Source organism: Luteibacter aegosomatissinici, assembly GCF_023078495.1.
Classification (GTDB): Bacteria; Pseudomonadota; Gammaproteobacteria; order Xanthomonadales; family Rhodanobacteraceae; genus Luteibacter; species Luteibacter aegosomatissinici.
Genome location: NZ_CP095742.1, coordinates 4415510 through 4471227, shown reverse-complemented (window position 1 = coordinate 4471227; position 55718 = coordinate 4415510). Strand labels below are relative to the sequence as shown.

The 55718-nt window shown below is 65.5% G+C and carries 54 protein-coding genes (1 of these 54 cut by a window edge); 31 read left to right on the top strand and 23 right to left on the bottom strand.

What is annotated here, in order from left to right; genetic code table 11:
• The 3 genes from L2Y97_RS20125 to L2Y97_RS20115 form a co-directional block, all read left to right on the top strand.
• Nucleotides 1–252 carry the final stretch of a mechanosensitive ion channel family protein gene (locus L2Y97_RS20125; protein ID WP_247430196.1) on the top strand. 990 nt of this gene lie to the left of the window's left edge, so the window shows 252 of its 1242 coding nt (coding positions 991–1242); its start codon lies off the left edge, out of view; the stop codon is at nucleotides 250–252.
• A complete protein-coding gene (folK, locus tag L2Y97_RS20120) occupies nucleotides 253–741 on the top strand; it encodes a 2-amino-4-hydroxy-6-hydroxymethyldihydropteridine diphosphokinase (protein WP_247430195.1) in 489 nt (162 codons plus the stop codon).
• 79 nt (nucleotides 742–820) lie between these two features.
• Complete coding sequence (locus L2Y97_RS20115; RefSeq protein WP_247430194.1) at nucleotides 821–1675, top strand: DUF6159 family protein; 855 nt, start codon at nucleotides 821–823, stop codon at nucleotides 1673–1675.
• Nucleotides 1676–1782: 107 nt separating this feature from the next.
• On the opposite strand, the gene L2Y97_RS20110 is transcribed toward L2Y97_RS20115, so the two are convergent.
• Together L2Y97_RS20110 and L2Y97_RS20105 are read right to left on the bottom strand one after the other, a co-directional pair.
• Complete coding sequence (locus tag L2Y97_RS20110; protein WP_247430193.1) at nucleotides 1783–2520, bottom strand: pteridine reductase; 738 nt, start codon at nucleotides 2518–2520, stop codon at nucleotides 1783–1785.
• Nucleotides 2521–2572: 52 nt separating this feature from the next.
• Nucleotides 2573–3529, bottom strand: a complete 957-nt coding sequence (locus L2Y97_RS20105; RefSeq protein WP_247430192.1) for a hypothetical protein — start codon at nucleotides 3527–3529, stop codon at nucleotides 2573–2575.
• A gap of 226 nt (nucleotides 3530–3755) precedes the next feature.
• Here L2Y97_RS20105 and L2Y97_RS20100 point away from each other — a divergent pair, with 226 nt between their 5' ends.
• Nucleotides 3756–5870 carry a TonB-dependent receptor gene (locus tag L2Y97_RS20100; RefSeq protein ID WP_247430190.1) on the top strand — a complete coding sequence of 705 codons (2115 nt, stop codon included), beginning with the start codon at nucleotides 3756–3758 and terminating at the stop codon, nucleotides 5868–5870.
• A gap of 54 nt (nucleotides 5871–5924) precedes the next feature.
• Nucleotides 5925–7118: a class I SAM-dependent methyltransferase gene (locus tag L2Y97_RS20095; protein WP_247430188.1), complete on the top strand. Its 1194-nt coding sequence runs from the start codon at nucleotides 5925–5927 to the stop codon at nucleotides 7116–7118.
• 10 nt (nucleotides 7119–7128) lie between these two features.
• On the opposite strand, the gene L2Y97_RS20090 is transcribed toward L2Y97_RS20095, so the two are convergent.
• Genes L2Y97_RS20090 through L2Y97_RS20080 form a run of 3 tightly spaced genes read right to left on the bottom strand, consistent with a single transcriptional unit; the run spans nucleotide 7129 to nucleotide 11413 of the window.
• On the bottom strand, nucleotides 7129–8355 hold the full coding sequence (locus L2Y97_RS20090) for a multifunctional CCA addition/repair protein (RefSeq protein ID WP_247430186.1): 1227 nt from the start codon (nucleotides 8353–8355) through the stop codon (nucleotides 7129–7131).
• 21 nt (nucleotides 8356–8376) lie between these two features.
• A complete protein-coding gene (locus tag L2Y97_RS20085; protein ID WP_247430185.1) occupies nucleotides 8377–9318 on the bottom strand; it encodes a complex I NDUFA9 subunit family protein in 942 nt (313 codons plus the stop codon).
• A 16-nt stretch (nucleotides 9319–9334) separates the two neighbouring features.
• Entirely contained in the window at nucleotides 9335–11413 is a 2079-nt protein-coding gene (locus L2Y97_RS20080; protein ID WP_247430184.1) for a transglycosylase SLT domain-containing protein, read from the bottom strand.
• Between the two features lie 143 nt (nucleotides 11414–11556).
• Here L2Y97_RS20080 and L2Y97_RS20075 point away from each other — a divergent pair, with 143 nt between their 5' ends.
• The gene (locus tag L2Y97_RS20075) at nucleotides 11557–13212 is read left to right on the top strand and encodes a glycoside hydrolase family 17 protein (protein WP_247430183.1); all 1656 of its coding nucleotides are present in this window, start codon (nucleotides 11557–11559) and stop codon (nucleotides 13210–13212) included.
• 37 nt (nucleotides 13213–13249) lie between these two features.
• Here the strand turns inward: L2Y97_RS20075 and L2Y97_RS20070 are convergent, their stop codons facing one another.
• From L2Y97_RS20070 to L2Y97_RS20050, 5 genes are all read right to left on the bottom strand, one after another.
• Nucleotides 13250–13639, bottom strand: a complete 390-nt coding sequence (locus tag L2Y97_RS20070; RefSeq protein WP_247430182.1) for a hypothetical protein — start codon at nucleotides 13637–13639, stop codon at nucleotides 13250–13252.
• 9 nt (nucleotides 13640–13648) lie between these two features.
• Nucleotides 13649–14458 (bottom strand): endonuclease/exonuclease/phosphatase family protein, encoded by an 810-nt coding sequence (locus L2Y97_RS20065; RefSeq protein WP_247430180.1) that lies wholly within the window; start codon nucleotides 14456–14458, stop codon nucleotides 13649–13651.
• Between the two features lie 82 nt (nucleotides 14459–14540).
• Nucleotides 14541–15233, bottom strand: coding sequence for a thiol:disulfide interchange protein DsbA/DsbL (locus L2Y97_RS20060; protein WP_247430177.1), 693 nt, complete (start codon nucleotides 15231–15233; stop codon nucleotides 14541–14543).
• 27 nt (nucleotides 15234–15260) lie between these two features.
• Complete coding sequence (locus L2Y97_RS20055; RefSeq protein WP_247430174.1) at nucleotides 15261–16151, bottom strand: thiol:disulfide interchange protein DsbA/DsbL; 891 nt, start codon at nucleotides 16149–16151, stop codon at nucleotides 15261–15263.
• A gap of 76 nt (nucleotides 16152–16227) precedes the next feature.
• The gene (locus tag L2Y97_RS20050) at nucleotides 16228–17034 is read right to left on the bottom strand and encodes a c-type cytochrome (protein WP_247430172.1); all 807 of its coding nucleotides are present in this window, start codon (nucleotides 17032–17034) and stop codon (nucleotides 16228–16230) included.
• 175 nt (nucleotides 17035–17209) lie between these two features.
• On the opposite strand from L2Y97_RS20050, the gene yihA reads away from it, so the two are divergent.
• On the top strand, nucleotides 17210–17854 hold the full coding sequence (gene yihA / locus L2Y97_RS20045) for a ribosome biogenesis GTP-binding protein YihA/YsxC (RefSeq protein WP_247430169.1): 645 nt from the start codon (nucleotides 17210–17212) through the stop codon (nucleotides 17852–17854).
• Nucleotides 17855–17857: 3 nt separating this feature from the next.
• Here the strand turns inward: yihA and L2Y97_RS20040 are convergent, their stop codons facing one another.
• Complete coding sequence (locus tag L2Y97_RS20040) at nucleotides 17858–18346, bottom strand: GAF domain-containing protein (protein ID WP_247430166.1); 489 nt, start codon at nucleotides 18344–18346, stop codon at nucleotides 17858–17860.
• A gap of 76 nt (nucleotides 18347–18422) precedes the next feature.
• Here L2Y97_RS20040 and bioD point away from each other — a divergent pair, with 76 nt between their 5' ends.
• The 3 genes from bioD (at nucleotide 18423) to dcp (ending at nucleotide 21775) form a co-directional block, all read left to right on the top strand.
• The gene (bioD, locus tag L2Y97_RS20035) at nucleotides 18423–19094 is read left to right on the top strand and encodes a dethiobiotin synthase (protein ID WP_247430164.1); all 672 of its coding nucleotides are present in this window, start codon (nucleotides 18423–18425) and stop codon (nucleotides 19092–19094) included.
• A 35-nt stretch (nucleotides 19095–19129) separates the two neighbouring features.
• Nucleotides 19130–19468, top strand: coding sequence for a hypothetical protein (locus tag L2Y97_RS20030; protein WP_247430161.1), 339 nt, complete (start codon nucleotides 19130–19132; stop codon nucleotides 19466–19468).
• A 117-nt stretch (nucleotides 19469–19585) separates the two neighbouring features.
• Complete coding sequence (gene dcp / locus L2Y97_RS20025) at nucleotides 19586–21775, top strand: peptidyl-dipeptidase Dcp (RefSeq protein ID WP_247430158.1); 2190 nt, start codon at nucleotides 19586–19588, stop codon at nucleotides 21773–21775.
• A gap of 141 nt (nucleotides 21776–21916) precedes the next feature.
• Here dcp and L2Y97_RS20020 read toward each other — a convergent pair whose 3' ends face one another.
• Nucleotides 21917–22354 (bottom strand): hypothetical protein, encoded by a 438-nt coding sequence (locus L2Y97_RS20020; protein ID WP_247430155.1) that lies wholly within the window; start codon nucleotides 22352–22354, stop codon nucleotides 21917–21919.
• 316 nt (nucleotides 22355–22670) lie between these two features.
• Entirely contained in the window at nucleotides 22671–25823 is a 3153-nt protein-coding gene (gene putA / locus L2Y97_RS20015) for a bifunctional proline dehydrogenase/L-glutamate gamma-semialdehyde dehydrogenase PutA (protein WP_247430153.1), read from the bottom strand.
• A 268-nt stretch (nucleotides 25824–26091) separates the two neighbouring features.
• On the opposite strand from putA, the gene L2Y97_RS20010 reads away from it, so the two are divergent.
• The 6 genes from L2Y97_RS20010 (at nucleotide 26092) to nadS (ending at nucleotide 30664) form a co-directional block, all read left to right on the top strand.
• Nucleotides 26092–26574 (top strand): DUF2244 domain-containing protein, encoded by a 483-nt coding sequence (locus L2Y97_RS20010; RefSeq protein WP_247430150.1) that lies wholly within the window; start codon nucleotides 26092–26094, stop codon nucleotides 26572–26574.
• A 19-nt stretch (nucleotides 26575–26593) separates the two neighbouring features.
• Nucleotides 26594–27496 carry a cytochrome c oxidase subunit II gene (gene coxB / locus L2Y97_RS20005; protein ID WP_247430148.1) on the top strand — a complete coding sequence of 301 codons (903 nt, stop codon included), beginning with the start codon at nucleotides 26594–26596 and terminating at the stop codon, nucleotides 27494–27496.
• 50 nt (nucleotides 27497–27546) lie between these two features.
• The gene (gene ctaD / locus L2Y97_RS20000) at nucleotides 27547–29160 is read left to right on the top strand and encodes a cytochrome c oxidase subunit I (protein ID WP_247430145.1); all 1614 of its coding nucleotides are present in this window, start codon (nucleotides 27547–27549) and stop codon (nucleotides 29158–29160) included.
• A 3-nt stretch (nucleotides 29161–29163) separates the two neighbouring features.
• Entirely contained in the window at nucleotides 29164–29289 is a 126-nt protein-coding gene (locus L2Y97_RS22410) for a hypothetical protein (RefSeq protein WP_256452060.1), read from the top strand.
• A gap of 32 nt (nucleotides 29290–29321) precedes the next feature.
• Nucleotides 29322–30212 (top strand): cytochrome c oxidase subunit 3, encoded by an 891-nt coding sequence (locus L2Y97_RS19995; protein WP_247430142.1) that lies wholly within the window; start codon nucleotides 29322–29324, stop codon nucleotides 30210–30212.
• A gap of 164 nt (nucleotides 30213–30376) precedes the next feature.
• Nucleotides 30377–30664: a NadS family protein gene (nadS, locus tag L2Y97_RS19990; protein WP_247430140.1), complete on the top strand. Its 288-nt coding sequence runs from the start codon at nucleotides 30377–30379 to the stop codon at nucleotides 30662–30664.
• Nucleotides 30665–30779: 115 nt separating this feature from the next.
• Here the strand turns inward: nadS and L2Y97_RS19985 are convergent, their stop codons facing one another.
• Complete coding sequence (locus tag L2Y97_RS19985; RefSeq protein ID WP_211352661.1) at nucleotides 30780–31016, bottom strand: twin transmembrane helix small protein; 237 nt, start codon at nucleotides 31014–31016, stop codon at nucleotides 30780–30782.
• Nucleotides 31017–31057: 41 nt separating this feature from the next.
• On the opposite strand from L2Y97_RS19985, the gene L2Y97_RS19980 reads away from it, so the two are divergent.
• The 4 genes from L2Y97_RS19980 to cyoE are packed head-to-tail and all read left to right on the top strand — an operon-like array spanning nucleotide 31058 to nucleotide 34408.
• Entirely contained in the window at nucleotides 31058–31792 is a 735-nt protein-coding gene (locus tag L2Y97_RS19980) for an SURF1 family protein (protein ID WP_247430138.1), read from the top strand.
• Complete coding sequence (locus L2Y97_RS19975; RefSeq protein ID WP_247430136.1) at nucleotides 31789–32349, top strand: hypothetical protein; 561 nt, start codon at nucleotides 31789–31791, stop codon at nucleotides 32347–32349. Before L2Y97_RS19980 ends, L2Y97_RS19975 begins: the two co-directional genes overlap by 4 nt.
• Nucleotides 32349–33494, top strand: a complete 1146-nt coding sequence (locus L2Y97_RS19970) for a COX15/CtaA family protein (RefSeq protein WP_247430133.1) — start codon at nucleotides 32349–32351, stop codon at nucleotides 33492–33494. Before L2Y97_RS19975 ends, L2Y97_RS19970 begins: the two co-directional genes overlap by 1 nt.
• Entirely contained in the window at nucleotides 33491–34408 is a 918-nt protein-coding gene (gene cyoE / locus L2Y97_RS19965; protein ID WP_247430130.1) for a heme o synthase, read from the top strand. Before L2Y97_RS19970 ends, cyoE begins: the two co-directional genes overlap by 4 nt.
• Nucleotides 34409–34423: 15 nt before the next feature.
• Here the strand turns inward: cyoE and L2Y97_RS19960 are convergent, their stop codons facing one another.
• Both L2Y97_RS19960 and hemH read right to left on the bottom strand, forming a co-directional pair.
• Entirely contained in the window at nucleotides 34424–35260 is an 837-nt protein-coding gene (locus L2Y97_RS19960) for an alpha/beta fold hydrolase (protein WP_247430127.1), read from the bottom strand.
• Entirely contained in the window at nucleotides 35253–36374 is a 1122-nt protein-coding gene (hemH, locus tag L2Y97_RS19955) for a ferrochelatase (protein ID WP_247430124.1), read from the bottom strand. The genes L2Y97_RS19960 and hemH overlap by 8 nt, the downstream gene beginning before the upstream one ends.
• Before the next feature lie 108 nt (nucleotides 36375–36482).
• On the opposite strand from hemH, the gene L2Y97_RS19950 reads away from it, so the two are divergent.
• The 5 genes from L2Y97_RS19950 (at nucleotide 36483) to L2Y97_RS19930 (ending at nucleotide 39280) form a co-directional block, all read left to right on the top strand.
• Complete coding sequence (locus L2Y97_RS19950) at nucleotides 36483–37172, top strand: lipid-binding SYLF domain-containing protein (RefSeq protein ID WP_247430122.1); 690 nt, start codon at nucleotides 36483–36485, stop codon at nucleotides 37170–37172.
• Nucleotides 37173–37246: 74 nt separating this feature from the next.
• Nucleotides 37247–37486: a twin-arginine translocase TatA/TatE family subunit gene (gene tatA / locus L2Y97_RS19945; protein WP_247430119.1), complete on the top strand. Its 240-nt coding sequence runs from the start codon at nucleotides 37247–37249 to the stop codon at nucleotides 37484–37486.
• Nucleotides 37487–37501: 15 nt separating this feature from the next.
• The gene (tatB, locus tag L2Y97_RS19940; protein WP_247430116.1) at nucleotides 37502–37924 is read left to right on the top strand and encodes a Sec-independent protein translocase protein TatB; all 423 of its coding nucleotides are present in this window, start codon (nucleotides 37502–37504) and stop codon (nucleotides 37922–37924) included.
• Nucleotides 37911–38663 carry a twin-arginine translocase subunit TatC gene (tatC, locus tag L2Y97_RS19935; protein ID WP_247430113.1) on the top strand — a complete coding sequence of 251 codons (753 nt, stop codon included), beginning with the start codon at nucleotides 37911–37913 and terminating at the stop codon, nucleotides 38661–38663. The genes tatB and tatC overlap by 14 nt, the downstream gene beginning before the upstream one ends.
• 5 nt (nucleotides 38664–38668) lie before the next feature.
• Entirely contained in the window at nucleotides 38669–39280 is a 612-nt protein-coding gene (locus tag L2Y97_RS19930; protein ID WP_247430110.1) for a hypothetical protein, read from the top strand.
• 127 nt (nucleotides 39281–39407) lie between these two features.
• Here L2Y97_RS19930 and L2Y97_RS19925 read toward each other — a convergent pair whose 3' ends face one another.
• The gene (locus L2Y97_RS19925; RefSeq protein ID WP_247430109.1) at nucleotides 39408–40757 is read right to left on the bottom strand and encodes a S41 family peptidase; all 1350 of its coding nucleotides are present in this window, start codon (nucleotides 40755–40757) and stop codon (nucleotides 39408–39410) included.
• 14 nt (nucleotides 40758–40771) lie between these two features.
• Complete coding sequence (locus tag L2Y97_RS19920; protein WP_247430106.1) at nucleotides 40772–41947, bottom strand: murein hydrolase activator EnvC family protein; 1176 nt, start codon at nucleotides 41945–41947, stop codon at nucleotides 40772–40774.
• A gap of 339 nt (nucleotides 41948–42286) precedes the next feature.
• Here L2Y97_RS19920 and gltB point away from each other — a divergent pair, with 339 nt between their 5' ends.
• From gltB to L2Y97_RS19900, 4 genes are all read left to right on the top strand, one after another.
• The gene (gene gltB / locus L2Y97_RS19915; protein ID WP_247430104.1) at nucleotides 42287–46735 is read left to right on the top strand and encodes a glutamate synthase large subunit; all 4449 of its coding nucleotides are present in this window, start codon (nucleotides 42287–42289) and stop codon (nucleotides 46733–46735) included.
• Nucleotides 46732–48168, top strand: a complete 1437-nt coding sequence (locus L2Y97_RS19910) for an FAD-dependent oxidoreductase (protein ID WP_247430101.1) — start codon at nucleotides 46732–46734, stop codon at nucleotides 48166–48168. Before gltB ends, L2Y97_RS19910 begins: the two co-directional genes overlap by 4 nt.
• Nucleotides 48169–48384: 216 nt before the next feature.
• Nucleotides 48385–49146 (top strand): NRDE family protein, encoded by a 762-nt coding sequence (locus L2Y97_RS19905; protein WP_247430098.1) that lies wholly within the window; start codon nucleotides 48385–48387, stop codon nucleotides 49144–49146.
• Between the two features lie 220 nt (nucleotides 49147–49366).
• A complete protein-coding gene (locus tag L2Y97_RS19900; protein WP_247430095.1) occupies nucleotides 49367–50161 on the top strand; it encodes an SDR family NAD(P)-dependent oxidoreductase in 795 nt (264 codons plus the stop codon).
• 99 nt (nucleotides 50162–50260) lie between these two features.
• On the opposite strand, the gene L2Y97_RS19895 is transcribed toward L2Y97_RS19900, so the two are convergent.
• Nucleotides 50261–50656 carry a YchJ family protein gene (locus L2Y97_RS19895; RefSeq protein WP_425492794.1) on the bottom strand — a complete coding sequence of 132 codons (396 nt, stop codon included), beginning with the start codon at nucleotides 50654–50656 and terminating at the stop codon, nucleotides 50261–50263.
• 215 nt (nucleotides 50657–50871) lie between these two features.
• Here L2Y97_RS19895 and L2Y97_RS19890 point away from each other — a divergent pair, with 215 nt between their 5' ends.
• A complete protein-coding gene (locus L2Y97_RS19890) occupies nucleotides 50872–51567 on the top strand; it encodes a hypothetical protein (RefSeq protein WP_247430089.1) in 696 nt (231 codons plus the stop codon).
• Here L2Y97_RS19890 and L2Y97_RS19885 read toward each other — a convergent pair.
• Nucleotides 51558–52100 (bottom strand): lipocalin family protein, encoded by a 543-nt coding sequence (locus L2Y97_RS19885; RefSeq protein WP_247430086.1) that lies wholly within the window; start codon nucleotides 52098–52100, stop codon nucleotides 51558–51560. The two genes, L2Y97_RS19890 and L2Y97_RS19885, sit on opposite strands and share 10 nt — an antisense overlap.
• 80 nt (nucleotides 52101–52180) lie before the next feature.
• Here L2Y97_RS19885 and L2Y97_RS19880 point away from each other — a divergent pair, with 80 nt between their 5' ends.
• Nucleotides 52181–52606: a hypothetical protein gene (locus L2Y97_RS19880; protein WP_247430083.1), complete on the top strand. Its 426-nt coding sequence runs from the start codon at nucleotides 52181–52183 to the stop codon at nucleotides 52604–52606.
• An 87-nt stretch (nucleotides 52607–52693) separates the two neighbouring features.
• Here L2Y97_RS19880 and L2Y97_RS19875 read toward each other — a convergent pair whose 3' ends face one another.
• The 3 genes from L2Y97_RS19875 to L2Y97_RS19865 are packed head-to-tail and all read right to left on the bottom strand — an operon-like array spanning nucleotide 52694 to nucleotide 55630.
• Nucleotides 52694–53221, bottom strand: coding sequence for a HutD/Ves family protein (locus tag L2Y97_RS19875; RefSeq protein ID WP_247430080.1), 528 nt, complete (start codon nucleotides 53219–53221; stop codon nucleotides 52694–52696).
• Nucleotides 53218–55314 carry an ATP-dependent DNA helicase DinG gene (gene dinG / locus L2Y97_RS19870; RefSeq protein WP_247430077.1) on the bottom strand — a complete coding sequence of 699 codons (2097 nt, stop codon included), beginning with the start codon at nucleotides 55312–55314 and terminating at the stop codon, nucleotides 53218–53220. The genes L2Y97_RS19875 and dinG overlap by 4 nt, the downstream gene beginning before the upstream one ends.
• Nucleotides 55315–55354: 40 nt before the next feature.
• On the bottom strand, nucleotides 55355–55630 hold the full coding sequence (locus L2Y97_RS19865) for a DUF2188 domain-containing protein (protein ID WP_247430075.1): 276 nt from the start codon (nucleotides 55628–55630) through the stop codon (nucleotides 55355–55357).
• Between the last annotated feature and the right edge of the window lie 88 nt (nucleotides 55631–55718).

Below are 55718 nucleotides of genomic sequence, written 5' to 3'. Positions count from 1 at the left end.
CCGGATGTGCACGACGCGATGACCCGCATGGTGCGCATGCGCGATCCCGGCCCGCAAGGGATCCCGCTCGAGGTCTACTGCTTTACCAACACCGTGGTGTGGCTGGATTACGAACGCATCCAGGCCGATATTTTCGATCACCTCATCGCCATCCTGCCGGAGTTCGGCCTGCGGCCGTTCCAGCAACCCTCGGGCGGCGACGTGCGCGAAGGCTTCGGTGCGTTGCGCGACATCCCTGCATTGGAGGATTGAATGGGTCGCGCTTACCTCAGCCTCGGTTCGAATATCGATGCGCCACGCTGGCTCGCCGCCGCCGTGGGTGAGCTGCGGGCGCGTTTCGGCGAACTGGCTGTTTCGCCGGTATATCGCAGTGCTGCCGTCGGCTTCGACGGCCCCGATTTCTTCAACCTGGCCGTCGGCCTGGACAGTGACCTGGGGCCGGAAGCGCTGAACGACTGGCTGCATGCCCTGGAAGACCGCCACGGCCGGGTCCGCGGCGGCGACCGCTACGCCAGCCGCACGCTGGACGTCGACATCGTGCTTTACGACGACCTGGTGCTGAGTGGGAAGGGGCACCTGCAGCTGCCGCGTGGTGAGTTGCGTCATGCGTTCGTCCTGAAACCCATGGCTGACATTGCCCCGGAGGTTCGGCACCCGGTGACCGGGCAGACCATGGCCGCCCTTTGGGCCGCGTTTCCGGCGGGCGAAGAACCCCTCACCGAAGCACCGATGCCCTTGTAGACCTTCCACGGTGGCGCCGGCCCCGCTCCGGGTGCTAAAACACCGCCACAAACGCCAACCCCAGGGGGTATGTAAGGACATGGGCAAGTTCGCACGCAGTTGGGCGCTGATGAAATCCAGCGCCAACATCCTCCGCCAGGACAAGGAGCTGATGCTGTTTCCGCTCTTTGCGGGCATCGCATCGCTGATCGTCATCGCCTCGTTCGCGTGGCCAGTGTTCTCGCTGTACCAGGGCCACCGCACTGGCCTGGAAGATGGCGGCCGGCACGTGTCGCCGGTGTTCCTCGCGGTGTCGTTCCTGTTCTATTTCGTGCAGTACGGCGTGGTGATCTTCTTCAACACGGCGCTGGCATCGGCCGCGTTCATTCGCCTGGATGGCGGCAACCCCACGCTCAATGACGGCCTTCGTTCCGCGTGGAGCAAGCTGCCGGCGATCGTCGGCTACGCCCTGATTTCCGCGACGGTGGGCATGATCCTGCGCGCCATCCAGGAACGCGCCGGCTTCATCGGCCGCATCGTGGCCGGCCTGCTCGGCGTGGGCTGGACGGTCGCCACGTTCCTGGTCGTGCCGGTGCTCGCCGCGCAGAACGTCGGCCCGGTCGATGCGGTAAAGGACAGCGCCTCGCTGGTGAAGCGCACCTGGGGCGAGAACATCATCGGCAACGCCGGTATCGGCCTCGCCGGTGGCATCCTCACCTTCTGCGTCATGCTGGTCAGCATCCTGCTGTTCGTCGGCGCGGTGTCCACCGGTTCGGTGGCGCTGATGGTCCTGGTCGGTGCGGTGGGCATCATCGCCCTGGTGGCCCTGAGCCTGTTCCAGAACGCGATGCACGGCGTGTACGCCGCCGCCCTCTACCGTTACGCCGAATACGGCGACCCGGGTGAAGGGTTCGACCGCGCCCTGCTTGAAAGCGCATTCCGCCAGAAGAAGTAAAAAATAAGGCCCGGCAGCAATGCCGGGCCTTTCCATTCAATGCATCCCCTGCAGGAGCGTGCTCGCACGCGACCCGCGCCTCCGTCGCGGCAAGACGCACCAGCGCTTCAAATAGTCAACGTACGCCCACCATCCACGTGAATCACCTGCCCGGTGGTGTAATGCGCATCCAGCATCAACCAGCGCACCGCCTCGGCAACGTCTTCCGGCTCCCCTTTGCGTGCCAGCGGCGTCTTGGCAATCAACGCCTCGGCCGCTTCTTCCGGCTTGCCTGATTCAGGCCAGAGAATCGCCCCCGGTGCCACGGCGTTCACGCGCACCTCGGGCGCCAGCTCCTTCGCCAGTGATTGCGTCAGCATCGCCAGGGCTGCCTTTGCCATCACGTACACCGTGTGCCCGGCGAGCGGCCGCTCAGCGTAGATATCGACGATATTGACGATGGCGCCCTTCGCTTCGCGTAACGCGGGCGCGGCAGCCTGCGAAAGAAAGAAAGGGGCGCGTGCGTTCGCCGCGAACAGGTCATCCCATTGCGCCTGCGTGGTGTGTCCGATGGGCGTGGGGTAGAACGCCGAGGCGTTATTCACCAGGCCGTTCAATCGGCCGAAGACGGCCAGCACATCGCCGATCAGGTGGTCAGGCGTGGCGGGGTTATCCAGCGCCCCGGAAAACAGCGCGACGCTGTCGGGACGGGCGGCGTTGAGTTCGCTGGCCAACGCTTCGGCTGCATCGGCCGAACTGCGGTAATGCAGCGCGATGTTGCACCCCGCGGCGTGCAGGCGCCGGCATATGACGGCACCGACGCGGCGTGCGCCGCCCGTGATGAGGATGACCGGTGGCTGGCTCATGGCTTATTCCCTTGGCGATGCGCGGGCAGCTTGCCGGAAAGTGCGGTGGGCGTCACGTCGTGGAAGGGGATTTGCGGGTGGTTTTCTTTGTCGCGGGGCGGCGGGCGGTGGTCTTCTTGGTGGCTTTCTTCGTGGCACTCTTGGCGGCGGCTGTTTTAGGCGCCGAGGTTTTTTTCACTGTCGCGCGCTTGCGGGAGGCGGTCTTCTTCACTGCCTTGCGGGCCGCCGCCTTGGGCGCAGGAGCGTGCGCAAGGCGGGCTCCTGCAGGGCCATTCGCCGCCTTGGGCGCTTTCGTTGCGTTGCGCGTGGGCGCGGCCCCGTCGTCCGACGTCGTTGTTCTTGCGGTCTTCCTGGCGGGTTTGTCGCCGTCATCCCCACCATCGTCGATGTGGATGTCGCCGCTGAAGAGTTCGATGGCCGTTTTGGCGACCTGACCGGTGTCGTAATACGCGTAGGCACCCACGCCGAGGGCGCCGACCACCGGCAGCCAGCGGGAAATGCCCTTGCCCACGGCGCGCTTGGTAACACTGACACCGATGCGGCCAGCCAGGCGCTGGAGCACGCTGGTAGCGGTGGTGCGGAAGACCAGGCGATCACCCACGCGAATGGCGATATCGCGGAACGCCTGAGCGGCGGTGTGGCGGAACAGGCACCACAGCATCTGCTCGCGGCCGAGCTTGGCGGTCTTGCCGTAGGCGGCGGCAATATCGCTGACCAGCTGGCCCTGGATACGCCAGATAGCGACCAGTTCGGGCAACACGGTGAGCCAGCCGAGCGGGCCCGGGGGCAGGGCGAGCGAGCCGGCGGTCAGGGCGGCCTTATTGGCAGCCGCACTGGCCAGGCGCCGACATTCCTCCTCGGCGGAACCCCTGGCGGCTTTGGGCACCTCGCTCTCGGGAATGCGGCTCACGAACTCGAGGATGGCCTTGGCCACCGGGCTCTCGCCGCGCTCGATACCCTCGGTGGGCACGATTTCTTTGGAACTGGAGGCGGGGTCGCGTTTCGCCATCGTTTTCTCCCGGAAGGTTGGCCGAAAGGGTGAAGGCCCTATCGTGAAGCGCACGTGGCCTTCCCCCTCTGGCTGCCCGATAAGGACCGCCACTGCCCGCCACGGTGCCGCCCGCCACCTGAACACCGGTGGGTGACTAACGGCACGGTCCCCCGCGATGAAAGTTTCCCGAAAGATTCGCGGTCGAGACTATTGAAACAATATAACATTCTATGGCCCCGTCCCCATGAAGCCTGTGCGTCTTGCGATTGCGATCGCGTTTGCCCTTTCCGCCTTTGCCGCCCACGCCGCCGATGATGCGGTGACCCCGCAAAAAGCCACGAACCTTGGCGAGGTGGATGTCACCGCCAAGCTGGACGAGGCGCGCAACAGCCTTTCCCCCGATACGGGTAGCAGCCAGTACGTGATCGATCGCCAGACGATCCAGGCGCTTCCGCTGGGCGATTCCACCCCGTTGAACCAGGTGATCCTGCAAGCGCCAGGCGTGGTCCAGGACAGCTTCGGCCAGCTGCATGTGCGCGGCGACCACGCCAACCTGCAGTACCGCGTGAACGGGGTGGTGATCCCGGAGAGCATCGGCGGCTTTGGCCAGACGCTCGATGCACGCATGATCGAGAACGTGAAGCTCCTGACCGGCGCGCTTCCAGCGCAGTACGGCGACCGCACCGCCGCCGTGGTGGATATCACCACGCGCTCGCAGAAGCAGGATGGCATCGGTGGCAGCGTCGGCATCACGGGTGGCCAGTTCGGTACGCTGAACCCGAACGCCACGCTTTTTGGCCGCGAAGGCAAGTGGAGCTTCTTCCTCACGGCCAACTATCTTGAGAACGATGTCGGTATCGAAAACCCGACCTCAAGCCGCAAGGCGATCCACGATCACACCAACCAGGTGAAGACGTTTGGTGACCTGTCGTACCTGATCAATGACGATACCCGCCTGAGCTTCATGTTCGGGGCGACGAACAACCGCTTCGAGATTCCGAATAATCCGGGCCAGGATGCGCAGTTCGGTTACCTCGATGTCACCAACTTCGATTCGTCACAGCTGAACGAGCGCCAGCAGGAAAAGACCCGCTTCGGCATCCTGAGCCTGCAGGGCAAGCTTGGTAGCACCGCGTACCAGGTCTCCGCCGGCCAGCGCTACAGCGGCCTGGACTTCACGCCGGATGATATCGGTGACCTGATGTTCAACGGCGTCGCCTCGGATGTGCGCCGCTCCAACCGCGCCGACACCCTGCAGGCGGATTTCTCCACGCCGCTGGGCGATAGCCACACCTTGCGCTACGGCATCTACGGTTCGTTCGAGCGCGCTAATGCCACGAACAACTCGCTGGTATTCCCGGCCGATGCCGACGGCAACCAGACCTCGACCACGCCGCTGAACATCCTCGATACCAGCCGTATCCTTGCGCGGACGTACGCTGCGTACTTGCAGGATGAATGGAGCATCGGCTCGCAGTGGACGGTGAACTACGGCCTGCGCGCCGACAAGTTCAATGCGTTCAAGCCGGAAAGCCAGCTGAGCCCGCGCCTTGGCGTAGTGTACCAGCCGACCGACAGCACCACCATCCACGCGGGCTACTCGCGTTACTTCACGCCGCCGGCAACGGAATCGATCACGCCCACTGCGATCGCCAAGTTCGTGGGCACCACCAATGCCCTTGCCGATAATGGCAATGACCTGCCGCTGGCCGAGCGCTCCAGCTATTACGACGTGGGTATCTCGCAGAAGTTCGGTGATGCATGGACGGTAGGCCTCGACAGCTACCGCCGTAACGTGCAGCGCCTGCAGGATGAAGGCCAGTTTGGCGCGGCCGTGGTGTACTCCACGTTCAACTACGACCAGGGCAAGATCAAGGGCGATGAGCTGACCGTCAATTACGACGGCGGCGCGCTCACCGCGTACTTCAACTTCTCGTACAACCGTGCGGTGGGCAAGCGCGTCATCACCAGCCAGTACAACTTCTCGCCCGATGACCTGGCCTACATCTACGACCACTACATCCATCTCGACCACGACCAGAAGTACACCTCGTCCGGTGGCGTGAGCTATGCCTTTGGCGAAGGTACCCGCGTGGGTGCGGATTATCTCTTCGGCTCGGGCCTGCGTAGCGACGGCATCGTGCCGAACGGCGATCACCTGCCGGCGTATTTCCAGCTGAACCTCAGCGTGGCGCACGACTTCAACCTGACCCCGATCGGCGCAACGCACGCGCAGCTGGCCCTGGTCAATGCGTTGGATCGCACGTACGAAATCCGCGATGGGTCCGGCATCGGCGTCGGTGCCCCGCAGTTCGGCCCCCGCCGTGGCGTGTTCCTTTCGCTGCAGCAGGACTTCTAAAGCCCCACCGCGGCCGGGTCGGCGGCGGTCGGGCGGGCTGGTATCCTTGGCCGCATGACTGATCGCCTTCCCGAACCCGGCGCGGACGAGCGCGCCCACTCCGAACACCTTTCCGGTCTCCTTCGCGAAGAGATCGCCGCGCACGGTCCCATGCCGTTCTCGCGCTTCATGGAGCGCTGCCTGTACACGCCCGGGCTGGGCTATTACAGCGCGGGCAAGGCCAAGTTCGGCGCGGAGGGCGATTTCGTCACGGCGCCTGAGCTGGGCACCTTGTTCGCCCGCTGCGTTGTTCGGGCCTTTGAACCCGTGCTGGCATCGCTCGGCCCGGACGCCGATTTCCTCGAGATAGGCGGTGGCAGCGGCGCGTTCGCCGAGGCTGCCTTGCGCGCGCTCGATGCCGCGGGCAAGCTGCCGCGGCGCTTCATGATCCTTGAACCGAGTGCCGACCTGCGCGAGCGCCAGCACGCACGGTTGCACGCCAACCTGCCGCCCGATGTAGCGAAGCGGGCCGTGTGGCTGGATGCCCCGTTGGAAGAACCCTGGGATGGCGTGATCTTCGCGAACGAAGTGATCGATGCGCTGCCGACCACGCGCTTCACCACCCGCGACGGCGAGGTGTACGAGGAGTACGTGGTGCTGGATGGCGAGGGCCGCTTCATGCGCACCGACCGCCCGGCCGACGTGCTGGTGAACGGTGCCGTTCGCCACCTGGAGCGTGACCTGGGCCGCGAGTTCGAGGCTGGCTACCGCACCGAAGTGCTTCCCCAGCTCCCGTACTGGATCCAGGCGGTGGCGGGCACGCTGCGCCGTGGTGCCATGCTGTTCGCCGACTACGGCTATGTCCGTAGCGAGTATTACCAGCCCGGTCGCAGCGATGGCACGCTTCGCGCGTTCTATCGCCACCGCGCGCACGGCGATGCGTTCTTCCTCCCGGGTTTGCAGGACCTCACCGCGTCAGTGGATTTCACCGCACTGGCCGAGGCGGGCAATAGTGCGGGGTTCGGCGTAGCGGCCTACATGCCGCAGGCGCAGTTCCTGATCGCTGCCGGCATGCAGGCGTTCTTCGAAGACGATTACCTCGCGCTCACTGACGAAGCCGCGCGCTACCGGCTGGCGCAGGAAGTGAAGAAGCTCACGCTACCCGACCAGATGGGTGAGCGTTTCCAGGTGATGCTGTTCGCCAAGGATATCGACCCGTCGGCCTTGCCCGAGGGTGTGATGGCAGCCGATCAGGGCGCGCGCCTGTAGAAGCGCGCTCCTACGGGTTCCTGTCGACCGCGGCGATGGCGGCGGTCTGGGCTTTCTTCATCGCCTCGCCGATCGCCGGGCCCTGCAGGCCCTGGTCGACGAAGGGTTTTGAGGTGATGGCGGCGGCGGCAGCGCGGCACGCGCGCAGGTAATCGGCCTGCGGGTACGGTGCATCGCCGTGACCGAGCCGCCCGCGCTTGTCAGCCATGCACGCCAGCAGGAAGGTTTCCAGCCGTTCCGGGCGGCGCAATGCACCCAGTGCGTCCAGCAGCCGCAGGATGGTCGAGGCCTTCAGCTCGAACGCCATGTGCGCGTTGAGGTGATGTTTGCAGACCATCTCCGCCATGAATGCGTATTCGGCAGGGACCTTCAGCCGCGCCGACATGTCGCGCACCGGCTCGATGCCGCGTTGCTCATGCATGATGTGTCGTGGCAGGACATCGGCAGGCGTGAGCGCCTTGCCCAGGTCGTGCGTGAGTGCGCAGTAGCCGACCAGCGCATCACCCGGCGCCAGCATGGCCGCTGCCTGCAGCACCATTTCGATATGCACGCCGGTATCGACCTCGGGATGGAACTCCGGCCGTTGCGGCACGCCGTAAAGCGCATCGACTTCAGGAAAGAGCACGCGCAGCGCGCCGGATTCGCGAAGTACGCGTACGAACACCTCCGGCGCAGGTTCGGCGAGCGCCTTGCGCGTTTCGGCCCACACGCGTTCGGGCACGAGGTGATCCACCTCGCCGTTCGCGACCATGTGGCGCATGAGCTCCATGGTTTCGTCCGCCACCGCGAAGCCCAACGGGGCATAGCGCGCGGCAAAGCGTGCGACGCGCAGCAGGCGCACCGGGTCTTCCACGAAGGCGTCCGAGACATGGCGCAGCAGGCGCGCCTCGATATCCGCGACCCCGCCATACGGGTCCACCAGCCGACCATCCTCATGCTGCGCGATGGCGTTGATGGTGAGGTCGCGGCGTTCCAGGTCCTGCTCGACGGTTACCGTGGGATCGGCATGAAAGGCGAAGCCGTGGTACCCGCGGCCTGTCTTGCGCTCGGTACGGGCGAGTGCGTACTCCTCCTTGCTGTCCCCATGCAGGAACACCGGGAAATCCTTTCCGACCGCGCGATACCCCGCCGCGAGCATTTGCTCGGGCGTGGCGCCGACCACCACCCAGTCGCGATCGACGACCGGGCGGCCGAGCAACTGGTCACGGACGGCACCGCCGACGAGGTAAATCTGCATGAAGGCCTTGGCTTGCAGTGATCAGGGACGCCGGCGGCCGCGGGCCTGGTCGAGGCGGCGCTGGCGTACCGGCTGGCTCAGCAGGCGAGGAAGCCACGCCGAGAGTGATTGGGGCACGATACCGAGCCGGGCGAGGCCGTCAACCGTGCCGACGGAATCAGTGCACAGGCTCAGGAAGTTATCCGGCGTAAACGGTTTGCCGGGGGCGAACTGCGCGACAGCAGCCTGCAGTCTGCCGAGTGCATCGGGCAGGGGCAACACCAGCCGGCGCCGGCCGCGCGTATCGCGGATGGCCTGCACGATGTCGACGAGCGTCCACACCTCGGGCCCATAGAGTTCGAAGGTCTGCCCAATGGATACATCCGGATTCGCCACACAACGCGCGATGGCCTCGGTCACGTCACCGACGTACACCGGTGCCATTCTCGCCCCCGGACGCGGAAGCGGCACGGCCGGCGCCATGCGCAGCAGGGCATCGAATCGCGAGACCAGCCCATCGCCGGGCCCGAACAACGTGCTCGGTTCGTAGATCGTCCAGTCCAGCGCTGATGCCCGTACCAGTGCCTCGGCCTCGCCCCGCGTGATGAGATACCGGGATGCGCCCTTGCCTGCCTGCAGCGAGCTCATCTGGTGCAGGCGCGGCACACCTGTGTCGCGGCAGGCATCGATGATCTTTCGAGCCAGCTCGACGTGGACGCGCTGGAACGTGTTGCGGCCTTGCTCGTTGAGGATGCCTACCAGGTTGATCACTGCATCCGCGCCGGCGAAGTGCGCCCGTAAGGCAGCAGGATCATGTACATCCGCCGTCACCAGGGTCACGTTGCGGCCCACGGCCGCGTGCCTCTGCGCCTGGCGGTTGCGTGAAAGCAGGTGCAACGCGTGGCCATCGGCCGATAGCCGCGCCACCAGTGACTGGCCCACGAAGCCGGTGCCGCCGAGGATCACGATGCGTTGCGTGTTCATGGCGGCCTCCGGGGTATCAGCGTTGAGGGTCGGGCGTACCTGGCGCGGACGAGGCCGCCGCCGGCGCCGGCTCCAGCACGGCGGGCGTGGTCTGCGGCGCGGGTTTGGCGACGGCGGGCGCAGGGCAGGTAACCGCCTTGCGCACGGCACCCGGCGAGGGCAGCGTGTACGGCGAACCGATGCGGGTCATGCGCGAGCTGATCGGCAGCGCGTTGCCGTTGAGGCGCCAGTCGTAGATCACCGCGAAGGCCATGACCCGGGCCACGTACTCGCGCGTTTCCTTGAACGGGATGCTGACCACGAACAGGTCGGGATCGAGCGTGCCGCGCGCATCCACCCACTGGTCGACCTTGTACGGGCCGGCGTTGTACGCGGCGCTGGCCAGCCAGGGGGCGCCGTTGAAGCGCTGCGCCATTTCCGACAGGTAGCGCGTGCCGAGCACGATATTGGTGGTGGGCTCATACAGACTCTCGCCGCCAGACCAGCCCAGGCCATTCTTTTTGGCGACGGTGGCGGCCGTTCCCGGCAGGAGCTGCATCAGGCCACGTGCATCGGCACCCGAGCGGGCATCGCTCATCCATGCACTCTCGGCACGAATAATGGCGTAGGCCCACGGCGCCTCGATGCCGGCCTGGCTGGCCTGCTCGACCACGCCATCCTGGCGTGCCAGCGGGAAGCGTTGTTCGTAAAGCCGCAGCGCTTCACCCGAGGAAAGGGTAAACACCGCACGGTCATACCAGCCCTTGCGGAAGGCAAGGTCCGCGGCGAGGCGCTGCGTGTCCGCATCACGGCCATTCAGCACGGCGCTCCACTCGCGCCTGGCCACCTTCTGAAGGCCGACGGCATAAAGCTCAAATGCGCGATCCATGCCCGGTTCGGCGAGCAACGCGGCTTCGCGCGTTTCGTCCGTAGCCATGCTGGAAGGGCAGATGGCATAGGACGTGTTGACCCGGTCGGCGGCCATGAAACCAAAGTAGGTCGCTTCCTGCGCCACCGAGCGGAAGATCGATGCGGCCTCGGTCTGTTTGCCGAGGCGGTTGAGCACGAGGGCGCGGAAGTACCGCCACTCACCATCGTCCTTCTGTGCCGGAGCCAGCGCATCCAGCGCGGCCAGGGCCGCCGTCCAGTCCTGTCGGGCAAGGGCGACGCGGACGCGCCATTCGCGTGTCGCGTCGGTCTGGGCCCGCGGGGGCAGCGCGGCCAGCCGCTCCAGCGCGGTCTCGTCGAAATCGGTGGCGTGGAACAGGGCGATGGCGTTCTCGATCGCGCCACGCTGCTGTTCGGTCAGGGCGAAGCGCGACCCCAGCTGCATCCACGCCGCATCCGCCGCGGTGGATTGCTTGCGCGCCAGGCGCTGCAAGGCAAAGGTCACGGCCTGGCGGTTGCGTGGGGTGTCGGGCCAGGTGGCCGCGTCGCGCGCGGCGGTCGCCGGATCGTTCAGTGCCTGGGCCACGTGCTGGCCGGCCGATACGTCATCCGGGGATAGCCACGGCGCCAGCGAAGCGACCGTACCACCCTTGCCCGCATCGGCAGCCACGTCGATCCGGGACCACAGCCGATCGTTCGTGAGCAGGCCCTGGTCATGCGCCGCGGCGATCACCGGATCGCAGCTGTTGGGCAGGCTGGCCTTGCGCCACAGGTCGGCCATGTCGGTTTCGAACACCAGCTTCTCGCCGCGCGCGAGTTTGGCCTGCAGGTTGTAGCAGGTGAGCGAATCGCCCAGGCCCGGCTGGTACATGGCAGTAAAGGATGCCCAGTCCTTGCGCCGTGCCAGTTCACCCAGGAAATCGCGGCGCAGGTCGGCGGCCGGGATCATGCCCGGGTAACGGCGCAGGTAATCCTGCACGCGGGCGCTATCGAGGGTGCGCAGGTCGTGGGTGAGCGCGGCCGCTTCGATATAGGGGTAGATCGCGTAGGTCTCGAGCCCAGCGGCCTGGGCGCGCCACGCATCGCCGCCTTGCTGTGAGGCCGTGGCATACGCCTGGCGGAAGCGCGTGCGCTGGGTATCGGTGCCCTCGGCCTGGGCGGCCAGGCTGGCGCCCAGGGCGCAGGCAGCGATGGCAAGGCTGGCCAGGCGGCGAAACACGGGGACCATCGGGATTCCTTCACGAAGACGTCCGCATCATTGTAAGGGAAGGACATGCGCAAGCCGGATGAACGGCCGTATACGCGACGCATCGCGTGGAAGCGTCCGGCCCGCTAAGCTTGCGGGGTTTCCCTTGCGTTTCCTGGAACGGCATGCCGCCCCAAACCGCCCTTGCGCGATTCGCGCGCCCGCTCGCATGGATCGTCCTCATCGCTGCCGCGGTGTTTGGTGCCGCCTATTGGTACGCACTCGGCCGTCCGGTCGCCTTGCCGGATTCGCCCACGGCGAAGATCGCCTGCGTCTCGTATGCACCGTTCCGCCTGAAGGGGGAAACCCCGTTCGACCTGAACGCGTTTATTCCACCGGCGCGTATTGAGGCAGATCTGAAAGCGCTCTCGCAGCGCTTCGATTGCGTTCGTACGTATTCCATGAGCCAGGGGCTGGGCGCCGTGCCCGATATTGCTGGGCGTTATGGCATGAAGGTGCTGATGGGCATCTGGCTCGGTCGCGATCCCGTGGCCAACGAGCGCGAGGTCGAACTGGGCATCGCCGCGGCGAAGCGCGACCACGACAACCTGCGCGGCATCATCGTCGGCAACGAGGTCATGCTGCGCGGCGAGCTTTCGGAGAAGGCGCTTGCCGCCTACATCGCGAAGGTGAATGCCGCGACGGATGTACCCGTGACCTACGCGGACGTGTGGGAATTCTGGGAGCGGCATCCGGCCCTGGCGAAGGTCACCGATTACCTCACCATCCACATCCTGCCGTATTGGGAGGATGAGCCGGTCGCCCCGGAAAAGGCGGTGCGTCATGTGGCCGATGTGTACCAGCACATGAAGGGCGAATTCCCCGGCAAGCAGATCATGATTGGCGAGACGGGCTGGCCCAGCCAGGGTCGTACGCGTCGCGACGCCAGCGCAAGCCTGGTCAACGAGGCGCGCTACATCCGCGAATTCCTGAATTACGCGGCCACGGTGGATATGCCCTACAACGTGATCGAAGCGTTTGACCAGCCGTGGAAGCGCGACCTGGAAGGCACGGTGGGGGGCTACTGGGGCATTTTCGACGTGGATGCCCAACCGAAGTTCGCGATGACCGGGCCGGTGGTGGAAGAGCCGCGCTGGACATGGGCGATCGCTGCAGGCGGCGCGGGCACGGTGCTGTTCCTGCTGGTGGGTGCGTTTGCCCGCAAGTGGCGTGGCGTGCAGGGCTGGCTTGCGCTCGCACTGGCGGGCTTTGCCACGGGTACCGCATTGGCGGCGCACGCGCGCCTGCTGCTGTTCTCTTGCCGCAATACGCTGGAATGGAGCACGGGCATCGTCATCGGCGCGATCGCGCTATTTACCGCGCTATGCCTGGCACGCGCCGTCGCATCGCGTCTCGCACCTGCCATGCCGGGCGCTGCCGAGGTCGCATGGCCGGTCGAGCGCCGCCGGCTGGGTATCGCCTGGTCGGATGCGTTCACGCCGCAGCGCTTCTTCTGGATGTTCGTGCTGGGCCTGTACGCCATCCTCATGGTATTCAACGGCCGCTACCGTGATTTCCCGATCGGCCTGTTCGCGCTGCCGTGCATCGGCTTCCTGCTGCTGGCGCTGTTGCGCACGCGCGAGGATGTGCTCATGCCGCTGGTGGAAGAACGCCTGCTGGCCATCATCATCGCCGTACTCGGCATCGCCGTGGTCGCGCAGGAACTGGGTGCCAACGCGGTTTCGTGGGGCTGGCTGGGCCTTAGCCTGGCGCTTTCGGTGCCGGTGCTCGCGGCGTGGCGGCGGGCATCGCGTGCAGGCGCGTCGGGGCAGGCATCCTGAGTGCGGCTCGCGGCCTGGGTCGCGTGCAAGCACGCTTCTACGGGGTCGCTGTCACCAGTTCCGCCTGCTGTCGGTCGTATTGCACGCGCACCAGGCGGAGCATGCCGATCAGCAGCGCCAGTGCGCCACCTTCGTAGCAATACAGCTGCAGGGCGAGCACGCCGATGCATGCAGCCAGCGTAGCGATACCCATGCTGCGCCAGACCAGAGCGAGCAGCGCCACCACGATGGCGGCATAACCGTAGCCATACGAGAGGAAACCCTGCACCACCAGTTCGCGGGTGCTGCACCACCACAGCCGCGTGCCGCCTTCGCAGGCGTGTTGCATGTGCTGCGGTTCGATGAATGCGTAGCGCAGCCATGCGGCCGCGGCGGCGGCAAGGATGATCATGGCCCAGGGCAGGGCGGCGCGCAGGCTGGGTTTCATGGAGCGGTTTTACCTTGGTTGCGCCGCGCCAGCTGCCGCCGCAAGGGTGAGCGGCAGGCGGATCTCGGCGGCGAGCGGCAGATGATCGGAGAAGGCACGGGGTAATGTCCACGTGCGATCGAGCTGGATATCGGCCGAGGTCAGGATGTGATCGAGCGCGCGGCGCGGTTTCCAGCTGGGGAATGTCGGCGTGAGGATCTTTGGCGGCTGCAGCGCGGTCTTGTCGAACAGGTGGCGCATCTCGGGGCTGCCCGGCTCGGTGTTCAGGTCACCCATCAACACCGCGTGCGGGTAGGGAGCGAGCAACTCCGCGATAAAGGCGAGCTGGCCCATGCGGGCGGCCGCGCCCAGCGAGAGGTGCGCGATGACCACCACCAGTCCCTCGGTGCCATGGCCGAAGCGTACGAACAGCGCGCCGCGGCCCTTGATACGCCCTGGCAGGGGGTAATCCACCACTTCCGTCGGTTCGATGCGGCTAAGCAGGCCGTTGGCCGAATGCGCCACGCGCACCATGGGCCGGTTCGGCTGGTGGCTCCAGAAGGGCATGCCGGCGGCTTCGGCAATGTAGCGTGTCTGGTTGAGGAAGCCCGAGCGCAAGCTGCCGGCATCGGCCTCCTGCAGGCCCACCACATCGAACTCATGCAGTAATTCGGCCAGCGAATCCAGGTTCGCCAGCTTCGACGGGCCCGGCAGCACGGCGTTGACGCTGCGGGTGAAGTAATCGCTGTACCGCTGCACGCTGGCGCCGGCGAGGATGTTGCAGCTCAGCAGGCGCAGGGTGCGCTGGGGAGCGGGCGAGGCGTTGGGGGCGCGGTTCATGGGAATAGGGAGTTACTCATGCGGCCACTGGGGCCAGAGGATGCCCCCCGTCGCGTGAACGGGGGGCATCCGTCGCAGGCGCTTACTTGGCGCCCTTGAGCTCGCGATTGACCAGGAACTTGGCCACGTCGTTGAGCTGGTCGAAGTTCTGGATGCGGTTGCTGCGGTACTTGCCGTTCACCACGATGGTGGGCGTACCGTCGATACCCCAGCCCTGGAACAGCTTTACGTCAGCGAGGATCTGGTCGCGGACCTCGGTGCTGTTCGCAATGGCCAGGAACTTCGCTTTGTCGACACCCGCGGTCTTGGCGTACCAGTCGGCCAGCTCGTCGATCGTACCCAGCGGGTAGTGGTCGGTGTGGATCGCCTTGAACAGCGCCGCGTGGGTCTGCGGCAGCACGTTGAGCTTCTTGGCGGCGTAGAACGCCTGCGCATACGGCAGCCACGCATCGTTGAAGGCGGCGGGCACGGCATGGAAGGTCACGCCCTTGGGCAGTTCCTTCTGCAGCTTCTCAACGTACTCCTCGTAATGAGCGCAATGGATGCAGCCATACGAGAACACCTCCACCACTTCCACCTTGTCCTTGGGCGCGTAGCGGCCGGGGGTGGTGGTGGCGATGTATTCCGTGCCCTCGGTGAGGTTGCTGGCAGGTGCTGCAGCGGCGGCCGGATCGGCGGCCGGCGCACCATTCCCGTTACCGTTACCGTTGCCGCCTGCCGAGCAGGCGGTGGCCATGGCCAGGCCGAGGAACAGGAAGGAAAGACGCTTGATCATCGAAATCTCCGTAATAGGGGACGCGGGTTACTTGCCCGCGGCCTCCTTGCTGATGAGCCACTGGACGAGTTCCACCGACTGGGCATAGCCACCGGCGCTGTTCGGCGTGAGGCGGTACTTGCCGTTCACCACGATGGTCGGCGTGCTATCGACCTCGTAGGCGCGGATCAGTTCATCAGCGCGCTTCATCTTCGTGTTGATGGTGAAGGAGTTGGCCGTGGCGGCGAATTCTTCCGGCTTCACGCCGTACTTCGCGTAGAACTTGGCCACGTCGTCGATGGTCGGCCACGCGGACTGGGCCTTCGGCTTGTTGGTCTTCAGGTCGATGATGCCCAGCTCGCCGCTCTTGAACACGGCATCGAACACCGCATCGTGGCTCTGCTTGTCCACGCCGAACGCCTGCGCCGTCAGGTAGGCGCGCTGCAGCAGCGGCCAGTTTTCGTCGGGGCGGAACGAGGCCGGGGTGTAGGTCATGACCGTGCCGCGGGGCAGGTTCTTGGCCAGGTCATCGACCACGCCGTGGTACTGGAAGCACGCCGGGCAGCCGTAGGAGAACACCTCGGTCACTTCGATCTTGCCGGGGCTGCTGGTCGGCTGGGCCGGGTCGATCCGGAAATAATGCTTGCCTTCCACCCACTTGCCGTCGTCCACGAACGGCTTGGGCGCCGGACGGGTGTCGTTGGCGTCATCGGCCGGGGCCGGGGCCGGGGCCGGAGCGGCCGCGGTGGCGGCCGTGCCGCTGGCCGCCGGGGCGCTGGTGGCCGGTGCGGTGCTGGCGGGCGCGGGAGTGGCGGGCGTTGCCGCGGGCGCGGTGGCTGCGGGGGCCGGGGTGCTGGCCGGGGCCGCGTCGTTGTTACCGCCGCCACAGGCGGCAAGGCCGATCAGGGCGGCGCAAAGCAGGGGAAGGCGCAGTCGCATCGTGGGTCCTTTTCTTGCGTTCTTTAAAAGACAAACGGGCCCGAAGGCCCGTTCGATCCATCCAACTTTAACGCCTTCACGGTCCCGCGGGTGCGGCCTGCGACGGATCGTTCGTGTGCAGGCCTTCCAGGTAGCTGGCCACGGCCGCGATGTCCTTGTCGTCGAGCTTCTGCGCGATCGGCATCATGATCTTGGTATGCGGGTCGTCGGACGGTGCGGTGGCTTCCTTCCAGGCCTTGAGCCGCGATTCCACGTACTTGCTGTGCTGGCTGGTGAGGCGCGGGTACTGCGCGCCCGGGTTGCCGGCACCATCGGGCCCATGGCAGGCCATGCAGGCGGGAATGCCGCGGTCGGTATCGCCCTGGCGGTACAGGGTTTCACCCTGGGCGACGAGGGCCTGGTCGGCCACGCCCGGCAGCGGCTTCTGGGTGGCGAAGTAGGCGCCGATGTCGTGCATGTCCTGCTCGGACAGCGCAGAGGCAAACCCCTGCATGATCGGGTTCATGCGCTTACCCGATTTGAACTGGGCGAGCTGGCCGGCGATGTACTGCTCGCTCTGGCCGGCAAGGCGCGGGTTGGCCGGGTCGGTGGAGTTGCCATCCATGCCGTGGCAGGCGCCGCAGACGGCGGCCTTGCCCTGGCCGGCGGTGGCATCGCCTGGCTTGGCCACGCCCGTGGGCGAGGTGTTGGCGGCCACGGTCGGTGCCTGCGCCGCGGGCATGCCCGGGGTGGCGGTATCGGTGGCGGGGTTGGCCCCTGGTTTCGCGGCGGTGGCCGCGGGGGCTGGCGTGGACGCCGGCTTGGCGGGTTGGGCGGTCTGAGCGGCTGCGCTGCTCATCACGAGCAACGCAGTAATGGCAGCGGCGGCGTGCCGAAACGTCATGGGTTTCTCCACAAAAGGGTACTACCGGACCGGGCGCGTTCCCTGCCGCGCCTCATTCAAACGATTATGTCTGGCCCGCTCACGGTCGGTCAAACCGTCGCGGCGGGCGGCGGGGCGCCACATCGCATACACTGCCGGGCCTTCGATTCTTCTGCCCGCGAGCAGCCCAGGTCCCATGTCGTCCAATGTCCTGAATGGCGCGCGCTTCAACCTCGCCGCCAACGAAATCACCCAACTGCCGTTCGACCATGGCGCCGAAGTGGCGTTCGCCGGCCGCTCGAACGCGGGCAAATCGAGCGCGCTGAACGCGCTGACCGGGCACAACAGCCTGGCCCGGACATCGAAGACGCCGGGCCGCACGCAGCTCATGGTGGTGTTCGACCTGCCGCCGCTGAAGCGCGAGGGCGAGGAGCCGCTGGTCGCCCGCCTGGTCGATCTGCCGGGCTATGGCTACGCCAAGGTGCCCGATGCCATGCGCGACCACTGGCGGCGTGAGATCGATGCGTACCTGAAGATGCGCCGCAGCCTGCGCGGCGTCGTGCTCATCGTGGATATCCGCCATGAGCTGAAGGATTTCGACCGGATGATGATCCAGTTCTGCGCGGATACGGACCTGCCGTGCCACGTGCTGATGACCAAGGCCGACAAGGTCTCGCGTGGCGAGGCATCCAAGGCGCTCGAAACCATGAAGAAGATGTTCCGCACCAACAACGTGCCCGGCACGGTGCAGGTGTTCTCATCGCTGGCGAAAACCGGCGTGGAAGAGGCGCGGGCACGGATCATCGAGCTGCTGCATACGCCGCGCGCGCACGAGCTCTAAGGCTTAGCCGATCGCCTTCATGAAGGCGGCGCACAGCGCCTCCATGCCGCGGGCGTCCTCTTCGTCGAAGCGGCCGACCAGCGGGCTATCCACATCCCACACGCCGAACAGGCTGCCATCGGCGCGGAACAGCGGCACGACCACTTCGGAGTTCGAGGCGGCGTCGCAGGCGATGTGGCCCTCGAAGGCGTGCACATCTTCAACCAGCTGGGTCTGGCCGGTCTGTGCGGCCGTGCCGCACACGCCACGGCCGAGCGCGATCCGGATGCAAGCGGGTTTGCCCTGGAACGGGCCCACCACCAGCTCATCGCCATCGAACAGGTAAAAGCCGGCCCAGTTCAGGTCGGGCAGCACGTCGTACACGAGCGCCGCGAAGTTGGCCGCATTGGCGATCATGTTGGTCTCGCCATGCATCAGGCCCTGCGCCTGCTCCACCAGTTCGGCGTAAAGCGTGGCCTTGTTGTCGGTGGCGATAGCCTGGGCTTGGTACATGGCGGGTCCTGCATTCATCGGGAGGGGCAAGCCGTGTATGGTGCCACGTCCCCGCTTCCGCAAGGCTGCTTTCCCCATGCCGCGACACCTCTTCGTGACCGGAACCGACACCGGCATCGGCAAGACCCACGGCGCCCAGACCCTGGTCCACGCCTTTCGCCAGGCCGGTGAACGCGTCGCCGGGATGAAACCGGTCGCCAGTGGTTCCGCTCGCCTGCGCGAAGGGCTGCGCAACCAGGACGCCCTGGACCTGCAGGCCGCCAGCGACCCGCAGCCGCCCTATGACCTGGTGAACCCGATCGCGCTGGCGGAGGCGGTTTCGCCCCATCTGGCTGCCGCGCGCGAGGGCGTCACCGTGGCCTGGGAGCCGATGGATGCCGCCTTCGCGGCCCTTGGCCGGGACTACGACCGGGTGGTCGTCGAGGGCGTCGGTGGGTGGATGGTGCCGCTATCGGACACGATCTCCGCCGAAGCACTGCCCATCCGCTGGAAACTGCCGGTGGTGATGGTCGTGGGCGTTCGCCTGGGCTGCATCAGCCACGCCCGGCTTACCGCGCGGGCCATCCAGGCCGATGGATGCCATCTCGCCGGTTGGATCGCGAACCTCGTGGAGCCCGACATGCTCCTTCGCGACGAAAACGTCGACACCCTGCGGCGCCTCCTGCCCGCGCCGTGCCTGGGCGTGCTGCCCTGGCGGGTCGCACCGGCCGACGCGGCCCTGCTGCTCGACCTGGCCCCGCTGGCCTGACGGGGCGTTCACAGCGCCCGGCTTAAGAGGAACCCATGACCACGTACTTTCTTTCGGTAAAAGACATGGCGAAGGCGAAGGGTCCCGATCCCGAGCTTTCATTCGAGGGCATCGGCCCGGATGCACTGGCGGCGGCGCTGGCCGACGCGATGCGCAGCGATAGCCTGTTCCAGCGCTGGCGCGCCAAACAGCCCGACCCGGATGAGGTGGACCCCAGCCTGGGTGCCACCGATCCCGGCGCCAGTGCCAAGGGCGAGCTGTCTCCGATTGATCGGAACGATGTGGCACTGACGACCAGCCTGCCCATGCGGATCGTGAAGCACCGATTGAACCTGCTGATTGGCAGTAGCTGGGAATTGCGGGATACGAAATAACCCGGTGATGCCCGCCGCCGCAGCGCAACAATCAGCGCAGTACCTGTGGCGGTTGTCCCCTGTGCCCTGCCACGGCTAGAGTCCTCGCTTTCGAACACGCCAGGGGACCGCCTGTCCATGAAGGTACGCACGCTCGTGATCGCCACTTCGATCGCCCTCACCACCGCCTGCTCGTCCTCGAACGATGCCGACAAGGCCGCCGCCCCGGCGCCTGCCTCCACTGCACCGGCGCCGGCCTCTGCGGGCACGGCCGCTGCGGCCCCTGCCGCGCACGAGAACCCGCTGCTCACCGCCAGCACGCTGCCGTTCCAGGCACCGGCCTTCGACAAGATCACCGATGCCGACTTCCAGCCGGCGATCGAAGAAGGCATGAAGCAGGAGCTGGCCGAGGTCGAGGCCATCGCGAATTCGGCCGACGAGCCGACCTTCGATAACACGGTCGTCGCCCTCGAGAAGTCCGGCGTGCTGCTGACGCGCGCACAGATGGTCTTTGGCGCGCTGACCGGCGCCAATACCAATGACACGCTGCAGAAGGTGGAAGAAGACGAAGCGCCGAAGCTCGCCGAGCACAGCGACGCCATCTACCTCAACGACAAGCTGTTCAAGCGTATTGAGACGCTCTACAACAAGCGCGATTCGCTGAACCTCGATCCGGAATCGAAGCGCCTGCTCGAAGTGAAGTACCAGGACTTCGTGCACGCTGGCGCGAAGCTCTCCGAGGCGGACAAGACCCGCCTGAAGGAGATCAACAAGGAAGAATCCACGCTCAGCACGCAGTTCACCAACAAGCTGCTGGCCGCGACCAAGGCGGCGGCGCTGGTTGTTGACGACAAGAAGGCGCTCGATGGCCTGTCGGATGCGGACATCGCTGCCGCCGCCGATGCCGCGAAGGGCCGCGGCCTGGAAGGCAAATACGTATTCCCGCTGCAGAACACCACGCAGCAGCCCGAGCTGCAGCCGATGAACGACCGCGATACCCGCGAGAAGCTGTTCAAGGCCTCGTGGGAGCGTGCCGAGCACAACGATGCCAACGATACGCGCGACACCGCTGCCCGCATTGCGCAGCTGCGTGCCGAGCGCGCCAAGCTGCTGGGCTTCAAGAACTACGCTGCATGGAAGCTCGACGACCAGATGGCGAAGACGCCGGAGGCCGCCGAGAAGTTCATGGAGCGCCTGGTGCCCGCCGCCGTCGCGCGCGCCAAGTCCGAGTCGAAGGACATCCAGGATGTGATCGACCAGGAGAAGGGTGGCTTCCAGGTGCAGGCCTGGGATTGGGACCATTACGCCGAGAAGGTGCGCAAGGCCAAGTACGACCTCGACGAATCGCAGGTCCGCCCGTACTTCGAGCTGGATAACGTGCTGCAGAACGGCGTGTTCTACGCCGCCAACCAGCTGTACGGCATCACGTTCAAGGAGCGCAAGGATATCCCGGTGTACCAGCCGGATGTCCGCGTGTTCGAAGTGTTCGACAAGGATGGCACCTCCATGGCGCTGTTCTATTGCGATTACTTCAAGCGCGATAACAAGAACGGCGGCGCCTGGATGGATAACCTGGTGGGCCAGTCGCACCTGATGGGCACCAAGCCGGTCGTGTTCAACGTGGCCAACTTCACCAAGCCCGCCGCCGGCCAGCCCGCGCTGCTGTCGTGGGATGACGTGACCACCATGTTCCACGAGTTCGGCCATGCGCTGCACGGCATGTTCTCCGATGCGAAGTACCCGTCGCTGTCGGGTGCGAACACCGCGCGTGACTTCGTCGAATTCCCCTCGCAGTTCAACGAACAGTGGGCCTCGGATCCGAAGGTCTTTGCCAACTTCGCCAAGAACTACAAGACCGGTGAGCCGATGCCGGCCGAGCTGGTGGCGAAGATCAAGAAGGCCTCCAGCTTCAACCAGGGCTACGCCATGAGCGAGCTCATCTCGGCCGCGCTGCTCGATATGAAGTGGCACATGCTGCCGGCCGATGCGCCCAAGCAGGACGTGGACAAGTTCGAAGCCGATGCACTGAAGAAGGTCGGTTTCACGCTACCGCAGGTGCCGCCGCGTTACCGCTCCAGCTACTTCCAGCACATCTGGGGTAATGGTTACGCTGCGGGCTACTACGCCTACCTGTGGACGCAGATGCTCGATTCCGATGCGTTCGAGTGGTTCAAGGAGCATGGCGGCCTGACCCGCGAAAACGGCCAGATCTTCCGCGACAAGATTCTCTCGCGCGGCAACACCGTGGAGCTGGGCAAGCTCTACCGCGATTTCCGCGGCAAGGAGCCGAGCATCGAACCGATGCTCAAGGATCGTGGGTTGAAGTAAACCGAAGGGGCCCCGCAAGGGGCCCTTTTCTTTTGGCGCGCGTCGCGAACGTGCATCGCGTGCAAGCACGCTCCTGCATCGTTCCGGGAACGACTGAGCCTGCGCAGGTCTTGTGTAGGAGCGCACTTGCGCGCGATAACCTCACGGCTCCAACGTGATTCGCTCAATGCACAACGTACCCCCACGCCACACGATGCCCTGGAGTTCGTTGAGCTGAGTCGCCGCAAAGGGAAGATCGGTCCAGAAAGCCGGGTCGTCGGGCACGCGCGCATCCGGCTGTTTGCCGTATTCAGCACGCCATGCTTCCTTGAACGTGGTGTGCGTGAGGAAGCCCACGTGCGCGTCTGCCCCGAGATTGCCCACGCCCAACCGGCAAGTCACCTTGCCATAGGCGTGGCGAAACAGGATCAGGCACTCATTGTGGCGCCCCTTGATGCCCGTCAGAAACGTTCGATTCCCGTCCATGCTGCTACTGATGACCAGGCCATTCAAACCGGCAAAAATGATCAGCTCCTCGAATTCCCTGAACGTATTCCCGGGGATGGCGTGGAAGCCCGCGCGCGAGAAATCCACGGTCAAGGCATGGGGCCCCAGGCGGGAGCTGATGTGTTCGAGGAGGTCTGGTCGATCCACCAACTGGCGCAGGCGTGGCCTCGATGAGACCTTGCTGGCTTTCGGAACAGGATTGACCTTGAGAGACGCATACGCGGTACCGGGCGACATCATGTCGCTGTCCTCCAGCTAGGGTGGTGGACGCCGGGTACCGGCCGGCGAGGTTGTGCAAAAAGCGTCTATCGCAGGCGCGTGCGGCGCAATAGGCCTTTTGTTGTAGGCGCATGAAAAAGGCCGCGCCCCTGGCGGAGCGCGGCCTTAGGTCTCACGTTGCCGCTTTCGCTTATTCGCCGATCGTCAGCAGCGATGCATTACCGCCCGCCGCCGTGGTGTTGATCGTGAGCGTGCGCTCACCGGCGAAGCGCAGCAGGTAGTGCGGGCCGCCGGCCTTGGGGCCAGTGCCGCTGAGGCCTTCGCCGCCGAACGGCTGCACGCCGACCACTGCACCGATCTGGTTGCGGTTGACGTAGCAGTTGCCGACCTTGGCGCGCGACGAGATGTACTCGATGGTGTCGTCGATGCGGCTGTGGATGCCGAGCGTCAGGCCGAAGCCGGTGTCGTTGATCTGCTCGACGACCTTGGCCAGGTCCGAACCCTTCCAGCGGATGACGTGCAGCACCGGACCGAAGATTTCGCGGGTCAGCGTTTCCAGCGACGGGATCTCGTAAGCGCGCGGCGCGAAGAACGTGCCGTTCGCCGTGCCTTCCGGCAGCGCGACTTCGGCAATCTTCTTTGCTTCGCGGTCCATGCGTGCCGCGTGGTCGACCAGGATCTGGCGCGCGTCTTCGTCGATCACCGGGCCGACGTCGGTCGACAGCAGGCCGGGGTCACCGACCTTCAGCTCGGCCATGGCACCGGCGAGCATGCCGATCACCTTGTCGGCGATATCTTCCTGCACGAACAGGATGCGCGCGGCCGAGCAACGCTGGCCGGCCGACTGGAACGCCGAGTTGATCACGTCCTTCACGATCTGCTCGGGCAGGGCCGAAGAGTCGGCGATCATCGCGTTCTGGCCACCGGTCTCGGCGATCAGCGCGGCGATGGGGGCGTTGCGTGCAGCGAGGGCGCGGTTGATCGCCCAGGCGGTATCCGTGGAACCAGTGAACGCGACGCCGGCGACGCGCTTGTCGCGGGTGAGGGCGGCGCCGACCGTGGCGCCATCGCCCGGCAGGAACTGCAGCACATCGGTCGGTACGCCGGCAGCGTGCAGCAGCTTCACCGCGGCGTAGCCGATCAGCGCAGTCTGCTCGGCGGGCTTGGCGATGACGGCGTTGCCGGCGGCGAGCGCGGCAGCGACCTGGCCCAGGAAGATGGCGAGCGGGAAGTTCCACGGGCTGATGCAGACGAACACGCCGCGGCCATTGAGGAACAGCTGGTTGCTTTCGCCGGTGGGGCCGGGCAGCTGTTCCGGCTGGCCGAACAGGCGGCGCGCCATGGTGGCGTAGTAGCGCAGGAAGTCAGCGGCTTCGCGGATTTCCGCGATCGCATCGGGCAGGCTCTTGCCGGCTTCGCGCACGCACATGGCGATGAACTCGGCACGGTTGTGCTCGAGCTGCTCGGCCGCGTGCTCAAGGATGGCGGCGCGGCTGGCGGCCGGCAGGCGGTCCCAGCCCGGCTGGGCGGCGACGCCGGCGCGCAGCGCGGCATCGACCATGCCTTCGTTGGCGTTCTCGACGGTGCCGATGATGCGGCGGCGGTCCGACGGGTCGGTCACTTCCTGCTTCGTACCACCCGCGGCGCCACCGGCGACCAGCGGAGCGGCCGTCCACGGGCCGGAGTGACGGTTGACGGCGTCGGCGAGCTCGTTCAGCTCGTTGTCGTTTGCGAAGTTCATGCCCATGGAGTTCTTCCGGAGTTCGCCGTACAGATTGACCGGCAGGGGAATGCGGGGGTGGGGGATGGAGGCGAAGGCGCGCACGATTTCGCACGGGTCGGCGACCAGGTCGCGCACCGGCACGCTTTCGTCGACCACGCGGTTGACGAAGCTCGTGTTGGCGCCGTTCTCGAGCAGGCGGCGTACCAGGTACGGCAGCAGGTCTTCATGCGTACCCACCGGCGCGTACACGCGGCACGGGACATTGAGCTTGTCCTTGCCGATCACTTCCGCGTACAGGTCCGCGCCCATGCCGTGCAGGCGCTGGTTCTCGTACGGGCGGCCCTTGGCGATATGGTGGATCGCGGCGATGGTGTGCGCGTTGTGCGTGGCGAACTGCGGGTAGACCAGGTCGCTGCCCGCATTGAACAGGCGGTGCGCGCAGGCCAGGTAGCTCACATCGGTGTTCGGCTTGCGCGTGTACACCGGGTAGCCGCTCAAGCCGTTTTCCTGGGCGCGCTTGATCTCGGCATCCCAGTAGGCGCCCTTCACCAGGCGCACGAACCAGCGGCGGCCGGTGGCGCGGGCCTTCTCGACCACCCAGTCGATCACGAACGGCGCACGCTTCTGGTAGCCCTGGATCACGATGCCCAGGCCGTTCCAGCCTTCCAGCGACGGGTGAGCGAATACATCGCCGATGATGTCGAGCGACAGTTCCAGGCGATCGGTTTCCTCGGCATCGACCGAGAGCGCGATGCCGTTCTTGAACGCCAGCTGCGAGAGCTCGAGCAGCTTGGCGCCCAGCTCCGCGCGAGCGCGGGCACGGTTGCCCACTTCGTAACGCGGGTGCAGGGCGGAAAGCTTCACCGAGATCGACGGGGCTTCCACGTTGCTCTTGAACGGACCGCGGGCACCGAGCGCGTTGATCGCGTCGCGGTAATCCTGCTGGTAACGCTCGGCCGTCGCCTGGGTGAGCGCTGATTCGCCGAGCATGTCGTACGAGTAGCGGTACACCGAGTGCTCTTTCTCCTCGGAGCGGTCCAGGGCTTCCTTGATCGTGCGTCCCATCACGAACTGGTGGCCCATGATGCGCATGGCCTGGCGGACAGCCAGGCGCACCACCGGCTCGCCCGCGCGGCCTACAAGGCGGCGCAGGGCGGAGGTGAAGTCGTGGCGGGTTTCTTCGGCCAGGTTCACCAGGTGGCCGGTGAGCATCAGGCCCCAGGTGGAGGCGTTGACGAACACGGACTCGCTCTGGCCCAGGTGCTTCTTCCAGTCGGCATCGCCCAGCTTGTCGCGGATCAGCTTGTCGGCGGTGGCCTTGTCGGGGATGCGCAGCAGCGCTTCGGCCACGCACATCAGCAGGACGCCTTCCTCGGAGGAAAGGTCGTACTGGCGCATGAAGGATTCGACGGCGCTCTGGTCCTTGGCGCGGGCGCGGACGCGGGTCACCAGGCCGGCGGCCACGTCGATGACGTGTTCGCGCTCGGTCGGGGGCAGCGTGGCCTGGGCCAGGAGGTCGTTGACGGCCTCGGTTTCGTCGCGCAGCCACGCGGCGGTAATGCGCGCGCGCGCCGGCTCGGCACCGGTGGGGAGTTCGGGACTGAGAATGGAGGGATTCACGGGGTGCTATGGGGGACGGGGAGACCGCCCATTGTAAGGGAGCGCGGGGCCGAGTGTGTGGTGCGCTGCGGGGTGGGGCCCGCGGGGCCCGGTAACGCGGGGCGGTTGGGCGCCCGCCGAGGCACCGCACGGCGGGCGTGCTTCGCCATCAAGCACTTACCGCGTGCGTGCGTCGTACTACCGGCGACAACCGTCCTTGCGGCACCCGTCCTTGCCGCATCTTCGCCGCCGCCCTATGATCCCAATGTTCCAGGCACGCCGGATTCCCATGTTCGTGCTTCGACCGACCGTCGCGGGTCACCCGCGCGTAGTGTGGCTTCGGCCCAACCGCGCGCTGGACAAGCGCGGCCTGCGTCGGCTGATCATCGGGCTTTCGGCGTTGGCCCTGGCGACCGCGGCGTTTGGCGCGTGGCAGGGGAACGTCTTTGCTCCCTTCTTCGCACTGCTCGAAGCGTTCGTCCTGGGGTTCGCGCTTGGCGCGGCCTGGCGGGCCGGCGACAGGGGTGAACGCATTGCCATTGGCCCGGATACGCTGGAGGTGCGGTTGCTACCGGGTCGACGGGTGCGTCGTTTCCAGACATATTGGGTACGCATCGGGCTGGCGCCGGGGGAAGGTCGCCAGCGGCTCTTGATCACATCGCACGGCAACGAGCTCGAAATCGGCGCTTTTCTTGGGGAAGAGGAAAGGGTCGAGGTGTCAAGGAAACTCATGGTGCTTCTGTCCGAAGTGATGGATCAGTCGCGCAGGTAGGTTCACTAAAGGTGCAAACATGACATCTGGCGGCATCGGACGATTGGTTTCGGCGTGGACGGCAGGCGTGGTACTAGCGCTCTCGGGTGGGGTGGCCAGGGCCAACCCGGAACCCGACCAGCTCAACATGACCAAGGGTGCGGCGGAGTGGTCCCCCTATGGCATGCACATGGTGGCGCTGTGGGTCTGCGTCGTCATTGGCATCGTGGTCTTCGGCGCCATGTTCGTGGCGATGTTCCGCTTCCGTAAGTCACGCGGCGCCGTGGCGGAAAAGTGGACGCACAGCACGAAGCTGGAAATCGTCTGGACGGTCATCCCCGTCATCATCCTTATCTTCCTGGCCAAGCTCGCCACCGGCGGCCTGACCAGCTTCGCCGATACCACGGGCTCGGAGATGACCATCAAGGTCACCGGCTACCAGTGGAAGTGGCGCTACGACTACGTCGAGTACAAGGGCAAGCCGGTCGACCGCGTGGGCTTCATGTCCAAGCTGGAAGAAACCTCCGACCGCACCCGCCAGCTCAAGTCCAACCTCGATCCGGAGAAGATCCAGGTCGACGGCTATAAAACCTACCTGCTCGATGTGGATAAGCCGCTCGTGGTGCCCGTGGGCGTCAAGATCCGCTTCATCATTGTCGGCGGCGACGTCATCCACTCGTGGTGGGTGCCAGCGCTGGGCTGGAAGATGGACGCGATCCCGGGCATCGCCAACTCGGCCTGGACGAACCTGAAGGAGCCTGGCGTCTATCGCGGCCAGTGCGCCGAACTTTGCGGCCAGGACCACGGCTTCATGCCGATCGTGGTCAAGGCCGTGCCCAAGGCTGAATTCGAACAGTGGCTGGCCACCCAGGAAGACGAGGCGAAGGTGCAGAAGGCCGCACAGACAGCCCAGGCAACCCCCGTCACGGCCCCCCAGGGCTGATTCCTCCCACGTCCCAGTCCGTTTAAGTCCAAGGTAGAGGTGCAAGGCCCATGGCGCACGATGCCACCCACGACCACCACGAACACCACGGCGCCCCGCAGGGTTTCTTCCAGCGCTGGGTGATGTCCACGAACCACAAGGACATCGGAACGCTTTACCTGGTTTTCGCCTTGCTGATGTTCTTCATCGGCGGCGCCTTCGCGATGGTGATCCGCGCGGAGCTGTTCAAGCCAGGCATGCAGCTGGTGCAGCCGTATTTCTTTAATGAAATGACGACGATGCACGCGCTGGTCATGATCTTCGGCGCCATCATGCCCTCGTTCGTGGGTCTGGCGAACTGGATGATCCCGCTCATGGTTGGCGCGCCGGACATGGCGCTGCCGCGCATGAACAACCTGTCGTTCTGGATCATGCCGTTCGCCTTCACGCTGCTGCTGAGCACGTTGTTCATGCCCGGCGGTGGCCCCGCCGGTGGCTGGACCATGTATCCGCCGCTGTCGCTGCAGGGTGAGTCGATCGCCTACGTGGTGTTCGCGGTCCACCTGATGGGTATCAGCTCGATCATGGGCGCGATCAACATCATCGCCACCATCCTCAACATGCGTGCACCGGGCATGGATCTGCTGAAGATGCCGGTGTTCGTGTGGAGCTGGCTGATTACTGCGTTCCTGCTTATCGCGGTGATGCCGGTGCTGGCGGGCGCGGTGACCATGCTGCTCACCGACAAGTATTTCCACACGAACTTCTTCAATGCCGCCGGCGGCGGTGATCCGGTGCTTTACCAGCACATCTTCTGGTTCTTCGGGCACCCCGAGGTGTACATCATGATCCTGCCGGCGTTCGGGATCATTTCGGAGATCATCCCCACCTTCGCCCGCAAGCCGATCTTTGGCTACAAGGCCATGGTGTTCGCCATCGCGTCGATCGCCTTCCTCTCGTTCATCGTCTGGGCCCACCACATGTTCGCCGTGGGCCTGCCGATGGGCGCGGAAATCTTCTTCATGTACGCCACCATGCTCATCGCCGTGCCGACTGGCGTGAAGGTGTTCAACTGGGTCAGCACCATGTGGGGCGGCTCGATGACGTTTGAAACGCCGATGCTGTTCTCCATCGCGTTCGTCATCCTGTTCACCATCGGCGGCTTCTCCGGCCTGATGCTGGCGCTGGCCCCGGCCGACTTCCAGTACCACGATACGTACTTCGTGGTCGCGCACTTCCACTACGTGCTGGTCACCGGCGCCGCGTTCTCGATCATGGCTGCCGCGTACTACTGGCTGCCGAAGTGGTCGGGCAACATGTACAGCGAGACCTGGGGCAAGATCCACTTCTGGTCCAGCGTCATCTCGGTCAACGTGTTGTTCTTCCCGCAGCACTTCCTGGGCCTGGCCGGCATGCCGCGCCGTATCCCGGATTACAACGTGGCCTTCGCCAACTTCAACATGATCAGCTCGATCGGCGGCTTCTGGTTCGGCGCCTCCCAGCTGATCTTCCTGGGCGTGATCGTGCACTGCGTCTACTTCTCGAAGAAGAAGGCTGCCGACCGCTCGTGGGAAGGTGCGAAGGGCCTGGAGTGGACGGTGCCGTCGCCCGCCCCGCACCACACCTTCGATGTGCCGCCGGTCATCCATGACGATGAGCTGGCGCACGGCCACACGGATCATTGATCGATGAACGCCATGGTCGACAGTGCAATGGATGAACGGCGCAAACGCGCCCGCCGCACCGCGTGGATCGCGGGCTGCGTGGCGCTGGGCATCTTCGTCCTGTCGATCGTGCAGATGTTGAAGCTGTAACGGCCAACAAGCGACTTCCACGGGAAACCAGCATGGGTCACCAGCAACACGACGCTTATTACGTACCGAGCAAGAGCCAGTGGCCCATCGTGGCCGCCGTGTCCATGTTCGTCACCGTGTTCGGTGCCGCGCACTGGCTCAATGCAGAACCCGGTGAATCCGGCTTCGGCAAGACCGTGTTCTGGGTCGGCCTGGTCATGATCCTGGGCATGTTCTTCGGCTGGTTCCGCTCGGTCATCAACGAATCGATGGCCGGCAACTACAACGGCCAGGTGGACCGCTCGTTCCGCATGGGCATGATGTGGTTCATCTTCTCCGAGGTGATGTTCTTCGGGGCGTTCTTCGGCGCACTGTTCTACGCCCGCATCTTCTCGGTGCCCTGGCTGGGCGGTGAAGGCCACGGCGTGCTCACCCACCAGTTCGTGTGGGAGAACTACAGCGCGGCGTGGGGTGCTTCCGGTGGCGGCGGCCCCGACAAGATCGGCGGCTCGTTCCATACCATCGCGGCGTGGGGCCTGCCCCTGCTGAACACGCTGATCCTGCTGTCGTCGGGCGTCACCATCACCATCGCGCACCACGCGCTGAAGGCCGGGCACCGCAAGGCGTTGCTCATCGGCCTGGGCGCCACCGTGCTGTTGGGCGCCACCTTCCTGTTCTGCCAGGCGCATGAGTACGCCGAGGCGTACGAGCACTTCAATCTCACGCTGGGCAGCGGCGTGTACGGCGCCACGTTCTTCATGCTCACCGGCTTCCACGGCATGCACGTGACGCTGGGCACGATCATGCTGGCGATCATCTGGCTGCGCTGCGCCAAGGGCCACTTCACGAAGGATGACCACTTCGGCTTCGAAGCCGTGGCGTGGTACTGGCACTTCGTCGACGTGGTGTGGCTGGCCTTGTTCTTGTTTGTCTACGTGCTCTGATCGAGCGTTGGTATTCGTTACCAGAGAAACCCGCCGCCTGGCGGGTTTTCTTTTCTAGGCACGGGCACTCCTTAGTGAGTCATTGACGCACGTAAGTCATTGGCGCACTATGCGCCTTTCGTGTCGTTATGACGAACCACGACTGACGTGCCGAGGCAGTTTCTATGAACACTTTCTTCGATGAGCTTCTCGAAAGCGTCCAGCAAATGGACGAGATTCACCGCGGAAAGCGCGCGCCGTCGCGCGAATTCCATGTCGACCCGGCCGCCGTTAAGGCGATTCGCGAGAGCACAGGGCTTTCCCAGCCGAACTTCGCCAAGGTGCTCGATGTCGATGTTGGCACCCTGCGCAACTGGGAACAGGGGCGGCGCGAGCCGACCGGGCCGGCGCGGGCGTTGCTAAGGGCTATTCGGAACGATCCGCAGCATGTGATGGCTGCGTTGGTTGGGTAGGCGCGGGATCGCGCGCAAGCGCGCTCCTACAGGGGGCGGGCAACGACCATAGAGCCGGCATGGGGCCGATTGCCGCAGTTTGCCGCAGCGCGCCTTGGTGGGCGGAGGGGGCGGGTTAGAATTGGCCCACGTCGTGCGGGTGCAGCCACCCCATGAAGATGCCCAGCGCCACCATGGCGATGAGCAGCAGGGAAAGGCCGATTCGGCGGGTAAGGGCCCATACGGTGCGCTTGCTCTGGCCCTTGTCGGTCATCATGAAGAACAGCGCCTGGCCCAGGTTGAACAGCACCACCAGGAGCAGGACCACCAGCGCGTATTTGTAGATGGTTTCCACGTGACCGTTCCGCTTCATTGCGACAATCCGAGTATAGCGGTGGGCACGCGGGGCTTTGCATGAGCTTCCTGCGCCGCCCGACGTGGTTCGCTGTCGCACTTACCGTGGCGGGAGTGCTGGTTTTCGTGCGCCTGGGCATCTGGCAGCTGGACCGGGCGGCCGAGAAAGATGAACTGCTGCGGCGCTACGCCGCAGCCAGCGAGGCGCCTGCCGAGGCCTTCGGCCGGGTGGCCGCCAACCCGCCAGCGGATCGGTACCCTCGCGTGGATGTCTCGGGCGTGTTCATCCCGGGCCATCGCTACGTGCTGGATGACCAGACCCGCGCCGGCCAGGTTGGCGTGCACGTGTATGCCGCGTTCCTGCCACACGGCGACAACCACGCCGTTCTGGTCGATCTGGGCTTCCTTCCGCGGGAAGCGGGCGCTTCGCCACGCCTGCCTCCCGTTCCCGAAGCGCAGCTCACGCTGCGTGGCCTGTACGTGCCACCGCCGGGGGTGGGTATTCGCCTTGGTGGCGATCGCCTTCCCGATCAGAAGGGCCCAGATAAGTCGGTGGTCTACGTCGACCTGTCCGAGATCGCCGCCGACCTGCACCGCTCCCTGTATCCTCGCGTGCTGCTGCTCGATGCCGATCCGGCCACGATCTATGCGCGCGAATGGACGCCCGCGGTCATGCCGCCGGCGCGCCACCGTGCTTACGCGTTCCAGTGGTTCACTTTCGCGCTTGCCGCGGTCGTGATCTTCATCCTTCTCCACCGCAACCGGCGGCCCCGCCCGCGCAACGAGAACCCATGAGCCAACCGCAAGCCCCATCCGCCCGCTCGGGCCGCCTGAAGCTGGTGCTGATCATGCTGGTGTTCCTTGCGCCCATCGTGGCGGCGGGCATCCTGACGCTGACGGGCTGGCAGCCCACGGGCAAGGGCAATGGCCAGCCGATCCTGCCGCAACGGTCATTCGAAGGCGTGCGTGTGGATGCGGGCGGAAAACCGTGGGCATGGCGTGACAGCGAGCCTCGCCTGACCCTCGTGGTCCTCCCGGGGCCGGCATGCGCCGCGGAATGCGTCAAAACGCTCGCGCTCGTGCGCAACGCGCGCATCGTGCTCAACCGTAACGCCGATCGGCTGCGCTTGCTTTACGTCGGCCAAGCGCCGACCACCACGGATGCGCAGGCGGTGATGTCCGACTACACGCTGGGCACCGAGCCCGCCGACACGTTTGCCCCGTTTCGCCCCACGACGCCCGATACCGTCGCGGTCGTGCTGGTGGAATCCAATGCCACCGCGCTCGCCTGGTACCCGGCGGGCTTTGACCCGAACGGCCTGCGCAAGGATCTGCAGAAGGTGATCCGCTGATGTCCCCCCGCGCTTTGAAAGCCCTGCGCACCCTGGCCCTGCTGGCCGCGATCTTCGCGTTCTGCGTGGTGATGTTCGGTGCGTTCGTGCGCCTTTCCAATGCCGGCCTGTCGTGCCCGGATTGGCCCACCTGTTATGGCAAGGTCACGTGGCCTGGCCATGCGCATGACATTGCGCAGGCCAACGAAGCTTTCCCTGATCGCCCGTATGAGGACCACAAGGCCTGGCGCGAGCAGGTGCATCGTTTCCTCGCAGGTAGCCTCGGTTTCATGGTGCTGGCCATCGCGCTGATCGCCGCATGGCGCCGCCGGATGGCCGTGGGCGCTGTACTTGCTGCCGCCGTGTTCGCGGCAGTCGGCGTCGTGCTCTACATGCGCGGCGCGTATCTGGTCTCGTCTATTCTCTCCGCGCTGGCGATTGCCCTGCCGCTTATCGCGGCAGCAACGCTCGACCGGCCGGGCGCGTGGCGTGTCGGTGTGGCGGCGCTCGCAGTCATCATCTTCCAGGCCATGCTCGGCATGTGGACGGTGACCCTGCTGGTGAAGCCCATTGTGGTGACCGGGCATTTGCTCGGTGGGCTCGCGACATTCGGGCTGCTCGCCTGGGCGGCGTTGCGCTGGTGGGGCGTCGGTACGCGCGATGAACGCTTTGCCGCGCTACGGCTCCCCGTCACCCTCGGCATCGTGGTCCTCGTCTGCCAGATCACCCTGGGCGGATGGACGAGCACCAACTACGCGGCGCTCGCCTGCGGCACGGATTTCCCGAAGTGCCTGGGCCAGTGGTGGCCCGACACCGACTTCCATGAAGCCTTCATCCTGTGGCGCGGTATCGGGGTGAACTACGAAGGTGGCGTGCTCGACATGGCCGCGCGCAGCGCCATCCAGATGGCGCACCGCATCGGCGCCGGCATCACCTTCCTCTACCTCGCGTGGCTTTCGCACAAGCTGGCTCGCGCTGGCCTGCGTAAGGTGGGCATCGCCGTGGCGGTGGTCCTCGTCGCGCAGGTGCTGTTGGGCGTCGGCAATGTTCACCTGGGCCTGCCGCTGCCCATGGCCACGGCGCACAATGGCGTGGCCGCGCTGCTCCTTTTCACCCTGCTCGCGGCCCTCGCCAGCACGCAACGTCTGCCGTCGGAGTCCCCGTGACCAAGTTCAAGCAATACCTGGAACTGACCAAGCCGCGCGTCGTCGCGCTGCTGGTGTTCTGCGCGGTCATCGGCATGTTCCTGGCGGTGGATTCCGATGGGAACCGCGTGCTGCCCACGTGGCAGTCGGGCATCTTCGGCACGCTGGGCATCTGGCTGGCCTCGGCGTCGGCTGCGGCGTTCAATCACCTGATTGACCAGCGCATCGACAAGATCATGGCGCGCACTTCGCACCGGCCGCTGGCCACCGGCGAACTCACGCCGATGAAGGTGTTCGTATTCGCGATGACGCTGGGCATCGTTTCGATGCTGATCCTCGTGTTCCTTGTGAACACGCTCACCGCGGTGCTCACGTTCTTCTCGCTCATCGGCTATGCGGTGATCTATACCGCGTACCTGAAGCGTGCGACCCCGCAGAACATCGTGATCGGCGGCCTCGCCGGTGCCGCGCCGCCCGTACTCGGCTGGACGGCGGTGACCGGTTCGCTGCACCCGTATGCCTTGCAGCTGCTGTTGATCATCTTCGTCTGGACCCCGCCGCATTTCTGGGCGCTGGCCATCTTCCGTGTAGATGATTATTCGCGCGCGCAAGTACCCATGCTGCCGGTGACCCACGGCGTGAAGTTCACCCGCTGGCACATCTTCTTCTACACCGTGCTGCTGTTCCTGGTGACGCTGCTGCCGTTCCTCACCGGCATGAATGGTCTCATCTATCTGTTCGGCGCCGTGGTGCTCGGCATCGGGTTCCTCTGGTACGCGGTGCGGCTTTTCTCGTCCACCGACGAATTCTTCCCGATGAAGATGTTCAACTACTCCATCATTTACCTGATGGTGTTGTTCGCCTTCCTGCTGGCCGATCACTGGCTGGTCGAGCCGATGGTGCATCTGCCAGTGCGGTTCGAGCCGATCGTCTGACGGCAAGTTAGCCGATCAAAACGCCGCGTGTACCCAGTTGGCGACGGCGTCAGGGTGTTCCAGATGGAGGTGGTGCCCTCCGTCCATATGCGTCACGCGGATGTTCTCCACGCAATCGATGCGAACCTGTAGCGAGTCCGGTTCGAGGTAGGGCGGGTGCGGGTTCGCGAGCAGTAGCGACGTCGGCGCGGCAAGGCCGAGCAACAGCGCCATCACCTGCGTTTCCGCCAGCCGCACCGCCGTAGGCCGCGACAGCCGCGCATCGCTGCGCCAGCTGTAGCCGCCGTCAACAGCATCCAGCCCGCGCTCGACGATATAGCGGCCGAGTTCGGGCGCCAGGCCGCTGGCCAGGGCACGCGCTTCGGCAGCGGATTCGATGGTCGGGAACACCCGCAGCGGCCGGTTGCCCGTGGCCTTCAACGCCATCGCCTCACGGAAGCGATCGAGCGTGCGTGAACCGTCATCACCGAGCGGGCCGAGGCCTTCGATCAACGCCAGCCCGCGCACCCGTTCCGGAGCCGCGATGGCCAGCATCGTCGCCACACCGGCACCCAGCGAATGGCCGAGCAGGTGGAAACGGGGCAGGGCGAGCGCATCGGCTGCGGCGAGCATGGCGCGCACGTAATCCACGTGCTGATAGATGGTGGATTCGGGAAGGTGCGAGGAATGCCCATGCCCCGGGAGGTCCAGTGCAATGACGTGGAAGCGGTCGGCAAGCTTCGGTGCGAGCAGCGCGAAGCTCGCGGCGTTGTCCAGCCAGCCGTGGACCATGAGCAAAGGCTGCGCATCGGGTTCACCCCACGCAAGGCCGCCGAGCTCGAGCCCCGGGATAGATACTTTCAGCTCACGCACCGGCGCCTGCCTTTCGCGCGCGCTCACGGGCGGCGGCCAGCTTTACGGCCTCGGCGGCCGCGTCGTAAGCGGGGTCGAACTCCGGCCAGCCCTGGGTGTGCTTGAGGACCAGATCGGCCAGGGCATCGACGTGGGCCGGTTCCGAGTTAAGGCAGGGGATGTAGCTCAACGTTTCGCCACCCGCTTCGCGGAAGAATTCCGCGTTCTGCATGGCGATCTCTTCCAGGGTCTCAAGGCAATCGACGGCGAAGCCCGGGCTGATCACGTCCAGCCGCTTGATGCCCTTCGCGCCCAGTGCTCTCACCGTTTCATCCGTATAGGGGTGCAGCCAGCGCTCCCGCCCCACGCGCGACTGGAAGCTGAAAATGGCTTCGTCCTCCGACAGCCCCAGCGCCTCGCGCAGCAGCCGCGCCGTGGCATGGCACTGGCAGTAGTACGGATCGCCCGCGCGGGTATAACGCTCGGGAATGCCATGGAAGCTCATCAGCAGCTTCTCGCCGCGGCCGTGGGTTTCCCAATGGGCGCGCACGCTGGCGGCCAGCGCGGCGATGTACGCCGGGTTGTCGTGGTAATCGTTGACCTGGCGCAGCTCGGGCGGCCAGCGCAGGCCCTTCATCGTGTCGGCGACGGCATCGAACACGCTGCCCGTGCTGGTGGCGGAGTACTGCGGGTACAGCGGGAGCACGAGCAGGCGGCGAACCCTTTCGCGTTGCAGCCTGGCGATGGTCGCGGCCACGGAGGGCTTGCCGTAGCGCATAGCCAGCGCAACGGATACCGGACCGGGCCGTCGGCGTGCCAGTTCGGCGCCGAGAGAGGCTGCGAGAGCTTCGCTGCCCACGCGCAGTGGCGAGCCTTCGGCGGTCCAGATCCGCTCATACGCATGCGCGGAGCGTTTTGGGCGAATCCTCAGGATGATCCCGTGGAGAATCAGCTTCCAGAGCAGGCGTGGGTATTCGATGACCCGCGGATCGCCAAGGAATTCAGCAAGGTATGGCCGCACCGCGGCCGCCGTGGGCGCGTCAGGTGTACCAAGGTTAACCAGGAGCACCGCTGCCTTCGCGGGAAGGTCATGGGAATGCTCGTTCAGGCCGGTATAGTTCGGGGTACCTGGCATCGGATTCGGTATTTCGCTGGGGACCCGTGAAGTCTGCCATACGCAGGCGTGCGGCTCCTGCGGCAGCATGTCCCGGATCCTGCCTAAAGCGTTCAAAAGGAGCCACCCATGACCTCACGCGTTTCCCTGCTTGCCCTTGGCCTCGCCGCGCTGCTGCCCTCCATGGCCGCCCAGGCCGCCGATCCGCCGCGCAAGCAGGCCACCGAAGCCGTGCGCGTGCTGGATGAAATGATCAACGACGCCCCCGATAAGTCGTTGCCGACCGATCTGCTCAAGAACGCCTGCGCCGTGGCCATCATCCCGGGCATGGTCAAGGGCGGCTTCGTATTCTCTGGCGCCAAGGGCGAAGGCCTCATCGCCGAGCGCAAGGACTGCACGGGCACCTGGTCCAACCCCAATTTCATCTCCACGGCCGCTGCCGGCGTGGGCTTCCAGGCCGGTATCCAGTCGATCGACGTCATCCTCGTCTTCCGTACGCACAAGGGCGTGGACCAGATCATCGATGGCCAGTTCACCATGGGCGCCAGCGCCTCCGCGGCCGCTGGCCCGGTCGGCCGCTCGGCCATGGCGGCCACCAACGGCAAGATGAACGCCGAGATCTACACCTATTCCCGCGCCAAGGGCCTGTTCGCCGGCATTTCGCTGGATGGCTCGCGGATCAGCATCGATGACGACTCTAACGAGGAGATCTACGGCTCGGGTATCACCCCCCGCCGTATTTTTGAAGGCGGCGTCACGAATGTTCCAAGCGAGGTGAACGCATTCCGGGATAAACTCGAGGAGTACACTCAGAAGTGAGTCCCCTCCCGGCGGGTCCCTGAAGGGCCCCGCCTCCGTCCCACCGGTGCCCCAGGGGGTGCCCCGAGGTTCCCATGAGCATTACCCATATCGTCCTCCTGCTGCTTGTCGTCGTGCTGATCTTTGGCACCAAGAAGCTGCGTAACATCGGCTCGGACCTGGGCGGTGCCATGCGCGACTTCAAGAAGGGCATGGATGGCGGCGACGAGGAAGAGCAGCGCCGCCGCGACGCCGAAAAGCTTCGCGCCGAAAGCACCGCCTCGCAGGAAAGCGTCCGGCGCGACAGCACCGAGACCCACGACCGCAATCCGTAAGCCCCGGCTCGCCCCATGATCGAGATCAGCTTCGGCAAGCTGCTGCTGCTCGCGCTGGTGGCGCTGATTGTCCTTGGCCCCGAGCGCCTGCCGCACGCCGCGCGTACGGCGGGTGCCCTGTTGCGCCGCGTGCGTAACGGCTGGGATAGCGTCCGCTCCGAGGTGGAGCGCGAGATCCAGGCCGAGGAAATCAAGCGCACGCTGCGGGAGACCGCCGACAGCGCTCGTACGGCCCAGGAAAATGTCCAGAAGGGCTTTCGCGATGCCAGTAACACGGTATCCGATCCTTTCAAGGACACCAGCGCCCAGGTACGCGATGCCTACACCGAGGCCCAGTCCGCCCACGCGGGCCGGCGCGAGCCCGACCCGGAGCGCGACATGCTCCCGTTGAACCAGGGCGAAGCGCCCGCCCGGAACGAACCGAATGACCGCACGTGATCCGTCGGCCGAAGACGAACTCGAGCAAGGCCTGTTTTCCCACCTGATTGAACTGCGCGCCCGCCTCATGCGCGCGATCGTGGTGCTGCTCATCGTGCTGCTGGCCCTGGTACCCTTGGCCAACCACCTGTACGCCGAGCTGGCCAAGCCGCTGGTCGAGAAGATGCCCAATGGCGCGCATCTGATCGCCACCGAGGTGGCCAGCCCGTTCGTGACACCGCTGAAGTTGGCCTTTTACGTCGCGCTGTTCATCAGCATGCCGATGATCCTGTACCAGCTGTGGTCGTTCGTCAGCCCGGGCCTGTACAAGCACGAAAAGCGCCTGGCGCGGCCGCTTCTGGTCGCCTCGCTGGTGTTGTTCTACGCGGGTTGCGCGTTTGCCTACTTCGTCGTGATGCCCGCTGCGTTCAAGTTCCTCAACGCGGTGACGCCGGAAGGCGTGGCCATGATGACGGACATCACGCATTACCTCGATTTCGTGACGCTGATGTTCTTCGCGTTCGGGTTGTGCTTCGAGGTGCCCGTGGCCGTGGTGATCCTCGCGGCCATTGGCGTGGTCGATGCCGAGAAGCTCAGCAAGGGCCGTGGTTACGCGATCGTAGGCGCGTTTGCTATCGCCGCGTTCATCACCCCGCCCGACCTGCTCTCCATGGTGATGCTTGCAGTCCCCATGTGCCTGCTCTATGAAGTGGGTCTTCTTTCCGTACGATTCCTGCTGAAGCCCCCCACACGGGAGTAAGCGCGATGGCCGGGAGCCGCGGCTGGCTGGCGGTGAAAGGTAAGGACGGCCCGGCGGTACTCGCCGAGCTGGACCTCGTGCGCACCGAGGAAACGGCCTCCCACGCCCAGCGCGGCATGTCTATCGCGCTACCCAACGGCTGGTTCGTGGTTATCACCCGCTTTGCTTCGCCCTTGCTTACCGAGGATTCACTGCTGCCGCTTTCCGCAGGGTGCAAGGTGATCGGCGTGCAGTGGGACGAGGCCTCGGTCAGCGTGGCCACCGCGTACGAAAACGGCAAGTCGGCGTGGCATGTCGAGCACAACGCCGAAAGCACGGTTCGCGTGCTGGTGACCAGCGGCGAGCTGCCGCCACCCTTCGATGTGCTGCATGCCCGGTTCGAAGCGGAACAGGATGCCGCCGATGCGGCAGGCGAAGACGTCGACTGTTTCCACGCATTACCGGTCGAGCTCGCCGAAACCGTCACCGGATTCGAATACGAGCTGGGCGCCGGCGCCTACGGCGTACCTGCATTCGAAGGCTGGAAGATCGGCCAGGAGCCCGTTCCCCGCGCCACCTCACGCCGGCTGCGCCGGCGCATGGCCCGCTCCGCCCGGCCCTGGTGGAAGTTCTGGTAACAACCCCGTAGGAGCCCACCCTGTGGGCGACAGGTTTTCGCGAACGAGTTGCAGGTCCTGTCGCGCCTCGCGAGAAGATGTCGCCCACAGGGTGGGCTCCTACGGGGTGAGTCATGCGCGGAATCCGTCACCGCCGATTGAGCGAGAGACCCTTCAGCACATTCAACGCCTGCGACAGCGCGTAATCCTCCAGCGCCAGCTTCCCGTCATCGTCGCTGGATGACTTGTCGTCCGTCGATGCTTTCTCGTTCGCCAGGTGATTCGGCAGGTCGGCTTCGGAACCGATCAGCGACGGTGCCGTGTCACTCTTGTTCACCGCCAGGTCGGCCAGTGCGATATCCGGCTTGATGCCTTCGGCCTGGATCGACGTGCCATTAGGCGTGTAATAGCGCGCCGTGGTGATTTTCACCGCGCTATCCTGGTCCAGCGGCAGCACGGTCTGCACCACGCCCTTGCCGAACGTGCGGCGTCCCATGATGAGCGCGCGGTGGTTGTCCTTCAGGGCGCCCGAGACGATTTCCGCCGCCGAGGCCGTGCCGTTATCGGCCAAAATCACCATCGGTGCGCCGTTGAGCATGTCGCCGGGGTGCGCATCGAAATGCAGGTTCGCATCGGGCAGGCGGCCCTTCGTGGTGACGATCGTGCCGGAATCCAGGAACGCATCGGCCACGCCAACGGCGGTGGTCAGCAGGCCGCCCGGGTTCGAGCGCAGGTCGAGCACCGCGCCGCGCGGCGCGCCGTTCTTCTTGATGTAATCGCCGAGCTTCTTCTCCAGATCCGTCGCCGTATCCTCCTGGAACTGGCTCAGGCGGATGTACACGTAGCCCGGTTCGAGCTGGCGCACCTTCACCGAGGTGACATTGATGCGCTCGCGCACCAGCGGCATATCGATCGGCTTGTCGGATTTTTCGTGGAGGATGGTGAGCACCACCTTCGAACCCGGATCGCCACGAAGCTTCTTGAAGGCATCATCGATGTTCTGCTGGTCCACGACCATGCCATCGACTTTCAGGATCGTGTCGCCTGGCTTGATGCCGGCGCGCGAAGCGGGCGTATCGTCGATGGGCGAGACGATCTTCAGCAGGCCATCGACCTGCAGCACTTCGATACCGAGCCCGCCGTACTGGCCGGTGGTGTCCTCATCCAGCTCGTCCAGGCCCTCCTTGTCCAGGTACTCGCTGTGCGGGTCCAGGTTCTGCAGCATGCCGCTGATCGCGGCTTTCATGATCGTCTTGTTGTCCAGCTTTTCCACGTAGGCCTGCTGGATGATGTGGTACACCCGGGTGAAGTTGCGGATGTCATCCAGGTCGACGCTATCGTCCGCTTTGGCGGCAACAGCTGCGGCGGAGCTGCTGGAGGCCGCAGGTGCATCGGGTTGCTTTAGCGGTGCCTTCTTCTGCTGCTGGGCCTGGGCAGGGAGCGCCAGCACACCGGCAAGTGCCAGTGCGAGGGCGATGCGAAGGGGGTGCTGGCGCATGCCTTTCTCCGTGGTCAATGCTTTTTCGCTAACCAGCCGCGCGCATCGATGGGTTTGCCACCCTGGCGCAGCTCAAAATACGCGCCGTTGTCGCCGGCAGGCGCCGCGGCGGTGCCGACGGCTTCGCCGGCCTCCACCATGTCGCCCACGCCGTGCAGCAGCGTTTCGTTGTTGCCGTACATGCTCATGAAGCCGTTGCCGTGGTTCACGATGATCATCATGCCGTAGCCGCGCAGGAAGTTGGCGAACACCACGCGGCCGCGCGCCACTGCCTTCACTTCGCTGCCGCGCGGCGCCACGATGATCACGCCATTGCCGAACGCGTGCACGGGCCCATTGGCTGGCCAGGGCAGGTTGCCGCGCAGGTTGCCCAGCGCCGGGCCGGCCGGGACGCCCTTCGGCGCGGGGGCGGGTTCGGCGGCCTTGGCAGCATCGTCGATCACCTTCTGCAGCTTGCCCACCAGGGCGTTCATGTCCTGCTCGTTCTGCTTCAGGGCGGCCATGCGCTGGCCCTGGTCCTTGTATTGGGCATCCGCCGCCGCGACCAGCTTTTGCTGGTCGGCGCGCTGCCGCTCCAGGTCGCCCGCGCGCTTTTCACGCTCGGCCTTGGTCGCCTCCAGTTTCTGCTGCTCGGCACTGATCGCGTTTTCGACATCCTGTAGCCGGGAAAGATCCGCGAGCAGGCCCTTGATCCGTTCGACCCGGTTCTCCTGGAAATAGCGTGAGTACGCCAGGGCACGGGAAATCCGGTCGATATCTTCATCGCCCAGGAGCAGCTGCAGGTCTGACCCCCGGCCCAGCGTGTAGGTGGCGCGGAGCAGGTCGCCCAGGGCGCCCTTATGTTTCTCCAGTTCCGCCTGCATGCTGGCGCGCTGCTCGTTCAGCTGGGCCAGGTCCTGCTGGCGCTGGGCCAGCTCGCCGTCGGTTTCACGGACGGCCTTGGCGGCCGCCGACACTTCTTCGGCTTTCTTTGCCAGGCCGGCATTGGCGGTGTCGCGGGCGTTCGCGGTCTCGCGCTGGTCTTTCGTGAGGCTTTCGATCTGCTGGCGCACCCCCTGCAGCTTCTGCCGGGCTTCATCCTGCTCCGCGCGCGCCTTGGCATCCTGCGCGGCGTGGGCCGGGGGGATGGCGGCTAGGCTGGCGGTGGCTAAGGCAAGGCAGAGGGCGGGCAGGCGGAGGTATGGGCGCATCGCCCGATTATGACCTATCCGCCCGCCGCCTCGCCGTGACCCGCGCCCCTGTAGGAGCGCGCTTGCGCGCGACCGGCCGGGTGTTTCGGGACAGGGTGTCGATGCGGGACCGTATGGCCGCCAATCGCGCGCAAGCGCGCTCCTACAGAGGTCCGGTCCGTGCGTGAGACGTAAGGTTTTCGTTCGGACGTCCAAACGCTTTGACGCAGCGCGGCAAATGTGTGTACCTTCGGGGGTATGCCCTATGCGTGCATGTGATGGTCGGCCGGTTCTCGGCCACGGGGCCACGTGCACGCTTCTGACTATCCCAGCACAACCGTATGCCACAGGAGGCGTTAGGTGAAGCAAGGCACACCGCGCCTATACGACGAGGCGTTTGAACACGACAGCTGCGGCTTCGGTATCGTCGCGCAGATTGATGGGCACGCGAGCGCGAAGCTCGTAAACACCGCGTTTGATGCACTCGCGAAGCTTTCCCACCGCGGCGGCGTGAACGCTGACGGCATCAGCGGCGATGGTTGCGGCGTACTTATCCGTCGCCCGGTCGAGTGGCTGCGTGCACTGGCTACCGATGCGGGCATCACCGTTTCCACGCAGTTCGCAGCTGGTGTCGTCTTCTTCGATACCGAAACGCACGCTGCCGCGGTAGTTACACTTGAAACCGAACTTGCTGCCGCCGGTCTGCGCGTGGCCGGCTGGCGCGATGTCGCCGTGAACAAGGATGCGTGTGGCCCGCTGGCCGCATCGTCCATGCCGCTCGTGCGCCAGGTGTTCGTCGATGCGCCGGGCGATATGCCGCCGGCGGTGTTCGAAGCGGCGTTGTTCCGCGCGCGTCGCCGCGCCGAGCAGGCGCTCAAGGGCGATAAGCAGTTCTATGTTGTCTCGCTGTCGGGCGAAGTTATCGGCTACAAGGCCATGGCGGCGCCCGGGCATCTGCGTGATGTGTATCCTGATCTGAAGCACCCGGCACTGGTCGCCGACGCCGTGGTGTTCCACCAGCGCTTTTCCACCAACACTTCACCGAAGTGGCGCCTGGCGCAGCCGTTCCGCTTCCTCGCCCATAACGGCGAGATCAACACCATCCGCGCGAACCGTCGCTGGATGCAGGCGCGCGGCACGGTCATGCGTTCGGACAAGGTCGATCTTTCCGATATCGGCCCGCTGGTGACCCAGGACGGCTCGGATTCGGAAAGCCTGGATAACGCGCTGGAAGTGCTGCTGATGGGCGGCATGGACCTGCTGACCGCCATGCGCGTGCTCGTACCGCCGGCGTACACCGCGCGCGAGGATATCGATGAAGACCTGGCGGCGTTCTACGAGTACTACGCGCTGCACAGCGAACCGTGGGATGGCCCGGCCGGCCTGGTGATGTGCGATGGCCGGTATGCGGCGTGCACGCTCGATCGCAATGGCCTGCGCCCGGCGCGCTGGGCGCTGTCGGATGACAACCACCTGATCGTCGCTTCCGAAGCCGGCCTCTGGGATGTGCCTTCCTCGCGCATCGTCGCGAAGGGTCGCCTTGCACCGGGCGAAATGATCGCCGTGGATTTCCGTGCGCACCGCTTGCTGCGCGATGCCGATATCGATGCGATCAACCGTGCGCGCGCGCCGTTCCGCGAATGGCTGCGCGAGGGTGTGACGTACCTCGAATCCGACCTGATCGACCCGAGCCTGGCCGCTGAACCACTGCCAGCGGAGGAACTGCGCCGCTACCAGAAGCTGTATGGGCTTTCCCGCGAGGAGAGCGAATCGGTTCTCAAGATCATCGCGGAAACCGAGGCCGAAGCCACGGGTTCGATGGGCGACGACACGCCCATGGCCGTGCTATCGCGCCAGGTACGCCCGCTGTTCGATCGCTTCCGCCAGGCCTTTGCCCAGGTCACCAACCCGCCCATCGATCCGCTGCGCGAGCGGCTGGTCATGTCGCTGGTGACCCAGATCGGCCAGGAGCGGAACATCTTCGATCTCGGTCCGGAGAACGCAAAGCAGATCCTGCTGAATTCGCCGATCCTCTCGCAGCGCAAGCTGCGCCAGATCCTGGCGAACCCTTCGTACGCCAGTACGCCGCGCTTCGATCTTATGTACGGCGCGGATGAAACGCTCGAGCAGGCGATCAACCGCATCTGTGATGACGTGGAAGCGGCCGTGCGCGGCGGTGTCGAAGTGGTGTTCCTCAGCGACCGTTACCCACGTCGCGACCTGCTGCCCATCCATTCGCTGCTGGCCACCGGCGCCGTGCATGCGCGCCTGGTGGAAACGGGCCTGCGATGTCAGTGCAACATCATGGTCGAGACCGCGACGCCGCGCGATCCGCACCAGTTCGCCTGCCTGCTCGGCTTCGGCGCCACCGCCATCTACCCGTGGCTCGCCTACCAGAGCCTGTTCGACATGGGCCGTAGCGGCCACCTCCGCAAGGGCGAAGGCGCCCCGCGTGAAATCGGCCGGAACTACCGCCGCGGCATTCGCAAGGGCCTGCTGAAGATCCTCTCGAAGATGGGCATCTCCACGGTCGCCGGTTATCGTGGCGCCCAGCTCTTCGAGATCGTCGGCCTGTCGCAGGAAGTGGTCTCGCTGTGCTTCCCGGGTACGCCTTCGCGCGTTGGCGGCAGCACGTTCGCCGATCTGGAACAGGAACAGCGCCTGCTTGCCGCGGAAGCGTGGGATGAAGCGCAGGCCCTGCGTGCCGGCGGCCTGTACAAGTACGTGCATGGCGGCGAGTACCACATGTACAACCCCGATGTGATCGCCAGCTTGCAGGTGGCGGTGCGTACGGGCGAGTGGAAGGATTACGAGAAGTACGCCCACTATGTGGATTCGCGCCCGGCCTCGGCGTTGCGCGATCTTCTGGTGCCGCGTGACGCTACGCCGATTCCGCTGGACGAAGTGGAACCGGCGGAAGCGATCCTCAAGCGATTCGATTCCGCGGGCATGTCGCTCGGCGCGCTGTCGCCGGAAGCGCACGAGGCGCTCGCCATCGCGATGAACCGCCTTGGCGCGCGCAGCAATTCCGGCGAGGGTGGCGAAGATCCGTCGCGCTATGGCACCGATCGGCAATCGAAGATCAAGCAGGTGGCCTCCGGTCGCTTCGGCGTCACCCCGGCGTATCTCGTCAATGCCGAAGTCCTGCAGATCAAGATCGCGCAGGGTGCGAAGCCGGGCGAAGGTGGCCAGCTTCCCGGGCACAAGGTCGACCAGACGATCGCTCGGCTGCGTTACGCCAAGCCCGGCATCGGCCTTATCTCGCCACCGCCGCACCACGATATCTATTCCATCGAAGACCTGGCCCAGCTGATCCACGACCTCAAGGAAGTGAATCCGCAGGCGCTGGTCTCGGTGAAGCTCGTCTCGCACGCTGGTGTCGGCACGGTCGCCGCGGGCGTGGTGAAGGCGGGTGCGGATCTCATCACGGTGTCCGGCCATGATGGCGGTACCGGCGCAAGCCCGCTTACCTCGATCAAGTACGCCGGTACGCCTTGGGAACTCGGCCTGGCTGAAACCCAGCAGACCCTGCGTCTGAACGACCTGCGTGGCCGCGTGCGTCTGCAGACCGATGGCGGCCTGAAGACCGGCCTCGATGTGATCAAGGCCGCGATGCTCGGCGCGGAGAGCTTCGGCTTCGGCACCGGACCGATGGTAGCGCTGGGCTGCAAGTACCTGCGTATCTGCCATTTGAACAACTGCGCCACCGGCGTGGCCACGCAGCACCCCGTGCTGCGCCAGAAGCACTTCCTTGGCCTGCCCGATATGGTGATGAACTACTTCCGCTTCATCGCGGAAGATGTGCGCCGCCATCTTGCGCGCCTGGGCGTGCGTTCGCTGGCGGAGTTGATCGGCCAGTCGGATCGGCTGGAACAGCGCGGCGGGGTTACCGCCGTGCAGGAGCGCCTGGATCTGTCGCGGCTGATCGGCGAAGACGGCCTCGGCGAAAAGGTGGACTTCGCCTGTACGCTGGCGCGTAACCCGATGCGCGATCCGGCCGCACTGGCGTCGCGCATTTCCGCCGATGTGCGTGACCTGGTGAAGGATGGCCTGGGTGGCACCTTCAGCTACCCCATCGTCAACACCGATCGCGCCATTGGTGCGCGCTTGTCGGGCGACGTGGCGCGCCGTTGGGGCGATGCCGGCATGGCCGAGCGTCCGATCAACCTGCACCTTACCGGGGCGGCCGGACAGAGCCTCGGCGCGTGGAACGCGGCCGGTGTGCACATCGATCTTATCGGTGAAGCGAACGATGGCGTGGGCAAGGGCATGGCCGGTGGCCGCCTGATCATTCGCCCCCCGGCGGATTCGCCGTTCGCGAGCCAGGATGCGTCGATCATCGGCAATACCTGTTTGTATGGCGCCACCGGTGGCGAGCTGTTTGCGGCCGGCCAGGCCGGTGAGCGCTTCGCCGTGCGTAACTCGGGTGCGCTTGCTGTCGTGGAAGGCGCCGGTGACCACTGCTGCGAATACATGACAGGCGGTGTGGTAGCTGTACTGGGCCGCACCGGCCTGAACTTCGGCGCGGGCATGACCGGCGGCTTCGCCTACGTGCTCGACATCGAGCGCAACTTCGTCGATTGCTACAACCACGAACTCGTCGACATCGTGCGCATCTCGCACGAAGGCATGGAACATTACATGCAGCACCTGCGCCAGCTGATCGCCCGTCACGCCGAACTCACAGATAGTGCATGGGGCCGTCGCGTACTGGGCGATTTCCGCGGCATGCTGCAGCGGTTCTGGCTTGTGAAACCCAAAGCCGCGAGCCTCGATGCCCTGGCCGAAGAACTGCGGAGTGCGGCATGAGCGCGAAGGATTTCCGTTTCCTCGATATCCCGCGGCAAACGCCGCGGACGGTGCCGGTCGCGGTGCGTGTGCTGGGCTACGGTGAGATCTCGGGTGACTTCGCGTCCACCGAGGCCTCGTCGCAGTCGGGCCGTTGCATCGATTGCGGCAACCCGTATTGCGAGCACGCGTGCCCGGTGCACAACTACATCCCGAACTGGCTGAAGCTGGTGCAGGACGGCCGCTTGTTCGAAGCGGCGGCGCTCATGCACGAGACCAACCCGTTGCCGGAGATCTGCGGCCGTGTCTGCCCGCAGGATCGTTTGTGCGAAGGCGCATGCACGCTGGAGCAGGGCGAATTCGGGGCAGTGACGATCGGTAGCGTGGAGCGTTGGGTCACCGACGAGGCGTTCCGCCAGGGCTGGCGCCCGGATCTCTCCCGGGTGAAGGAAACCGGTGCGCGCGTTGCGATCGTGGGTGCGGGCCCCGCAGGCATCGCCTGTGCCGATCGCTTGCGTCGCGCTGGCGTCGCAGCCGACGTGTTCGATCGCCAGCATGAAATCGGCGGCTTGCTGACCTTCGGCATCCCGCCGTTCAAGCTCGACAAGAACATTGTTCGCACCCGTCGCGGCGTGCTCGAAGGCATGGGTGTGCGTTTCCATCTCGGCGTCGAGATCGGCCGCGATATCGAGTTCGATGAACTGCTCAACGACTACGACGCGGTGTTCGTCGGCACGGGTGCCTACACCTACGTCGATGGCCAGCTCGAAGGCCGTGAACTGAATGGCGTACACGATGCATTGCCGTTCCTGATCGCCAATACCGAGCGCCTGTTGCGCGAACAGCCGCCTGCGCCGGAATACGACCTGGCTGGCAAGCACGTGGTTGTGCTCGGCGGCGGCGATACCGGTATGGATTGCAACCGCACCGCCATTCGTTTGGGTGCCGCGTCGGTCACCTGCGTGTACCGCCGCGACGAGCCCAGCATGCCGGGCTCGCGCCGCGAGGTGGGCTACAGCCGCGAGGAAGGCGTGCGCTTCCTGTTCCAGCGCCAGCCGATGGCGCTGGTGGGCGAGGGCGGCAAGGTGAAGGCCGTGCGCGTCGTCGAAACCCAGCTGGTGGATGATGGCGATGGCCGGCCGCGCCCGCGCAACGTGGAAGGCAGCGAGACCGACCTGCGTGCGGATGTGGTGATCCAGGCTTTCGGCTTCCAGCCGAGCCCGCCGGATTGGTGCGATGCCTTCGGCATTGCGCGCGATCGCAGCGGCCGCATCATCACCGGCGCGGAAGGCCACCTGCCGCACCAGACCAGCCACGCAAAAATTTTCGCGGGCGGCGATAACGTACGTGGTGCCGATCTGGTCGTGCGCGCGGTCTACGACGGCCGCGAGGCCGCCGCATCGATCGTGCGCATGCTGGCCAACAAGAAAGCCGCCACCACCGTCGCTGCGTAACCAACCTGCGGCGGTGTGACCGACTCGTGGCGCCGCGGTGGTGCCCACGTGACCTGCTTTTGTAGGAGCGAGCTTGTGCGCGATGGGTGCTTGCCGCAAACACCCATCGCGCGCAAGCGCGCCTTTACAAAGGCGTCGCCTTTCCGGTCAGGCGCGGACGCATGGATGAAATTGGCGCAGAATAGGGGCCATGCCCTCCACGGCCCCCTTCCGCCTATGTGCCTGATCGCCTTTGCCTGGCGCGCGCACCCGCGCTGGCGCCTCGTCATGCTCGGTAACCGCGATGAATTCCACGCCCGCCCCACGGCGCCCCTGGCGCATTGGGATGAAGCGCCGCAAATAGCGGCGGGGCGAGATCTGGAAGCGGGAGGTACCTGGGCCGGTGTCGCACCCCACGGGCGTACCAGCATCATCACCAATGTGCGCGACCTGAAGGCAGACCACAGCGGCCTTTCGCGCGGCTTGCTGGTTGCTGATTACCTCGGCTCTAACCTGCCTGCTTCAGCGCATGCGCTTGAGCTCATCGCTACGGCTCGCGACTACCGGCCGTTCAACCTGCTCACCTTCGACCACGACAGCGCGTATTACCTCGGTAACCACCCCGATGCGCGCTATGAACGCGTAAGCGACGGCGTCCACGGCCTTTCCAACGCCGACTTCAATGCCCCCTGGCCGAAAACCCGCGCCCTCGTGCACAGGCTCGAAGCCTGGATCGAAGACGGACGCGAAGATATCCCAGCGCTGTTTACCATGCTCTCCGACCAGGGCCGCTGGCCCGACGACCTTCTCCCCGATACTGGCATCGGCATCGAACGCGAGCGCTTCCTCTCCAGCGCCTTCATCGTGGGCGAGAACTACGGCACCCGCGCCAGCACGGTCATCCTGGTCGGCCACGATGACGAGGCCACGATCATCGAGCGCCGCTTCGGCCCCAACGGCGTGCCCGAAGGCGAAACCCGCCTGGACCTCCCGCCCTGACCCCTGCGGCACCGTAGGAGCCCACCCTGTGGGCGACATCTTTCGCCTCAATACGACAACTTATAGAAGCCACCGCGAGCTCCGCCGCCCACCGGCAGAACTCCCTCGCGATGAGCGATCCTTCGCGCCAGGGCAAAAGTCTTTCGCCCCGCCAGCGATTGATCCAAGCCCGTTCCGGCCCGACGATGTTCCCATCAACTTTCCTACCGGGAGCTACCCCATGAACATCGATCTCTCCAAGCGCAGCGCCATCGTCACCGGTTCCACCGCCGGCATCGGCCTGGCCATCGCCCAGGGCCTCGCGGGCGCCGGTGCCAGCGTCGTCGTCACCGGCCGTACCCAGGCCCGCGTCGATGCCGCTATCGCCGAGATCAAGAAGGCCGTGCCGAACGCGAAGCTCTCCGGCGTCGCCGCCGACCTCGGCACCGCTGAGGGCGCCGCCACCCTGATCAAGGCCGTGCCGAACACCGATATCCTCGTGAATAACCTCGGCATCTTCGAGCCGAAGCCGTTCTTCGAGATCCAGGACGACGAGTGGACCCGCTTCTTCGAAGTGAACGTGAACTCGGGCGTGCGTCTGTCGCGCCATTACGCCAAGGGCATGGCTGATCGTGGCTGGGGCCGCGTGCAGTTCATCTCCAGCGAATCGGCCCTGCAGATCCCGGCCGAGATGGTCCATTACGGCATGACCAAAACCGCCCAGCTCGCTGTCGCCCGCGGTCTGGCCGAAACCCTCTCGGGTACCGGCGTCACGGTGAACTCGGTGCTCCCGGGCCCGACCCTCTCCGAAGGCGTCGGTGAGTTCTTCGGCAAGATCGCCAAGGACCAGGGCAAGTCGCTGGCGGAAGTGGAGAAGGACTTCATCAGCACCCACCGCCCGACCTCGCTGATCCAGCGCCTGCTGAGCGTCGAGGAAGTGGCCAACATGTCCGTGTACCTCGCCTCCGAACAGGCCAGCGGCACCACCGGCACGGCGGTTCGCGTCGATGGTGGCGTAGCCCGCCAGGTCGTCTAAAACGTCTCGACGGCGTTCCCGCCGTTGTAGGAGCGCGCTTGCGCGCGATGGGGCCTTGCCGCAAACCCCATCGCGCGCAGGCGCGCTCCTACATGTGCTTCAGTCGACATCGCCGTCGACGTAATACCACCGGCCGTCTTCGCGAACGAAGCGGCTTACCTCGTGCATCTTCTTCGCACTGCCACCGCCGTAGCGAAGGCGCGCGACGAACTCCACGACGGCGGTATCCGGCGTGGGGTTTTCATGGCGCTTCACGGTCAGGCCAAGCCAGGTGGGCTTCGGCGCGCCACCCAGGTCGAGGTTCAGCTCCGTCGGCCGCATGCCGGGGTGCCAGGTGGCTATCAGGTAATCCGCTAGCCCCATGACGTAGGCGCTGTAGCGCGACCGCATCAATGCCTCGGCGGTGGGTGCGGGTTCACCGGTGTGCCAGCGGCCACAGCATGCGGCATAAGGCTTGCCGGTGCCACAAGGGCAGGCCGGATTTGGGGTGGCCATGGCCATGTCCTTGCAAAGTCATAAGGCGTCCATGCTAATGGTTCATGGACCAGATAAGCTGCTTCCCATTAAGGGGTCTCGGATGGCTACGATGGCGGCATGCTTTATGGCGCCCGTCGTTAGCTGGGGAGCCGTGGCGGCTCTTGTCCGCTCGGTGACTTCGCCTACACCCGCGTCCACACCTACCAGGGACAGTCGCTGTGATGCATAGGATCATGTTGGCGGTCGCCCTATCCATGGCGCCCTGGCTCGCGCACGCGGGCGAAAACATATGGAGCCGGGTGGGCGTTAACCCGCGTGAGATCCGTGAGTTTGAACGTTACGAGTGGTTGTCTCCTGATGGCACCGCGACCCTCGTGTACGACATCAACAACGGTGTCATCTTCAAGCGAGGGGCCTTTCATGCCGAGCTCAACGAGCTGGACACAAACGCAGGATCCGTCGAGATAGGTTGGGAGGCTTCCGGCAACGGCGTGTTCTTCAACACGACGGACGGTGGGGCGGTCGGCACATGGTTGACTCGCGTCTTCGTCAAGCGCGGAGCCACGATGGTCAAGGTGCCTGTCGAATACATCATCAGGAAGGTTAGTCCACTGTGCCGGGCCGGTGGCTATACGCAAGGGCAGAACTTCGGCGCGGTCGCTTGGCTGGACCATGGAAAAAAACTGCTCGTCGCTGAAGCATGGCCCGGCTCAGGGGCGTATGGCGAGGCCATGGGCCAGGGTTTGTTTTTCATCGTCGACGTGGAGCGCAACCGGGTCGAGAAAACCCTGACGCCGATCGAGGCACTTGCTCACCCGGAATGGTGCCGGTTCTGGGGGCCGTATTCGCTGGCGATCTTCGCGGCGTCATTGCCGGAGGCACTGGTCCCGGCTTCCAGCGAGTTCCAGATCCATTGCGATCAGCCCTGACGTTCGCCCACGGTCGCCGACTCGATCAGTGCGGATAGGTCGTAACCCATGGTCACCGCGCTAGCCTTCAGCCGCTCGAAGGTGGCTTGGTCGAGCTGCGGTTCGCGCGAAAGAATCCACAGATACTTCCTCCCCGGCTGCCCCACCATCGCCCACTGGTAATCGTCATCCAGCGCGAGCACCCAGTAATCCGCCCAGACCAGCGGCAACCAACGCAGCCATGGCGGGACGAAGGTGACCTCCAGCTTGCCGCGCGAGAACGATTCGGGGCGGCGGGCGACACCGCGGCTGGCGATGGGTCCTTCGGCCGTATCGCAGCGGTTCTCCACGGTCACCGTGCCGTCGATGTTTGGGGTGTAGTGGGCCGTGACGTTGCCGGTGCATTTACGCTGGAAGTACATGGGCAGCCGGGCGATCTCGTGCCAGGTGCCGGCGTAGCGTTCCAGGTCCAGGTCGGCCACGGCGGTGACGGGCGCGGAAGCGATGCCGGGGGCGGCCATGGCCCGGTTCAGGGCGGCGAGGAGGTCACGCATGGCTGGATTCCATTAAAGCGACTGCCTACGATGCCGATGACGGGTGAATCCTCAATAAATTGCGCCACCGGAACCGCTCCATGGACCACGACGAGAACCACGGTAAACGCCCGCTATTCACGCGCTTGCGCGAACGGCTGGTAGCCCGGGGGGCGGCCCACGTGGACCTGGAGGCGGGGGTGCTGGTGGCCACGCCCGGTAGCCTGCGCATCCGCGAGGTGCCCCTGGCCCGGGTGAACCGGGTGGAGGCGGGCAACCGGGATACCCCCGCATGGGACACCGTGTTCCTGTTCTTCCACGTGGATGGCGAAGAGCCGCTGGTGCTGTCGGAAGAGGACAAGGGCTTCGCTGAACTGGTGGCCGATCTGCGCGGGGTATTTCCTGGAATAGAGGGCTGGGCATCGGCCGTGCCGTCGGTGAAGTTCCAGCTGACGTCGGTGGATTTGTGGCGGCGCGAGGTGCCTGAGGCCTCCGAACAGCCCAACGAACCTGCACCCGCTCCGTAGGAGCCCACCCTGTGGGCGACATCTTTTCGCGAAACGTACCAGGGCCTGTAGCGTCGGCGCGAACGGCGTCGCGCATAGGGTGCGCTCCTACAGGTGGATCGCTATGGCTTGGGTGTTGGCGGCGAGCGTGAGGCGGCCGGCATCGAAGATGGCGTCGCCTTTGGTTACCGGCTGGCTATCTGCCGTGCCTGCGCCTTCGGCGATGTAGGCGATCTTCACGCCATCGAACACGCCAGGCCCATGCAGCACTTCGAGGCGGGCGCTGCCTACGCCACGTCGTACCATCAGGTTGAAATCGCGTGTGGCTCCACCGGCCAGGCGTACATCCACCTTTGCCTCGCCGGGGAAGGCGAACGGCGCGCAGGGTGTCGTCAGCGCGTGCTCTCGCTCGCCATCCAGCACCATCGTGAACCCATCACCTTCGAGCAACACGATCGTGCGATCGATGCCGGCAAAGGTCGAAAACGGCGACGCCGTATCCACATCCGCAATGCTCACCCGCCACGCGAACGTATCCATCGATGCGCCCGGTGGCTCGACGGCAAGCTCACGAGTGATCCCCAGGCCGTTCTTCCACGGCACGGCTTTCAGTTCGTCGAATCGGATGATCTTCATGCGACGCGCTCGATCTCGCGGGCGAAAGGAGGAAGGGCGCGGAGCATGCCGGTGCCGTAGCGTTTGGTGATCACGCGGCGATCAAGCAACACGATGCGCCCCGTATCGGTTTCCGTACGAATCAGGCGGCCACAGTACTGCGTCAGGATCCGCGTGGCATCGGGCACGCTCACTTCGATGAACGGATTGCGGCCGCGCGATTCCAGCCATTCGGCGTACGTGGCGCCGACGGGATCGGTCGGCACAGCGAACGGCAGCTGCGTCACGACCACGGTCTCGCAAAGCTTGCCGGGAAGATCCAGGCCTTCGCCGAATGACGCAAGGCCGAAGATCGTGCTGCCCTTGCCCGCTTCGATATCCGCGCAGTGCTCCGCAATGAGCTGAGCCTTCGCCAGCGAGCCCTGCGCACGCACCTTGCGCACGTGATCAATGGGCAACACCTGCAGCACGCGATCAAGCTTCGCACGCGAGGTGAACAGCACGAGGTTGCCCGCATCCCAATCCAGATGCTTTGCCAGCCAGCTCGCCACTTCGCGCGCATGGCCTTCGCGGTCATCGGGCAGCGTGTTGAAGGCGGGCACCTCGAGCTTTGCCTGGCGCTCCAGATCGAACGGGGAGGGCAGGCTGATGGTTACCGCCTCGTTCGGCAAGCCGACCGAATCCGCGAACCCGCGGAAGTTACCGCCCGCGCTGAGCGTCGCGGAGGTCATGATCACGGCGGACGCGTTATCCCACAGCACGGTGCGAAGCAGACCACCGGCCGATACCGCGGAAGCGTGGCAGATCAGTGACTGATCCGACCCCATGCTCACCCAGCGGGCCAAAGGCGGGCCATTCTCACGATCGTCGGTCGACCACGCGTACCACGTGCGCACCTGGCGATCGAGGCGCTCCAGCGCCACGCCGAGCTCGCGCGAAAGCGCTTCCTGCGTGGGTCCGCCCGCTTCCATTTCCACGACAGTGCGCCGCACGGTGCGCAGCCAGCGCTGCACATCGCGCGTCACCACATGCAGGTGCGAGGCGTGGATCTTCCAGTTCTCAGGAAGCTGGCCAAGCGACGCGCGAAACACGGGTTCGAGCTCGTTGGAAGAGGGCGTCCACGACAGGCGAATCTCGCGCTCGATCTCTTCCAGCGCGTTCGACATCTCCAGCATCTTCTCGTCGCCGGATTCGAGCGTGAGGTTGCCGATGCTTTCCTTGTCGGTAAGCGAATACGCCGCGTGTACCTGGTTCTGCAGACGGCCGATGCGGCGCACCGTGCTGGCCAGGTGCACATCGGCCGCGCCGCGGTCGATCGCCTTGGACGGCACGTGGTGCGCCTCATCGAAGATGTACAGCGTGTCCTCAGGCTTGGGCAGGATCACGCCACCGAAGGTATCTTCATCGCGCGGCATGGTGAGGTCGGCCAGGACCAGGTCCTGGTTGGCAACCACGATATCGGCCTCGCCAATGGCGCGGCGGGCGACGAAGAAGGGGCACACGGCGAAGGCGTTGCACTTGCGGCCGGTGCAGCCACCGGCACTGGTGGTGACCATGCCGCGCACCAGGTCCGAAAGCGGTTCCGGGCTGGTATCGATATCGCCATTCCACTCGCGCGACTCGAACGCCTTGCCGAGTTTTTCGATGGCCTTGGTGTCGCGCTCGGCGGGCGGGCGCGACCACAACGCGACATCGGCGTCGAAATCGAAACCGCCCTGGGCGCTGGGTTCCGAGCCGGCCATGCGCAGGTTGCGCGGGCACAGGTAGCGTCCACGCCCCTTGGCCAGCGCTACCTTGGCCTCCACGCCACAGAGCTTCATGTACTGGGGAATATCGCGCTGGACCAGCTGCTCCTGCAGCGCCACGGTGGCCGTGGCGATCACCAGCTTCTTCTTCTGGGCGCGCGCCACTTCCAGGCCGCCGATCAGGTAGGCCATGGATTTACCGGTACCGGTGGGCGCTTCGATCACGGCCGCGCCCGCCGGCTCAGCCAGCGCCTTGGCGACCTCGGCGATCATCTTCAGCTGCGACGGGCGCCCGCGGAACCCCGCCAGGCCGTCCTTCAGCCGCGCATAGGCGGCGCGGATCGCGGCTTTGGTATCTTCGGTGAGCATAGCCCACCAAGGTTACCTTATCGGGGTCTCACCCCGTGGCTCAGCGTGCATGCACCGCCGGGCTAAGCGGCGCGCTGGCCACCAGGCCGGCGACGACCCAGGTGTGTTCTTCCCAGCTGCCGTCGGCGTGCTGCACGTGGATCGCGACGGGGCGGCCCAGGCTGTCGGAGAGGCCGGGGGATAGCGCTTCGGCGGCGTGGATGGCATCGGCCTGCGTCGGGTAGGTGCCCAGGGGCACGGAGGCGCGGCGGACGATCCACGGTCCCTGTGTCGATTCGCTGTACGGAATAAACAGTTGGGCGGAACTCGATGCCATGGAACCCTCGCGTGTGTCGGTGGGTACGCCTGACGAGCCGGGGCCGCCCACGCGGCCCCTTGGGTTCCACGCTACGCTGGAACGGCTA

Bases quoted from the DNA above. Each gene is read 5' to 3' on its own strand.
- L2Y97_RS20090 (WP_247430186.1), bottom strand. From the start codon at position 8,355: ATGCAGATTTACCTCGTCGGCGGTGCCGTCCGTGACCAGTTGCTCGGC.
- L2Y97_RS20050 (WP_247430172.1), bottom strand. From the start codon at position 17,034: ATGACGTTTCGGCACGCCGCCGCTGCCATTACTGCGTTGCTCGTGATG.
- L2Y97_RS20075 (WP_247430183.1), top strand. From the start codon at position 11,557: ATGCCGCCCCAAACCGCCCTTGCGCGATTCGCGCGCCCGCTCGCATGG.
- nadS (WP_247430140.1), top strand. From the start codon at position 30,377: ATGAACACTTTCTTCGATGAGCTTCTCGAAAGCGTCCAGCAAATGGAC.
- dinG (WP_247430077.1), bottom strand. From the start codon at position 55,314: ATGCTCACCGAAGATACCAAAGCCGCGATCCGCGCCGCCTATGCGCGG.
- folK (WP_247430195.1), top strand. From the start codon at position 253: ATGGGTCGCGCTTACCTCAGCCTCGGTTCGAATATCGATGCGCCACGC.
- bioD (WP_247430164.1), top strand. From the start codon at position 18,423: ATGCCGCGACACCTCTTCGTGACCGGAACCGACACCGGCATCGGCAAG.
- L2Y97_RS19985 (WP_211352661.1), bottom strand. From the start codon at position 31,016: ATGAAGCGGAACGGTCACGTGGAAACCATCTACAAATACGCGCTGGTG.
- L2Y97_RS19890 (WP_247430089.1), top strand. From the start codon at position 50,872: ATGTTGGCGGTCGCCCTATCCATGGCGCCCTGGCTCGCGCACGCGGGC.
- L2Y97_RS20010 (WP_247430150.1), top strand. From the start codon at position 26,092: ATGTTCGTGCTTCGACCGACCGTCGCGGGTCACCCGCGCGTAGTGTGG.
- L2Y97_RS20060 (WP_247430177.1), bottom strand. From the start codon at position 15,233: ATGATCAAGCGTCTTTCCTTCCTGTTCCTCGGCCTGGCCATGGCCACC.
- L2Y97_RS20080 (WP_247430184.1), bottom strand. From the start codon at position 11,413: ATGGTCCCCGTGTTTCGCCGCCTGGCCAGCCTTGCCATCGCTGCCTGC.
- L2Y97_RS19885 (WP_247430086.1), bottom strand. From the start codon at position 52,100: ATGCGTGACCTCCTCGCCGCCCTGAACCGGGCCATGGCCGCCCCCGGC.
- yihA (WP_247430169.1), top strand. From the start codon at position 17,210: ATGTCGTCCAATGTCCTGAATGGCGCGCGCTTCAACCTCGCCGCCAAC.
- ctaD (WP_247430145.1), top strand. From the start codon at position 27,547: ATGGCGCACGATGCCACCCACGACCACCACGAACACCACGGCGCCCCG.
- L2Y97_RS20030 (WP_247430161.1), top strand. From the start codon at position 19,130: ATGACCACGTACTTTCTTTCGGTAAAAGACATGGCGAAGGCGAAGGGT.
- coxB (WP_247430148.1), top strand. From the start codon at position 26,594: ATGACATCTGGCGGCATCGGACGATTGGTTTCGGCGTGGACGGCAGGC.
- L2Y97_RS20065 (WP_247430180.1), bottom strand. From the start codon at position 14,458: ATGAACCGCGCCCCCAACGCCTCGCCCGCTCCCCAGCGCACCCTGCGC.
- L2Y97_RS20095 (WP_247430188.1), top strand. From the start codon at position 5,925: ATGACTGATCGCCTTCCCGAACCCGGCGCGGACGAGCGCGCCCACTCC.
- L2Y97_RS19980 (WP_247430138.1), top strand. From the start codon at position 31,058: ATGAGCTTCCTGCGCCGCCCGACGTGGTTCGCTGTCGCACTTACCGTG.
- L2Y97_RS19920 (WP_247430106.1), bottom strand. From the start codon at position 41,947: ATGCGCCCATACCTCCGCCTGCCCGCCCTCTGCCTTGCCTTAGCCACC.
- L2Y97_RS20115 (WP_247430194.1), top strand. From the start codon at position 821: ATGGGCAAGTTCGCACGCAGTTGGGCGCTGATGAAATCCAGCGCCAAC.
- L2Y97_RS19895 (WP_425492794.1), bottom strand. From the start codon at position 50,656: ATGGCCACCCCAAATCCGGCCTGCCCTTGTGGCACCGGCAAGCCTTAT.
- L2Y97_RS19975 (WP_247430136.1), top strand. From the start codon at position 31,789: ATGAGCCAACCGCAAGCCCCATCCGCCCGCTCGGGCCGCCTGAAGCTG.
- L2Y97_RS20110 (WP_247430193.1), bottom strand. From the start codon at position 2,520: ATGAGCCAGCCACCGGTCATCCTCATCACGGGCGGCGCACGCCGCGTC.
- hemH (WP_247430124.1), bottom strand. From the start codon at position 36,374: ATGCCAGGTACCCCGAACTATACCGGCCTGAACGAGCATTCCCATGAC.
- L2Y97_RS19900 (WP_247430095.1), top strand. From the start codon at position 49,367: ATGAACATCGATCTCTCCAAGCGCAGCGCCATCGTCACCGGTTCCACC.
- L2Y97_RS19995 (WP_247430142.1), top strand. From the start codon at position 29,322: ATGGGTCACCAGCAACACGACGCTTATTACGTACCGAGCAAGAGCCAG.
- L2Y97_RS19875 (WP_247430080.1), bottom strand. From the start codon at position 53,221: ATGAAGATCATCCGATTCGACGAACTGAAAGCCGTGCCGTGGAAGAAC.
- L2Y97_RS19910 (WP_247430101.1), top strand. From the start codon at position 46,732: ATGAGCGCGAAGGATTTCCGTTTCCTCGATATCCCGCGGCAAACGCCG.
- L2Y97_RS22410 (WP_256452060.1), top strand. From the start codon at position 29,164: ATGAACGCCATGGTCGACAGTGCAATGGATGAACGGCGCAAACGCGCC.
- L2Y97_RS20105 (WP_247430192.1), bottom strand. From the start codon at position 3,529: ATGGCGAAACGCGACCCCGCCTCCAGTTCCAAAGAAATCGTGCCCACC.
- L2Y97_RS19930 (WP_247430110.1), top strand. From the start codon at position 38,669: ATGGCCGGGAGCCGCGGCTGGCTGGCGGTGAAAGGTAAGGACGGCCCG.
- tatC (WP_247430113.1), top strand. From the start codon at position 37,911: ATGACCGCACGTGATCCGTCGGCCGAAGACGAACTCGAGCAAGGCCTG.
- tatA (WP_247430119.1), top strand. From the start codon at position 37,247: ATGAGCATTACCCATATCGTCCTCCTGCTGCTTGTCGTCGTGCTGATC.
- L2Y97_RS19970 (WP_247430133.1), top strand. From the start codon at position 32,349: ATGTCCCCCCGCGCTTTGAAAGCCCTGCGCACCCTGGCCCTGCTGGCC.
- tatB (WP_247430116.1), top strand. From the start codon at position 37,502: ATGATCGAGATCAGCTTCGGCAAGCTGCTGCTGCTCGCGCTGGTGGCG.
- L2Y97_RS19950 (WP_247430122.1), top strand. From the start codon at position 36,483: ATGACCTCACGCGTTTCCCTGCTTGCCCTTGGCCTCGCCGCGCTGCTG.
- L2Y97_RS19905 (WP_247430098.1), top strand. From the start codon at position 48,385: ATGTGCCTGATCGCCTTTGCCTGGCGCGCGCACCCGCGCTGGCGCCTC.
- dcp (WP_247430158.1), top strand. From the start codon at position 19,586: ATGAAGGTACGCACGCTCGTGATCGCCACTTCGATCGCCCTCACCACC.
- L2Y97_RS20070 (WP_247430182.1), bottom strand. From the start codon at position 13,639: ATGAAACCCAGCCTGCGCGCCGCCCTGCCCTGGGCCATGATCATCCTT.
- L2Y97_RS20040 (WP_247430166.1), bottom strand. From the start codon at position 18,346: ATGTACCAAGCCCAGGCTATCGCCACCGACAACAAGGCCACGCTTTAC.
- L2Y97_RS20100 (WP_247430190.1), top strand. From the start codon at position 3,756: ATGAAGCCTGTGCGTCTTGCGATTGCGATCGCGTTTGCCCTTTCCGCC.
- L2Y97_RS19880 (WP_247430083.1), top strand. From the start codon at position 52,181: ATGGACCACGACGAGAACCACGGTAAACGCCCGCTATTCACGCGCTTG.
- L2Y97_RS19925 (WP_247430109.1), bottom strand. From the start codon at position 40,757: ATGCGCCAGCACCCCCTTCGCATCGCCCTCGCACTGGCACTTGCCGGT.
- L2Y97_RS20085 (WP_247430185.1), bottom strand. From the start codon at position 9,318: ATGAACACGCAACGCATCGTGATCCTCGGCGGCACCGGCTTCGTGGGC.
- L2Y97_RS19865 (WP_247430075.1), bottom strand. From the start codon at position 55,630: ATGGCATCGAGTTCCGCCCAACTGTTTATTCCGTACAGCGAATCGACA.
- L2Y97_RS20055 (WP_247430174.1), bottom strand. From the start codon at position 16,151: ATGCGACTGCGCCTTCCCCTGCTTTGCGCCGCCCTGATCGGCCTTGCC.